Raw genomic sequence first — 54791 nt, 5'->3', positions numbered from 1 at the left:
CGCAGCGACGTGGTGATCGTCGGCGCCGGCATCATCGGCCTCGCCCACGCCTTCGAGGCGCTCGGCAACGGACTCTCCGTCACCGTCCTCGACCGCGACCGCCGGCCGGTCGGCGCCTCGGTCCGCAACTTCGGCCACTGCTGCATCAGCGCCCAGGACGGCGAACTGCTCGCCCTCGCCCAGCGCTCCCGGCCCGGCTGGCTGCGCGCCGCCGAGGCGGTCGGCTTCTGGGCCGCCGAGGCCGGCACCCTGGTGGTCGCCCGGTCGGCGACCGAGGCGGCCGTCCTGGAGGAGCTGCACGCCGAACGCGGCGGCGACGCCGTACGGTTGCGCAGCGCCGCGCAGACGGCCGTGGCGCTCGGCCGGGCGGCCGGCGGGGACGCCGACCTGGTGGGAGGCGCGGTGCTGCCCGCCGACCTGCGGGTCGACCCGCGCGAGGCGGCGCCCGCGCTGGCCGGCTGGGTGGACGAGCAGCCCCGGGGCCGTGTCCTGTGGGGCACCGCCGTCACCGGCGTCGAGCCGGGCACCGTGCACACCACCCGTGGCCCGGTCCACGGCGACCGGATCCTGGTCTGCGTCGGCCACGACCTGGACTACCTGTTCCCGGACGTCGCCGAGGACCACGGGATCCAGCGCTGCAGGCTGACCATGGCGCGGGCCGCCGCCCCGGACGGCTTCCGCACCGAGTCCGCGGTGCTGACCGCCACCTCGATGCTCCGCTACGACGCCTTCACCGCCCGGCCCTCGGCCGCCCGGCTGCGGGAGGAGGTGCTGGGCCACAGCGCGGAGCTGCTGGAGATCGGCGCCAACGTGATGTTCACCCGCCAGCCGGACGGCACCCTGCTGATCGGCGACTCGCACCACTACGACGCCACCACCCCGCCGTTCATCGACGAGCGCACCCACGAGCTGTTGATCGACGCCGTCGCCCGGGTGCTGGGCGTGCCGCGGTTGCGGATCCTGGAGCGCTGGCAGGGCGTCTACGCCAGCAGCCCGCGCGGGCCGCTGCTGGTGCGCGACCTGGCGCCGGGCGTGCGGGCCGTCTCGGTCACCTCGGGGATCGGGATGACGCTGTCCTTCGGCCTCGCGGCGGCCACCTTCGACGGGACGCTCGCGGCCACGGCCTGAGCCGCCGGCCGCCGGGCACGCGCCCTTCCGGCACGTGCCCGGCGGCGCTCGCAAGCGCGGTGGGGTCAGAACGAGGAGTGGGCGAACCAGTGCGCCAGGAGCTCCTCGTCCCCGGAGCGCTCGATGCCGGAGGCGGTGCGGTCGAGCCGCCCGTACAGGAGGAACAGCAGCTCGGCGGCGGTGGCCCGGACGGTGGCGTCGGCATCCGCTCCGGTGCCGGACCGGTCCAGGCCGAAGCCGTCGGGGCGCAGCCGCACCAGCCAGTCGCCCTCGCCGTCGGTGCGGGCGAAACGGATGGTCCGGTTCTCGCTCCGCAGTTCGGCCGTCCCGGGGGCGAAGAAGGCGGCGAAGGGCAGGTTGGTCAGGAACTCGTCCACCCCGTCGGCGGCGAGGGCCGGATCGACCTCCGGCTCCAGGCCGAGCGCGAGTTCGGCGTCCATGCGGTGGACCAGGGTCTCGAACAGCATCCGGCGCACCCAGAACCGGGCGTGCTGGTCGGCGCCCCAGGCCCACATCGGCGCGTCGAGGTCGCCCTCGGCGAAGGCCGCGGCGGCGTGCTCGGCGGCCTCGGCCAGCCAGGCGGGGTACTGCTCGGGCCGCTCGGGCAGCTGCAGGTCGACGTCGCGGCTGCGCGGTGGCTCCTGGATCCGCCGGCGGAGCAGCACGGTGAACCAGCGCTGCACGCTGCCGGTGTGGCGGACCAGGTCGGCCAGCGTCCACCCCGGGCAGCCGGGCACCGGCAGAGCGGGGTCGGCCTGCCGTACGGCGGCGACGAAGCGGGCGGTCTCGGCGGCGACGGCGGTGCCGTGGTCCAGCGGGGTCATGAGGGCTGTCTCCAGTGCTACGGCCACTACGGCTCTTGCGGCGGCGCCGCCGGGGCGCCTCGCACCCGATGGCTGGCGCTCTCAATTTTTCATCAGCTGAAGCAATCGCGACGACGCTAGGCCTGAAAGGTTGAGGCTGTCAAGTAACTCTCGGGTGGCGCGCCGGGCCGGGGGACGTGAGCGGGCGAGGTGGCCGGGCCCGGTGGGGGGCGTTGGGCGGCAGGCCGGACGCCCCGACGGCGGGAGGCCCTGTGGCCGCGGCTACCCGACGGGTGCGGAGCGGATGGAGAGGCCGGGCCGGCGGCGGTGGACGGTCAGGTAGACCAGGCCGTCCTCGCCCGCCGTGACCGACCGTCGTGCGCCGTGCGGCAGCCAGGCCGTGCACCCCGGGGACAGGTCCTGCCGGCCGTTGTCCGTCTCCAGCCGACCGCTCCCGTCGAGCACCTGGACGAGGACGTCGAGGTCCGGCTCCACGTGTCCGGCGACCTCGGCGTTCGCCGGCAGGCGGATGATGTTCGCGTCCAGCTGGCGGCCCTCCTCCTGGAGGCGCCACAGCGCCCCGCCGCGGTCGGCGGGGGCCTGGTGGAGCAGGGACTCCAGGTGGGTGAGCACACCGGGTCCGGGGTCGGACGTCAACGCGGCCTCCTGGGGGCGAGGGGGATCGGCCCGTGGATTCTACGAAGGACCGCGTGCGACCGGGGCGGTCGGCGGGCTCAGTCCGCGGTGAGGAGCCGGGCCAGGGCCGCGTCGATGTCGAGGTGGTCGGACTCGGATCCGGCGGGCACCAGGGCGAAGGAGTCCGAGAGGAACGCCGTGACGAGGTCCTCCGGTGCGCTGACCAGGGCCCCGCCGCCCGGCCCCCGCAGGGTGATCAGGACCTCGCCGGCCGGCCCCGGACGGACCTTCACGTCACCGCTGCCGACAGGGCCGAGCCGACCCTCGTTCAGCAGTTCGCGGCTGAAGTACCAGGACACCCGGGCGTCGTCCCCGGTGCACTGGCACGGAGTCAGCGGGAAGGCCAGGCAGGCCGCGTACGGAAGGCTCGCGTCGAAGCGGAGTTCCGCATCGACCGGGACGTCGGGGGCCGCGCTGTCGGGGAAGGTCACGGGCACCGGGCGCACGGTGGACAACTGCATGGATTCGGTCTCCTGCGATCGCGACGCGCCGGACCGGGAGGACCCGGCGTATCCGGCGCCTACCCGGTGCGTCGACGGGCAGCCGGGGGCGGACGAATCTCCACAATTCCCTTGCATCGCCGGTCCGCACCACCCACCGAGGGGCGTCAACTCCACGTCCGGGCTTTCACTCGAAAGAAGGAAATGGCGGGCCGTCCAGAGCCCTGGACCAGGTCGCGGCGGCCTCCCGTCGGAGGAGTCTGGGGGAGCGGCCGCTCCCGCCGCCCCTCCCGAACGGAGCCCGTACGTGACCAGCCACCGGCCTCTCCGGGCCACCTCCGCACTGCTGCTCTCCGCCGCCCTCGCGGCCTGCTCCGGCTCCGGCTCCGGCGCCGGCACGCCGTCGAACGGCGCGACGAGCCCCCTGCAGAGCAGCACCGTCGCGGCGAGCCCCGCGCAGAGCAGCGCCGCCGAGACGAGCCCCGCGCAGAGCGGCGCCGCCGCCCTCCAGGTCACGATCAAGGGTTTCGCGTTCGCGCCCGCGACCCTCAAGGTGGGCCCCGGTCAGACCGTCACCGTGACGAACCAGGACTCCACCGCCCACACCCTCACCGCTGCGGACAAGTCCTTCGACACCGGGACGATCGCCCCCGGCGCCATCGCGACCTTCACCGCGCCCCGGCAGACCGGTGACCACTCGTACATCTGCACCATCCACCCGTTCATGCACGGCACCATCGCCGTGGGCTGAGCCCGCTCCCCGCCCGGGAACCGGCACACGGTGGTTCACCGGCGGTGCCCGCCACCCGAATCGCCGTACCGTGCGCTGCGGTCCGCCTCCGGCTGCCCGCGTCCGGTGCCCGCCGGCTGCTCGCCCGCTGCGACCCGAACGGCCGAAGCCGGTTCGCGTGCTGCGGGCGGTCCGCCGGGTTCGCGGACCGGCGGCTGGTTCGGATCATTGGTATGACTGGGTTCGAGTCATCCAGTCCGGCTCCCCAACCCCGAGGAGGCATCCTCATGGGCACTGCAACCGCCGCAACCACCGCCACCGACGACCCGGTCTGGTCCGCGACCGTGCCGCTGCCGGTCCCGAGGCCCGGGTCCGCCGGGGCGAGCGGGGCCGAGCTCGCGGTGCCGTCCGGCCACGACCGGGAGGATGTCCGATGAGCGGCCTCCCCGAGGGGATCGAGCGCGGCTTCGCGGCCGCCCGGCAGATCGCCGACGCGGTGCTGCCGGACGGCTACGTGCTCCACCCGCACCACGGCTCCGCGGCGGAGGACCGGCTGCGCTGGCAGTTCGGCGTGCTGGTGCCGCCCGAGTACACCGTGCAGGGCGGCGAACACTCGCACCAGCGCACCGAGTGCGTGATGGAGGCGCGACACGACGACAGGCTGGCGGTCGAGCTGCGCTTCCTGCGGCTCCAGCGGCGCACCGTCGAACGGGCCGGGCACGGCGGCGGGTTCAAGCCGGTGGAGCGGCTGGAACCCGCCGACCGGGCGCTCGTCGAGTGGGACGAGGGCGCTGAGGAGCGGATCGAACTCCTGCTGCCCGTCAAGGAGTTGACCGGAGAGATCGTGCAGCACGGGTTCCGGCTGCCGGGGGTCGGCAGGACGGAGCTGCTGCACGAGCACGGCAGCGTCGTCGGCCGGCTGGTGCGCCGGCGCGAACAGGTCGACGGGCTGGTGCGGTTGGGGGTCGAGGAGCTGCCCGGACCGTACCGGGCGCAGCGACTGACCGTGGAGGTGGAGAACGCCTCCGACTGGACGCCGCGCCGGGGGGCCGGCCGAGCGGAGGCGCTGTCGCGCTCCCTGATCTCCACCCACCTGCTGCTGGGGCTGGAGCACGGCTGCTTCCTGTCGGTCGCCGACCCGCCCGAATGGGCCCGCTCGGCCGTCCACCGGTGCCGCAACGATCGCACCTGGCCCGTGCCGGCCGGACCGGACGGCGGGTGCCAGGTGGTGCTGTCCTCGCCGGTCGTCCTGGAGGACCACCCGCGGATCGCCCCGGAGTGCCTCGCCGCCCTGTACGCCGCCGCCGGGGCCTCGTCGACCTGGCCGGCGCCGTGATCGACCTGGCTGGGGCCCTGCCGCCCGAGGTACCGGCACGGCTGCGCGGCGCCGTCCGCGGCCCGCGCGCGATCACCGGCTGCGGCCCGGACCCGCAACGGCTCTGGTGGGACCGGGGCGGCGACCGCCGGGCCGGCCCCGAGCGCCCGTCGCGGTGCATGCCCTCGGAAACCGATTTCCGTTTCGCCGGGGCCATCGCATAGGGTGATCCCACCGACGCGGGGTGGAGCAGCTCGGTAGCTCGCTGGGCTCATAACCCAGAGGTCGCAGGTTCAAATCCTGTCCCCGCTACCAGCAGGAGCCGGGGTCGACACGATGATCGTGTCGGCCCCGGTTTCTTCGCGTTCCGGGCACCTTGTCGACGTCCGCGGCGGGCGTCCCCGTCGACGCCGACGAATGGACGGGGCGTCACTTCCCCGGCGTGACGGGGCCTTTTGATGAGACCCTGACAGCACATCAGGTTACTTTCAGGTAATTTAACGGTGTCGTCCGGGTGAACGTCCCCGGCCTCCCATGAAGGACTCGTACGTGCTCTCTCGCCAGTTCCGCCGTCCCGGTCGCCGCTCGGCCGGGTCCGCGCTGGCCCTTGTCGCCGTCGTCGGCGTGCTGCCCGTCGCTCCCGCGTTCGCCGATCCGGCCCCTTCGCCGGGGGCGGCGGCGCAGATCGATGCCACCTCGCAGGCCACTCCGCGGGCCACCCCGCACCTGGACGCGGTGGAACAGGCGTTGCGGCAGGTGTCGCCCGGGCTGGAGGGGACGGTGTGGGAGCGTACGGCGGGCAACCGGCTGGACGCGCCGGCCGGGGATCCGGGTGGGTGGCTGCTGCAGACGCCGGGGTGCTGGGGGGATGCCTCCTGCACCGAGCGGGCCGGCACCAAGCGGCTGCTGGACAAGATGCGGGAGAACATCTCCCGCGCGACCCGGACCGTCGACATCTCGACTCTCGCGCCGTTCCCGGACGGTGCGTTCCAGGACGCCATCGTGGACGGCCTCAAGGCGTCGGCGGCCGCCGGGAACGCGCCGCACGTGCGGATCCTGGCCGGGGCCGCGCCGCTGTACAACATCACCGCGCTGCCGTCGAAGTACCGGGACGAGCTGGTGGCCCGGCTCGGGAGCGCCGCCGGGAGCGTGACCGTCGAGGTGGCCTCGATGACCACCGCGAAGACCGCGTTCTCCTGGAACCACTCCAAGTTGCTCGTCGTCGACGGGCAGAGCGTCATCACCGGCGGGATCAACGACTGGAAGGGCGACTACCTCGACACCGCCCACCCGGTCACCGACGTCGACCTGGCGCTGAACGGTCCGGCCGCCGCCTCGGCCGGCGCCTACCTGGACACCCTGTGGGGCTGGACCTGCCGCAACAGCGGTGTCTTCTCGGCCGCCTGGTTCGCCTCCTCCAACGGCGCCGGGTGCACCCCCGACCTGGAGCAGCGCCTCAAGCCGGCGGCCGGGCAGGTGCCCGCCTCCGGCGACCTGCCGGTGATCGCGGTCGGCGGCCTGGGCGTCGGCATCCGCGACGCCGACCCCGCCTCCGGCTACCGTCCGGACCGGGCACCCGCCGCCGGAGACCTCAAGTGCGGCCCGATCGGGCTGCACGACAACACCAACGAGGACCGCGACTACGCGACGGTCAACCCGGAGGAGGCCGCGCTGCGCGCGCTGATCGCGAGCGCCGGCAGCCGGATCGACATCTCCCAGCAGGACGTGACCGGCACCTGCCCGCCGATGCCCCGCTACGACGGGCGGCTCTTCGACCTGCTCGCGGGCAAGCTCGCGGACGGCGTGAAGGTGCGCATCGTGGTCAGCGACCCCGGCAACCGGGGCACCGTCGGCAGCGGCGGCTACTCGCAGATCAAGTCCCTGAACGAGATCAGCGACACCCTGGCCGGTCGCCTCACCGCCCGCCTCGGCGACCCGGGCAAGGCGAAGGCGACGATGTGCCGGAACCTCCAACTCGCGCCGTTCCGCGCCTCCTCGGCACCGACCTGGGCCGACGGCCACCCGTACGCGCTGCACCACAAACTGGTCTCGGTCGACGGGTCCGCCTTCTTCATCGGCTCCAAGAACCTCTACCCGGCCTGGCTGCAGGACTTCGGCTACGTCGTCGAGAACCGCACCGCCGCCGGGCAGCTCGACCGGCAGCTGCTCGCCCCGCAGTGGCAGTACTCGCAGACCGCCGCGACCTTCGACTACAGCCGGGACCTCTGCCAGGGTTGACGGCAGGTCGACGCACGCGGGCCGCCCCGGTGGACCGCCTGCGCCGACCGGCTCAGCATCTACCAGATCACCCTGGCGAACTCGCCGTCCCCGCGGACCCGGGCTTCCACCCGGGCGAACGCTGGACCCCGGCCCTCGTCCTCGACTTCATGGCCGCCCACCACGGCAGCGAACTCCCGCGCCGCACCAGCGAGATCGACCGCCACCTTGGTACGCCGGGGCGGGCCATCGGCTACAAACTGGGCGAACGGGCCTGGCTCCAGGGCCGCGAGGCCGCCCTCCGCCGCCAGGGCCCCGCCTTCGACCTCCGCACCTGGCACACCGCCGTCCTCGCCCAAGGCTCGCTCGGCCTCGACGACCCGGCCGCCCGCCTCGCCGAGGCGTAGCCTGCGGACGGCCGGGCCCGACGGTCCAGCGGACTCGCTCAGCCGGTGCGGGAGCGGTCGTTCGCGGCGGAGTCCGAGAGGCCGGCGCGGAGCAGCTGGTGGCCGAGGTCGATCAGGGCACGGGCGGCGGCGTACTCGTCGCCGATCTCGGGGACGGGCGGGTCGCCGGGGTTGCGGCGGGCGGTGGTGCGGGTCTCCAGAGTGGTGTCGCCGGTGTCGAGGACGGCGTGGACCTTGGTGGTGTCGCCCTCCTCGAAGAGGTCGAGGCGCAGGCTCCACTGCTTGGTGCGCATCGTTGCTGCGGTCTTCGTGCTCATCGTCGAGTCTCCGGTCGGGGCGGGTGCGGTTCTGCGTGATGTGGTCAGACGGTGGTCTCGCGCAGAGCGCTGCGCGAGACCGGGATCAGGAGGTCGACGAGGCGCTCCACGACGTCGCGCAGCAGGTCGTCGACGGTCAGCACGCCGACCGGGCGGCCGTCGTCGAGGACGGGGAGGCGCCGGACGCCGGCGCTGCGGAAGGTGCGGTACGCGGTGTCGAGGTCGTCGCCGGCGTTCACGGTCGCGACCGGGGTGGTCATGAGCTCCACGACCGGCTGTGCCGGGTGGGGACCGTGGGCGAGCCCGCGAACGGTGAGGTCGCGGTCCGTCAGGATGCCCCGCAGTCGGCCGTGGTCGGTGACGAGCACGCAGCCGACCGCCTCCTGCTCCATGACCAGCGCGGCCTCGAAGGCCGTTGTGGTGGGGCCGACGGTGACCGGCGGGGAGGTCATCAGGTCTTCGGCCTTCATGACGGGACCGCCCTTCGGGTCCCATTCAGCGAGACCCTGACGTCCGGCGGGTGGTCGAGCGTGTTCTTGACGGTGCAGTGGCGGACGACCGCGAGCAGGCCGGCCTCCCGTTCGGGCGGCAGGTCGGGGGCGGTGACCTCGATGGACACCGAGGCGATCCGGGCCGGTCGGTCCTGGGCCATGGTGTAGTCCGCGGTGACGTGGAGGCCGTCGCGCCCGAGGCCGTGCCGGTCGAGGTAGCCGCCGGCGTAGTGGGCGGTGCAGGAGGCCAGGGCGGAGGCGCACAGCTCGACCGGGGTCGGCGCGGAGTCCGCGCCGCCCGCGTCGACGGGCTGGTCGACGGCCAGGGCGTGCGAGCGGACGCCGATGGCGTACAGGTCTCCCGCCACCGGATCGACCTCGATCCGCCCGGGGCACGGAGCCCGGGGGTGGTCGACCGCGGCGGCTTGGCGTAGCAGCATCCCGGCCAAGTGCCTGGCCTCGGCGGGGGTGAGCGAGATCCAGACCTGGCCCGTGTCGTACGGTTCGCAGAGCGTGTCGAGGACGACCCGGCCGCTGTCCGGCAGGACCTCCGGGGGGAAGCGGGACACCGCGAGGGTCCGCCCGCAGGCGGTGTGCATCAGCTGCTGGGTGGTGGTGCGGGGCTCGTCGGTCAGCACGGCGGTGCCTCCGGAGGTTCCGGGCCCGGCGGGGCGACCGGGCCTCTGCAGTCCAGCAGACCGCCGCCGGGTGCGGGGCGGCAGGGCCGTTCGGCCCGCCGGTCGGCCCCATCGGCCAGGCCGCCGGGCGTGTCCGGGGCGGGTCCGGCCAGGCCGGAGGACCCGGCGGAGCAGGCCGGGGAGGCCCGTGGGCAAGGGCCCCGCGCCTCCCGTGGCGCCGTGCCCGGTGCGTCACCGTGGAGGCATCCCGACGGGGGAAGGTGAGTTCGATGATCATCCCGGCGATCGCGGAATTCCACATCGGTGACCGCCCACCTCGCACTGCCGGCCCCGGCCGCCCGCTGAACGGCCCGGCCGCCCGCTGAACCCCCGGGATCCGAGGCCGCTCGGCCGGACCGCCCAGGGCCGTTGGGCCCTCGCGGACACCGCCGACCCGGCGGATGCTCGAATCACCGGCGCTCCCCGCCGGGAGCAGGGAGTGAACCACCATGACCACCGAAACCGCCCTCACCACCGCCGATCTGCACCTGCTGGCCGAGGCCGGAGGCCTCGCGCCCTCGCTGCACAACAGTCAGCCCTGGCGCTTCCGCCCCACTCCCGACCTGCTGGGCCTGGAGGTCCACGCCGACCCGGCCCGAGCCGTTCCGGCCGCCGATCCCGACGGCCGGGCGCTGCACATCTCGATCGGTGCCGCCCTGTTCAACCTGCGGGTGGCCGCCGCGCACCTCGGCCGCGAGGCCGCCGTCCGGCTCCTCCCCGCGGGGGAAGGCACCCAGCCGTGCGCCGTGCTCGACCTGTCCGCACCCGCCCGTACGTCGCGGCCCTTCGGTGCCGACCTCTTCCCGGCCCTCGCGCGGCGGCACTCCAGCCGACAGCCGTTCACCAACCGGGACGTTCCCGAGGCGCTCGTCGGCGACCTCATAGAGGCCGCCCGGGAGGAGGGCGTCACCCTCACCCTGCTGGAGGAGCACGGCGTGCGCCGGGTGCTGGCGCTGACCTCCGAGGCCGAGGCCCGGATCGCCGCCGACGTCACCCGCGAGGCCGAGACCCGCAGCTGGCTTCGCCTCGAACCCTCCTTCGACGGCATCCCGCTCGCGGCCCTCGGCTCGCACGACCGCGACGCCCGCGTCCCGATGCGCGGCTTCGCCGGCCACCCGCCGCGCCACACCACTCCGGCCGCACGCTTCGAGGCCCTGCCCCAACTCGCCACCCTCGCCACCCACTTCGACCACCAGGCCGACTGGCTGCGCACCGGACAGGCGATGGAACGCGTCTGGCTGCTCGCCACCGCTCACGGCCTGCGCGCCTCCGTCCTGCACCAGGCCGTCGAGATCCCCGACACCCGCTGGCGCCTGCGCGACCCCGCCGAAGGCCCCGCCCACGTCCAGCTGGTGCTCAGGCTCGGCTACGGCCCGCCCGGTGCCGCCAGCCCGCGCTGCCGGGTGGAGGACGTTCTCGACCCGCCGCAGGCGTAGCGGCGGTCCTGCCGACGGCGACCCTGCGCGTCCCCGGGACCGGCGGGAGTCACGTTCCGCCGAGGGCGGCCTCCTCCAGGTCGAGGTCGCGCTGGAGTGCGCGCAGGGTGGTGTCGCTGATGCGGTGTTCCTCGTAGAGGCGGCGCAGCTCGGTGTTCTGCACGGCGATGACCTCGCGGCGCAGCTGGCGGTGGGCGGCGTCGGCGGTGGTGCCGTCGGGGGTCTCGTGGGCGTGGTCGAGGCGGGCGGTGAGGCCGCGGCGGACGCGGTCGATGGCGGTCTCCGGGATCGCCTCCAACTCGGCCAGGTGCTCGACGTGGTCGAGGGCGGCGCGGTTGAGGGCGTCGCGGGCGTCGTCCTCCTCGCGGGCGGTGTGTTCGGGTTCGAGGGCGAGCCCGGACCGGTTGACCACGGCGGCCAGGGTGAGGCCTTGGACGACCAGGGTGAACACGACGACCGAGGTGGTGAGGACCAGGACGAGCGGACGTCCGGCGAGCGGTGCGCCGCTGTCGGCGAGGAGCGGAATGGAGAGGGCGGCGGCCAGCGGCATGACGCCCCGGGTGCCGGCCCAGGTGACCACTCCGGCGACCCGCCACGACAGCCGGCCGCGAGTGGGTCTGACCGCACGGGTCAGCGGGAGGGTCCACAGCACCCGGACGGCGATGAGCAGGGCGGCCAGGGCGAGCGCCTGCAGCGGCCACCATCCGGTGCCGACGGGCAGGTCGCGGACAAGAGTGGGGAGTTCGAGCCCGACGATGGAGAAGACGACGCTCTCCAGCAGGAACACCACCACGGCGTACACGGCGCCCAGCTGGAGGCGGATGTGGGCGTCGGTGAGGCGGTGACCGGAGCGGCCCAGGAGGACGCCCGCGACCACGACTGAGGTGACGCCGGAGGTGTGGGCGGACTCCGCGAGCACGTACGCCGCGTACGGGGTGACGAGGGCGATCACGGTCTCCAGGACCGGGTCGGTGGTGCGGCGGCGCACCAGCCAAACGAGGCCGGCGACGGCGGCGCCGACCAGGCTGCCGCCTCCGCCGAGCAGCAGGAGCTCCCCGCCTGCGCCGGACAGGTCCACGCTGCCTCCAGAGGCGACGGCGATGCCGACGGCGACCTTGAAGAGGACGAGTGAGGTGGCGTCGTTGAAGAGGCTTTCGGCCTGGACGAGGACCTGGACCCGGCTCGGGAGTGCCAGGCGGCGGCCGAGCGCGGTGACGGCCACCGGGTCGGTGCTGGACAGGACGGCGCCCAGGACGAAGGCCATCGCGGGCGGCAGCCCGGCGAGCGAGACGGCGGCGAAGCCCACGGCGGCGGCGGAGGCGAAGACCAGTCCGAAGGAGAGGATCGTCACCGGCCGCCACACGGCGCGCAGGTCGCGCAGGGACAGCTCCTCGGCGGAGGAGTACAGCAGCGGCGGCAGCACCACCAGGGCGATGGCCTGGGGCGGCACGTGCAGCGCGGGCACTCCGGGTACGAGTGCGACGCCGATGCCGGCCAGCACCAGCAGCGAGGGAGCGGGTATCCGCCACCGTCGGGCGAACGTGGCCACGGTCGTGGCCAGAACCACCAGAACGAGAACGATTCCCACGGCGTGCATCTGCAGAAACGACCCATCGCGACCACCGGGGTCGCTGAAGCCCGATCGCCGCAGTCATCCCCCGAGCCGACCAGACTTCCCGGCACACCAATGGGCATCTTATCGGCTTATTTGCGGGGTGGGCAGGGGTGTCAGACCCGGGAGGTGGAGCCGGGGCAGGTCAGGCGGCCGTAACGCGCGACGCGCCCTTGAGCGAAGCCGTCGCCGACCACGAGGACGCGCGGTTCCGCGGCCGTGGTGATGATCATTCTCCCGATCCGGAGTCGATGACCGCAGGGCCTTCCGGGCGGATGCTGCGGCCGCTGATCCCGGTGGGCCGGATCCGCATCCAGGTGTCCCGGGTGCCGCCCGCCCAGGGGCCGGGGTCGGAGTGCCGCTCGAACCAGCGCACGGCCTCCTCGTCGGAGACGACCGAGACGGTGCCGTTCACCAGCACGCTCCAGCCGGTGGCGAACACCTCGTCCAACTGGTCGACCTCGAAGGCGACTTCGCTGTCCGCAGCGTGGGCGAGGGTGCCGTCCGGTTCGGTGCGGTAGAGGATGGTGGCGTCCAGCACCCGGTAGTTGACGGGCAGCGCCACCAGCCCGCGCGGCGCCGCCAGGATCACCCGTCCGACGCCGCCGGGGCTGAGCCTGGTCCAGCAGGCCGCCGGGTCCAACTCCTCGGTCCGCACCCGGGTGTCGGCCGGGGCCCGGCCCGGCGGCTCCTCGCGCCCGCCGCCGAGCAGGTCGGTGACGGTGGTGCCGAGCGCGTCGGCGAGCCGGGTGAGGGGTGTGACGTCGACCGGGACGGGGTGGGTCTCCAGGTAGGCGACGAATCCGGCGTCCAGGCCGCTGCGCTCGGCCACCAGTTCGCGGGTGAGGCCGAGCCGGGTACGGCGGTGGGCCACCCGGCGGCCGAGGTCGCCCGGGTCGGGCGTGACGGTACGTCCGTCGTTGGTCTTCATGACGATCTCCATGGTCAGGCCGGGGCGCCGTTCGGGACGATCACCAGCGGCACGGTGCAGCGGTGGACCAGGGCGCGGCCGGTGGAGCCGAAGAGCAGGCCGCGGAATCCGCCCAGGCCCCGGCTGCCGATGACCAGGCACCGGGCGCGGGTCGCCACGGCGGCCAGCATCGGAGCGGGGGAGCCGGTGAGCACCTCACGCCGCACCCGGACGTCCGGGTACTTCTTCCGCCAGCCGGCCAGCGACTCGGACAGATCCGTCAGGGACTCCCCGGTCAGCTCGGGCCGGCCCACCTCGGTCGGGCGCCGGACCTCCACGGCCAGCACGTCGGTGCCGCGGATCGACGCCTCCTCGAAGGCGAAGCCGATAGCGGCCCGGGACGCCGGTGAGCCGTCCACGCCGACCACGACCGGCCCGGCGCCGGAGGTGCCGTCGCTGGGTTCGGGGACGAGGGCGAGAGGGCAGTTCAGGTGGCCGGCCAGCGAAGCGCCCTTGGAGGCGATCGGCAGGGCGGAGTGCGCCCCGCTCGACCGGCGGACGCCGAGATCGAGTTGCGCGGCCGCGTCGGCGGCCTCGCGCAGCACTCGCACCGGCCGGCCCTGGGCCAGTTCGGACGTGGTCTCCAGCTCGGGGTGCCGCTCGGCCGCCAGCAGCCGGGCGGTGTCCAGCACCGCTTCCCCGGCGGCCCGCAGCCCGATCGCCCAGGGGTGGTCCGCCCCGTCGGAGGCCCGGTCGGAGGCCCGGTCGACCGGCCACTCCTGCGCGTGCAGCAGCCGCAGCGGCAGATGGCGTTCGGCTGCTTCGTCCGCCGCCCAGCGCACGGCCCAGTGGCTCGCCTCGGACCGGTCGACGCCCACGATCACGGGGCGGCGGGTTTCGAAGCCGTTCATCGCAGACTCCTTCGACGGCCCCGGCCGGCGCCCTCACCGGCTCTGTGCGGAGCCTCGACACCCCCATCGTCGGCCGCCGCCGTCCGTGCGCGGCAGGGCCGGTCGGTCCGGTACGGCGGGCGGGTGGGCCCTGCCGGTCCGGGGTGACCGCTGTGGTGGGCCGGCCTGCCCAGGACGGCCGCGGAGGTCCGACCGTCCCGCCCGGGCGGGCGCCGGATCACCCGGTCGAGTGATCGGGTTCGGGCGGCACGACGACGACGGGCAGGTGGGCGTGGTGGATGACCTCGGTGCTGGTCGAGCCGAGCGCGAGTCGGCCCCAGAAACCGGCGCCGCGGGTTCCCATCACCAGCATGGTGGCGTCCTGGCTCGCCTCCAGCAGGACCTGGGTGGGCCGGCCGCGCTCGCAGAGGACCTCGACCTCCACGTACGGCTCGCCCGCCTGTCGGCGCAGCTCCTCGACCGAGTCGGCCACCTCGCGGGCGACGGCATCGTGCAGATTTGGCGACGGCACGGCGCCCGCAGTGCTCCAGCCCGTCATGGCACGGCTCGACGGCTCGGGGTGTCCGCCGCCGTAGGCGCAGACGGCGCGCACGGCGACCCCGCGCAGCTGCGCCTCGCGCAGAGCGAAGAGCACGGCCCGGCGGGAGGGCTCCGAACCGTCCGTCCCGACCACGATCGGACCGACGGGACCCGGTGCGGGAGTGGTGTTCACGATGACCTCCTGGATGCGTGACCTGGCTGCGGCGTCGCCGAGCTCAGCGGGCACGGGAGAAAGCGGGGCGCGGGTCCCCGGCTGACTCCCATGATCCCCCGTCCGTCGCGCGGTGGCGGTGCGAGGGGGCGGAGTGCTCCGTCAGCTCGCTGCCTCGGCCGAGGCCACCGAGCGCTTCACGGCGGGGCCGATCATCGGGTTGGCCTCGGTCGGTTCGAAGGGCGCGCCGCCGACCAGCCGGGCGTACTCGTTGGTCTTGAAGTCGCTGGTGCGCACCACCACCGGATCCGGCCAGCGGGAGGCGGCGATCCGGGCCACGCCGTGGGCGAGTCGGTCGACGAAGTAGTCGGTGCGGTCCGGGTAGCCGTACGTCAGCTCGTCCACCAGCCGCCGGTCCTCGGCGGACAGCCGCTCGGGGTGGACCAGAGCCATCGGGTGGACGCGCACCTGGTGGGCGACCACGAACTCGGTACGGGCCAGGCCCACGCCGTCCGTCGGCAGGCGCCACCAGCGGAAGGCCGCGCCGGGGTCGGCCAGGTTGAGCATCACCTGGGTCCGGGTGGCGGGGAGCGAGCCGAGGTCGGTCTCGGTCGCCTCGTACGGAACCCGGCCCGCGTAGACGTGGCCCTCCGCGCCCTCGGCGCAGGAGACCGTGACCTCCCGGCCGTCGGCCAGCACGGCCGTCGCCGAGCCGGTGCCGACCACCGCCGGCACGCCGAGCTCCCGGCTGACGATCGCGGCGTGCGAGGTGCGCCCGCCGTGGTCGGTGACGATCGCGGCGGCCCGCTTCATCAGCGGCTCCCAGTCCGGGTCGGTGATCTCCGTGACCAGCACGGCGCCCTGCGGGAAGCGCTCCAGCCCGACCGGCTCGGCCAGCGCGCGCACCGGTCCGGCGCCGACCGCCTCGCCCACCGCGATGCCGTCCACCAGCCGCTCGCCCGTACCGGTCAGCCGGAAGCGGCGCAGGACCTCGCCGTGCCCTGCTGACCGGCGAAGCTTGCCTCCGGCAGGTCCTCCGCGGTGGCGCTGCTGCGCACCGCGACGTCGGGGTCCGTGTGCCCGGCTCCGCGGGCGAGGTGCCCGTACGCCGCCAGGACGTCCCGGGCGAGCCCGCTGGGCAGCGGAGTGTCCAGCACGGCCGAGCGGATCGCGGCGCCGACCTCGGGCAGCGGGGCGCCCCCGTGCAGCCGGTCGACCTGCTCGGCGATCCGCTCGCGCAGGCCGCCGCTGTCGAGCAGTTCGCGGTAGGCGTCGGCGGTGGTGGCGAAGCCGTCCGGCACCCGCACCCCGGCGGAGCCGAGACCGTTGATCAGCTCGCCGAGCGAGGCGTTCTTGCCGCCGACCAGGCCGACGTCCTCCCGGCCGAGGTCGTGCAAGCGGATGGTACGGCGCATTGGCTGCCTCCGGGCGCGCTCGCGGTGGCCCGGCGCGGGACGCGCCGGGGCCTCCGTCCCTGCCACTGTCCGCCTGGGCGCGCGGTCGCGCCCAGGGGCGGACGCCTCCGGACGCAGGTCCGGTCGGTCGTCCCGGAAGGGCCGATCGGCCCGGTCCGGCAGGCACGAACCGGGGGCCCTACCCGGACGGCCCAGCCGGCGGTCAGGTGTGAGCGAGGGCCTTGCGCACGGCGTGGGCGGCGGTGCCGGGCGCGCGTACCTGCACGAGGACGACCACCGGGTCCGGGGGGCGCTCACCGGGTCCGGCGGCCGTGCTCCGCGGAGATCCGGTGGGCGTGCGCGACCATCTCGGCGGCCGCGTGTTCGCCGGTGGCTGTCATCACGTCCTCCCCCGGACGCCGGACGCCGGACGTCACGGTTGCGGCAGCCGCAGCGGGCTGCGGGCGTCCTCCACCTCCGCCAGCAGCGCGAGGTGGTCCCGGTACTCGGCCCGGTCGATCAGCCCGCCCAGCAGGGCGGCCGTGATGAGCCGCTCGGCCTCCTCCCAGGTGACCGTCGGCGGTGGGTCCGGGCACTCGGCCCGGTCGGTGCGGGCCGGCCGGTGGTGCCGGCCGGCGATCAGCCCGAGGGCCCTGAACAGTGCTGCCATCATGGCCGCCACCTCCTGTCGGATTCCCCGGTGACCAGCCTTCCGGGCGGCTGCCGTCCGGGGCAGTGGCTGAACGCCCTCGGCGGTGGGGCCGATCGGTCCTGGGCCGAGTTCGTCCGGATCCCACCCACGGCGTGCGGGAGCGCTGGGCGGTCAGGTCGGGAGCCGTCCCCGGGGCGGGTCCCCCAGGGCTTCGTCCCGGGCGAACAGCGGCTGCCGCGCGCCCGGGCCGTGGCCGCCGGACCGACTCTCCCGAACGCGGTCAGACCAGCTTCGCGCCCCAGGCGCGGGCGCGGTCGAGCTCGCCGGCGCGGAGCGGGCCGTCGTTGTCCTCCACGATGAAGCCCTCGGGTTCGGCGACCACGTCGTAGTGGTGGCTGGAGAGCCGGCGGGCGATGCCGTGGGCAGCGCCACCGGCCCGGGGCATGTCGACCCGGGTGTCGAACGCGGCGGCGTAGGTGCCGGGTTCGGTCTGCGGCAGGTCGTGGAACCAGGCCCGCAGACCCGGCCCCTCGGCGTTCTCCCGCGCCTCGGCCGCGGCCGCCTCACGGCCCTGCTTGTGCGCCTCGGTGGCGACGGCCATCCGCCGGCTGAGCCCGGAGGACATGCCGTGCATGTGGGTCGGTCCGCCCACCACCAGCAGGTCCGCGGAGCGGGTGGTCTCCGTGCTGGCCTCTGCCACCGGCAGGCAGTCCACGGCGGCCGCCGGGTCGGCCTGGTGGACGCCCTCGGCTATCGCCTCGGCGATCTCGCGGGTGTTGCCGTACATGCTCTCGTACACGATCACGGTGTGCATGGTCTCCACCTTTCGTCACCCCCAGGCTGACCTCGGGAGCACCCGCGTGGCACGGGTCGAACGGCCCGGACCGGGTGGCCGGACGGACCTGCGCCGAGCGTCCCGGGGCAGACCGGGGGTGCGCACTGCGGCATGGCCGCCTGCCGCTCCTGGTGTCGGCCCGCCGCTCCTGGGGAGGGCGCGGGAGGCCCGGCCAGGAGTCCCGCGCCGTCGCCGTTCGTGGTCGGCCGCGTGCGGTGTCCTCAGCCGCGGTGGTGGCGGTGCGGCCACTCGCCGCGGTCACCAGTGGTGATGGTCGTTCCAGGGGCCGATGACGGTGGGGTCGGTGGCGGTCGCGGTGCCGTCGCCGACTCCGCTGACGGTGGCGGTGTCGGTGAGCGTGTCGTCGGCGGCGACACGCCGACGATCGCTCGATGCGATCGCGGCGTCACCTCACGTAGCAGGAGGTGGATCCGGCGATGCGACACGCTTCGACCCGGTACGGCGGGCACCGTCGGCCGCGTGGAAGTTCAGCGTCGGCTCAGCGCCGCGAGGCGGGAACGGTGATGACCGGGCAGTTGGCGCGGTGCAGCAGGCCGTGGGGAACGGAGCCGAGGCGCATGCCGGTGAAGCCGCCGCTGCCGCGGCGACCGACGACCACGGCGAGGGCGTGCTCGGAGGCGATGCCGAGTTCCTCGACCGCGTGGCCGTGCACCAGCTCGTGGGTGACCGTGACGTCGGGATAGCGGTCGTGCCGGCCCGCGGTGCACTCGAAGAGCAGCCGCCGGAGGGCCTGGACGGTGGCGTGGTCGTCGAGGCCGCCGACCGGCGGGCGGTGCCAGACCCGCAGGACGCGCAGGGCGGCCCGCCGCTCGGCGGCCAGGTCGAAGGCGAAGTCGATGGCGGCCTCCGAGGAGGGGCTGCCGTCCACGCCGAGCACGACGTACGGGGGGTCCTGGCTGGTGTGTTCGGGGTCGCGGACGACGGCCACCGGGCAGTGCGCCTGGGCGCTCACCGGGACGGCCACCGAGTAGGCGCTCATCGCCTCCGCGGCCCGGCCGAGTCGACGGGAACCGAGGACGACGAGCGCGGCCTGGCGGGACTCCCGGCACAGGACCGGGGCCGGGAGGCCCTCGGCGAGGTCCGTGGTCAGCGCGAGGGCCGGGTGCCGGTCCCAGGCCACGGCGGCAGCTCGGTCGAGTGCCTGTTCGGCGCGCTCGACCAGGGCCTTGCGGTAGCGGCCGTGGTCGAAGGGGTGGAACTCGCCGTACACCGACGGGACGGCGTGCACCAGCCGCAGCGGCAGGCCACGCCGGGCGGCCTCGTCGGCGGCCCAGGAAGCGGTCATGCTGCCGGTGCCGCGCGCGTCGATGCCGAGGACGACGGTGCGGTTCCCGCTGCGGTGGATCTCGGATGTCATGGCTCCTCCTCGGGTGCGCGGACCGGGCCCCGCCCTCACGCTAGGCAGGCCCGGCTCCCGTCGTGAGGGCCGACCGGCCCTGGGCTCCGCGCCCGTCGGCCCCGTCCGCCGCACCCCCGGTCGGCGGCGCGGGTCGACCCGTCGGGCCCTGGGGCCCGGGTGCCGCCGACGGAAGGCTTGAAGTCGAGCCGAACGGGAAGCCGTACCGGACGAGGAGGTGGCCACGACGGTCCGGATCGAGGTCGTCGCCCGGCCGACCCACCCCCACGAGGCCCCGTCACTGGACCTGCGGACGCCGTCCGGCCGCCGGCTTCCCTACTGAGCCCCGCCGAGCAACCCCGGCCGCGACCGGGCAGCCGCGTCCGGGAGGCGGATTCCTGACGAACAGGTTGAGTGCGGCCCGTGCGGTCGTGCCTCCCGCGGGTAGGACAGGGCCGTCGTCACCTCGTACGGATCGGTGACCAGGGGGCTCGACACGGCGTCAGATCCCTCGCTTGCGGAGCCGGGCCGTCGCGAACCCGACGAGGCCGGCGACGGCGGGCGCGGCGAGGTCGCCCCAGGACAGCGGAACGGTGTCCAGCACCTCGCGCAGGAACGGCAGGTAGAGGGCGGCCGTCCCGAGCGCGGCCGAGGTGAGTACGGCCAACGGCAGGAACGGGTTCGCGCGGGTCAGCAGGCGTTCGCGCAGGCCCAGCACGACACCGAGCTGGGCGGCCAGCAGGGCGAGGAACAGCACGGTCTGCCACGGGCCTTCGCCGCCGTGGGCCCGGAGCGCCGCGCAGAGTGACGCGGCGGCGACCACCAGGCCGAGCAACAGCACGCGCTGCCAGACCCCGGCGCCGAGGATGTGCTGGCGCGGCGGTCGCGGGGGCCGGGCCATCGCGCCGGGGGAGAGCGGTTCCGCGCCCATGGCGACGCCGGTGAGGCCGTGGGTGAGCAGGTTGATCCAGAGGATCTGGCCCGCCCGCAGCGGCAGGGCCAGGCCGAACAGCGGACCGGCCAGCATCACCAGGATCTCGGCCGCGCCGCCGGCGAGCCCGTACACCAGGAAGCGGCGGATGTTGTCGTAGACCCGGCGCCCCTCCGCCACCGCGCCGACCACGGTGGCGAGTTCGTCGTCGGCGAGGACCAGGTCGGCGGCCTGCCGGGCGACCTCGGTGCCGCGCCGGCCCATGGCCACGCCGATGTCCGCCTGCCGCAGGGCCGGGCCGTCGTTGACGCCGTCGCCGGTCATCGCGGTGACGGCGCCACGGGCGCGCCAGGCCTGGACGATGTCGAGCTTGTGCCGGGGGTCGGTGCGGGCGAACACCCGCACCCGGGTGAGGTCGGCGACCTCGGCCGACACCTGCCCGCTCACCACGGCCTCGGGCCCGGCGGACGCCTCCAGCAGCCCGACCCGGACGGCCAGGGCCCGGGCGGTGGCCGGATGGTCGCCGGTGACCAGGACGGGCAGGATGCCGGCCCGGCGGCAGGCGGACAGGGTGGCGGCCGCGGCGGGCTTGGGCGGGTCGGCGAGCGCGGCCAGACCGAGCAGTCGCAGTCCGTGCTCGGCCTCCTGCGGCGGTTCGGGGAGGTGGTCGAGGTGCCGATCGGCCAGGGCGAGCACCCGGTAGCCCTCGGCGGCGAGACCGGCGGACGCGTTCCGCGCGCGCTCCAGCAGCTCCGGGGGCTCTGCCAGGACGTCGGGGTCGAGGACGGCCTCCGGCGCGCCCTTGAGGCAGGCCAGCAGTCCTCCGCCGCCGGGGGTCCGGTGAACGGTGGTCATCCGCTTGCGCAGGCTGTCGAACGGCGCCTCAGCGGCGCGGGGGCAGGCCGCCCGGAGCCGTTCGGGATCCAGCCCGGTCTTGCCGGCGGCCGTCAGCAGGGCGGCCTCGGTGGGATCGCCGAGCGCTGCCCACTGGCCGTCCCCGCCCGTCGGCGGCCGCAGCGCGGCGTCGTTGCACAGCGCGGCGGCGGTGAGCAGCTCTCGCACCTCGTCCTCGGCGGTTCCGTCGAGCGTGATCCCACCGGCCGGTCCGTACCCGATGCCGGTCACGACGGCCGTCGAGTGCGGCGTCCAGAGCCGCTCGACGACCATCCGGCCCTCGGTGAGGGTGCCGGTCTTGTCCGTCGCCAGCACCGAGACCGAGCCGAGCGTCTCCACGGCGGGCAGCCGCCGGACGACGGCGTGCCGGGCCGCCATCCGGCGCGCGCCCAGGGCCAGCGCGAGCGTGACGACCGCGGGCAGCGACTCCGGCACGGCGGCGACCGCCAGGCTGATCGCCGTCACCCCCATCTCGCCCGGCGGCTGGTGCCGCAGCAATCCGAGGACGAAGACCACCGCGCACAGCCCGACCGCCACGGCGGCCAGCACCCGCCCCAGTGCGGCCAACCTCCGCTGGAGCGGGGTGGGTTCGGGCCGGGGCCGCAGCAGCGCGGCGATCCGGCCCAGCGCGCTCTCCGCTCCGGTGGTGGTGACCACGGCGAGCGCCCTGCCCCTCAGCACGACCGTCCCCGCCCGAACCGTCTCGTCCCCCGGTGCACCGGTTCCCACCGTCTTGGCCACCGGCAGGGACTCGCCGGTCAGCATCGACTCGTCGAGGAGCAGGGCCGCCGCCTCGACCAGCCGCGCGTCGGCCGGAACGATGTCGCCCTCGGCGAGGGCCACCACATCGCCCGGAACGATCCCGGTCGAGGGGACCTTGCGCTGCTCGCCGTCGCGCAGCACGCGCGCGGCGGGTGCGGAGAGCCGGGACAGGGCGGCGACGGCGCTCTCCGCCCGGACCTCCTGGACCACTCCCACGGCCGTGTTGACCACGACCACCAGGGCGATGACCACCGCGTCCGGGTGGTCGCCGATGGCCAGCGTCAGGGCGACGGCCGCGAGCAGCACGATGATCAGGGGATCGCGCAGCTGCGCGCCCACCCGGGCCCACAGCGCCACCCGCCGGTCGCCCGCGACCTCGTTGGGGCCGTGCTCGGCGAGCCGACGGGCGGCCTCGGCGGCGCTCAGGCCGCGCGTCGGGCCGCGGGCGGCGACGGCCACGACCTCGGCCCGTCAGTCCGCGAAGAGGCGGGGGTGGGGCGGGACCGCCACGTCCTCGTGCCGGTAGTGGTGGATCCGGGCGTCCGGGCCGGGGAAGTACTCGGTCACCCGGCCGTCGTCGGACCAGCGCACGTCGTACGGCGGGCTGCCGTCCGCGTGGTGCAGGCCGACGATCTCGCCGTCCCTGCGGGCCGCGCCCGGCCGGGTGCCCTGGACGATGATGCGGTCTCCCACGGCGGCTTCCATGCCGTCCTCCCTGGTCCGGTAGCCGGGCCGGGGCGCGCCCCGGCCGTCCGTACTCCCATGGCACCACCGACGGGAAGGCCCGGCAGGGGCCGATCGGTCCTCGGGGCCGGGTCCGCCGGCCCCGGCCGGTCCACCGGGGACGAGTGACCCGCCACGGACTGCCCCTCGGGGCCCCCTACCGGGGCCGTCAGGCCCTCGGCCGACCGGAGTCCGCTCGGGAGACTGATGCACGGGAGCCCCTGCCACCCCGGTACGGAGGAGGCGCGACATGTCCGCCACAGTCACCACGCCCACGCACCCGTCCTCGCACACGTCACTGCGCCGGCACGTCCGCCGGGCGACCGGCCGGGACCACAGCCCGCTCTGCCGCCCGCTCGACCGGGCGTACAGCCGCCTGGTGACGGGGCTGGCGCTGGCGATGCTCGGCACGCTGGTCGTGGCCGCGGTCGCGGCCCTGCTCGTGTTCCGCGCCGAGACGCACACCGCCCAGCAGACCGCTCGGCACCGGCACGTCGTCACGGCGGTCACCACGGGCCCGGCGCTGTCGGTCAACGCGCGCGCGGGCGGGGTGCGGGAGTACGCCCCCGCCCGTTGGGCGTACCCCGTCGGGCCCGGCACCGGGAGCGTGCCCGTGCCGGACGGCACCCTCGCCGGGACGGCCGTCCAGGTCGGAGTGAACGACGCCGGAAACCCCATCGGTGCGCCCAAGTCGGCCGATCTGGTCCTCACCGACGCGGCGCTCGTCGGCTTCGGCACGGTGGCCGTGCTCGGTTTCGGCGCGGAGGGCGTCTTCGCGCTGCGCCGCCACGCGCTGGAGCGGCGGGCGGAGAAGGGCTGGGAGGCCGCCTGGGAGCAGGTGGAGCCGCGTTGGTCCGGGCGGCGGTAGCGACGCGAGGTGCTCCGGGGCTCAGTGATCGCCGAAGAAGATCTCGCGGACCTCGCGGGCGGCGTAGTAGACCAGCACGTAGCCGGCGGCGGGGTCGGCCCACCACCAGCCGAGGGCGCTGTTGAGGACCAGGCCGAGCAGGACCGCCGCGGCGAGCAGGCCGTCGATGAGCGTGACCCGGCCCTCGGTCCTGAGGACGGGGTTGTCCAGGGCGGCGCCGGTGCGCGCCTTGCCGTAGGCCAGGGCGAACATCACGGCGGCGGTGACGGCGGTCCAGGCGATGCCGAGGGGGGAGTGGTGGGGGTGGAAGCCGCTGACCAGGACGACGGTGGACTGTGCGAGAAGGTAGAGGCCGAGAAGCGCGAAGCCGGTCCCGATCAGCTTCAGCGCCCGCTTCTGCCGGTCCTCTCCGGTGCCGGAGAGCTCCCAGACCACGACGGTGGAGGCGCCGATCTCGATCAGGGAGTCCAGGCCGAAGCCGGCCAGCGCGACCGAACGGGCGTTGACCGCGGCGACCGCGAGGACCACGATGCCGATCACGTTCCAGGCCAGGGTGGCGTACTCGAGGGCGAAACCCCTCCGGAGAAGGGTCTGGCGCGAGGTCTCGTTCACGGTGTTCACCGCCGGATTCTCCCAGAGCCGCCCGCGGCCCCGGTGTGCGTCAGAGGTGGAATCGTAGGGTCTCGCCGGGCCGGATCGTCGCCTCGGTGCCGCGCAGGCGGATCCGGACCGGTTCCTGGCGGTCCTCGCGCAGGGTCACCGTGACCGTCCTGCGGTCGACGGCGATCGTCAGGCCCCAGTGGCCCCGGTAGCGCAGGTCCAGTTCCAGGCGGCCGAGGGCGGACGGCAGGCGGGGGTCGAGCCAGAGGGCGTCCTCGCGGACCTCCAGGCCGGTGTAGCAGCGTTGCAGCAGGTCGACCGCGCCCGCCATGGCGCCGAGGTGGACGCCCTCCGCCGTGGTGCCGTGCTGGCTGTCGCGGAGGTCCGCCACCAGGGCGTCGCGGAAGTGGTGCCAGGAGGCGCGGCGGTCGGAGCGGGTGAGCACCCAGGCGTGCACCACGGAGCTCAGCGTCGAGCCGTGCACGGTGCGCCGCAGGTAGTAGTCGGTGGTGCGGTGCAGCAGCTCGTGGCCGGCCGGGTGACCGAGGCGCCGCAGCAGGTCGCGGACCTCGCGGGCGGAGAACAGGAACCAGAGCATGAGCGCGTCGGCCTGTTTGGAGGCCTTGTAGCGGTTGACGGTGTCGCCCTCGGCCTCCAGGATCCGGTCGAGCCGGCGCAGGTCGGGGTAGCGGCGCCGGTAGCCCTCCCAGTCGAGTTCGGCCAGCCGCTCGTACCCGTCGAACTGGCTCAACACGCCGTCGTGGAAGGGGACGTTGAGGTGCCGGCCGACGTCCTGCCAGCGCTCCAGCTCCAGGTCGTCCAGGGCGAGGCGTTCGCGCAGCTCGTCGCGGCGGTAGCCGGGCAGGGCGTCCAGGGCGTCCTGGGCCCGGGCCAGCACCCACGAGGCCAGCACGTTGGTGTAGGCGTTGTCGTCCAGGCCGGGCCGGGCCGCCCAGGGGTAGGCGTCGTGGTACTCGTCGGGGCCGAGCACGCCCCGGACCGACCAGTGCCCGTGGGAGCGGTCGTGGACGGCGGCCGAGGACCAGAAGCGGGCGATCTCCAGCAGCGTCTCGGCTCCCGCCGTGGCCAGGAAGTCACGGTCCCCGGTGGACTGGTAGTACTGCCAGATGTTGTACGCGACGGCCGAGCCGACGTGCCGCTGGAGGTGGCTGTGGTCGGGCAGCCAGCGGCCGGACAGCGGGTTGAGGTGCAGCTGCTGGGACTCCTCCCGGCCGTCGGCGGCGCTCTGCCACGGGTAGGCCGCCCCGCGCAGGCCGAGTTCACGGGCCTGGCGGCGGGCGGCGTCGAGGCGTCGGTGGCGGTAGCGCAGGACCGCACGGGCCAGTTCCGGGAAGCGCAGGTTGAGAAGCCGCAGTACGAAGAGCTCGTCCCAGAACACGTGTCCGCGGTACGCCTCGCCGTGCAGCCCGCGCGCCGGGATGCCGACGTCCAGGTCGACGGAGTGCTCGGAGTACGTCTGCAGGAGGTGGAACAGGTTCAGGTGCAGCGGGCCGGCGCCGTCGAAGTCCGCCTCGATCCGGCAGCGCCGCCACAACTCCGTCCAGCGCAGCGCGTGTTCGGCCAGCAGCTCGTCGAAGCTCCCCGCTTCGGCGGCGAGTTGGCGGGAGGCGCGCAGCGGGGTCTCGATCGCCCGGTCCCGGGAGGTGTGTACCGCGACGGTCTTCGTCACGGTGACGGGGCGGCCCTGTTCGGTGTCCAGGGTGAGGTGGTGGGCCGCCCAGCCCTCGCGGCACTCGGTGCTCACCCGCGCAGCGCGCTCCGTACTCGTCCGGGCGCACAGGGCGATCCGCAACGGGGAGACGGCGGCCTCGGCCTCCAGCCAGAGCAGACCCGTTTCGTCCACCCCCTGACCGGCCGGGACGAGATGGCGCTCGGTGAGCCCCCGGTAGCGCAGGACGCCGGTGTTGGCGACGTCGCCGTCCAGGGCCGAGCGGACCTCCAGCGGGCCGGACCAGTTCTCCGGCGTGAAGGTGCTCTCCAGTACGAGCAGGTGCGGCCGGGCCTGGCTGGCGAGGCGGCGCTGCACCAGGCGGGTCCGCCGCCCCCGCGCATCCACCACCAGCGCGCCTCGGGTCAGCAGGCCCCGGAGCAGGTCCAGTTCCACGGTCTGCTCGGCGGGCGGCCCGGCGAACCACTCGCCGTCCGCCGGACGGAAGGTCAGCGGCAGCCAGTTCGGGCAGTTGACCAGGTCCTCGTTGGTGACCGTCCGCCCGGCGACCGTCGACTCGGCCCTGTCGTAGCAGCCGGCCAGGTAGGTCCCCGGGTAGTGGACGCCGTCCGCGACGGACTCCGGCGCGGCGCCCCTGCTGACCAGGTAGCCGTTGCCGACCGCGCACAGGGCCTCGCGCAGCCCCTCCTCGGCAGGGTAGAAGCCCTGGTAGCGGAGTGTCCACGGGTCCGGCATGTCCGGGTACCCCGCCGGCGGGTCTGCTGCCACGACGCGACCTCCGTGCCGAGTGGCCTGCCTCCAGTCTGCGCACCGCGCCGCCGTGCCGCCCGCTGCCCGGGTCGGCCACCGGACCGCCCGGTGCGCGGGCGAGGAGCCCTGCGCGAGCCGCCGGCCGGCGCCCCCCTCGGCAGGATCCCGGTCGGCGCCGGGGGCTGCGCACCGGGCGGTCGAGCGGCGAGCGGTCCCGTCACCAGCCCGTCCCTCTGCGGGACCCGCCGCAACGCCGTTCGGCGGGCCGGTCGGGGCCGGTCGGCCCTCCCGTCGCGGGCGGCGCGTGCGGAGGCTGGAGGGGTAGCACGGTGACCGCCGAGGAGGCGCCATGTCCACCGTCCACCCGGCACGGAACACCGCCGAGGCCCTGCTGGCCGACGGCACCACCGTCGAACTCCGCCGGCTCGGCCCGGACGACCATCGAGCGGTGCTCGGCCTGCACGCCGAAGGGATGTCCGAGGAGAGCCGCCGGATGCGCTTCTTCGGAGTGAGCCGCAACGCGCCCGCGCAGGCCGCCGACCGGCTCTGCACACCGAGGCCGGGTCTGCTGGCACTCGGAGCCTGGGCGGGGGACGAACTGGTCGGTGAGGCGGACTGCGAGCTGCTGGACCAGCCGCCGGAGACCGCCGAGCTGGCCCTTTCGGTGGCCGACCGCTGGCACGGCCGGGGTGCGGCCACCCTGCTGCTGGAACACCTGGTGCACGCCGCCCGGGCCGCCGGCATCCGCTTCTTCGAGGCCGACACCCTGTTCGGCAACCGGGCCGTGCACCGGGTCTTCGCCGACCTCGGGCTGCCGGTCGAGCGCCGTTACGCCCAGGGCGAGGTCAGGATCCGGGTGCCGTTGGACGACGAGAACGGCGAGCGCTACCGCTCGGCCGTGGACGAACGCGGCCGCCGCGCCGACGTCGCGAGCCTGACGGCGCTGCTGCGCCCCGCCTCGGTGGCGGTGGTCGGGGCGTCCCGTCGGGCGGGCTCGGTCGGGCGGACCGTCCTCGGGAAGATCCGGCGGGGCGGCTTCGCGGGCGAGGTCTGGGCGGTCAACCCGCACGCCGGGGAGATCGACGGCCGGCCCGCGTACCCCTCGGTCCGCGCGCTGCCCGCCGTGCCCGACCTCGCGGTGCTGGCCGTACCGGCGGGAGCCGTCCCCGCGGTGGCCGAGGAGTGCGGGACAGCCGGAGTCCGGGCGCTGGTGGTGCTCACCTCCGGCCTCGGGGCGGAGGAGGCGCGCGGGCTGGTGCGGGCCTGCCGCCGGCACAGCATGCGCCTGGTCGGGCCGAACAGCCTCGGCACGGCCCAGACCGATCCCGCCGTCCGGCTGGACGCCGAGTTCGGCGGTGCCTTCCCGAGGCCGGGCAGCGCGGGAGTGGCGGTGCAGAGCGGCGGCGTGGGGATCGCGCTGCTTCAGCGGCTGGCCTGGCTGGGCATCGGGGTGTCGAGCTTCGTCTCGCTCGGCGACAAGTACGACGTCAGCGGCAACGACCTGTTGCAGTGGTGGGAGGCGGACGGCCGGACCGACCTCGCGCTGCTCCACCTGGAGTCCTTCGGCAATCCGCGCGCCTTCGCCCGTACCGCCCGCCGGGTCACCCGGACCATCCCGGTGCTGACCGTCGACGCCGGGCGCTCCACCGCGGGCCGCCGGGGCGCCGCCTCGCACACCGCGGCCGCCGCCACCCCCACCGTCACCCGGGAGGCGCTGTTCCGCCAGGCCGGCATCACCGCGACCCGCAGCATCGAGGAACTCGTCGAGGTGGCTGCCCTGTTGCACGCCCAGCCGCTGCCGGCCCCGCGCGGCGCGGTCGCCGTGGTGTCCAACGCGGGCGGCATCGGCATCCTGGCCGCCGACGCCTGCGCCGAGGCAGGGCTGGTCCTGCCCGAACTCCCCGCCGAGCTCGCGGACCTGCTCCCGCCCGGTGCCTCCGTCCGCAACCCGGTGGACACCACGGCGGCGGTTCGCTCAACCGAACTCGCGCTGTTCCTGCACGCGTTGGAGCGCGAGGAGGCCGTCGACGCCATTCTGGTGTGCATCGCTCCGACGGCGCTGTGCGAGACCCCGGGCCAGGACCCGGCGCGCGCCCTCCTGGAGGGCCCGGCCCGGCGCCGCGTCCCGATCGCGGCCGTACTGCTCGACCAGCAGGTGCCCGTCCGGTACCGCGGCTGCGCCGACGGCGGCAGTCTCCCGGCCTACTCCGACAGCCTCTCCGCCGCCCGCGCCCTCGCCCACGCCCGGGACCGCGCCCGCTGGCTCGCGGAGCCGTTCTCGCCGCAGGCCGACGCCCCGGACTGCGACCGGGGTGCCGCGCGCAGTGTGGTGGACGGCTACCTCACCGCCCGTCCCGGGGGCGGCTGGCTCGACCCGCTGTCCACCGCCGACCTGATGGAGGCCTACGGGCTGCCGCTGACCACGACCGTCTGGGCCCGCGACGAACACACGGCGGTCGTCGCAGCGAACGGACTGCGCAGCCTCGGGCACGAGGGGAAGGTGGCCCTGAAGGCCTACTGGCCCGGTCAGGTGCACAAGAGTGCCGCGGGCGCGGTGCGCACCGGGCTGGCCGGCGAGTCCGAAGTGCGCGCCGCGTACCGGGAGTTCGCGGGAAGGTTCGGCCCGGACCTGGCCGGAGCGGTGGTCCAGCCGATGGCCGCGCCCGGCGTCGAGCTGCTCGCGGGAGTCGTGCAGGACCAGGTGTTCGGCCCGCTGATCGTCCTCGGCCTGGGCGGCACCGCCGCCGACGTCCTGGCCGACCGGGTGGCCCGGCTCGCCCCGCTGAGCGAACGCGACCTGAGCACCATGATCACCGAACTGCGCAGCGCGCCACTGCTGTTGGGCAACGGCGGGGCGCCGCCCGTCGACCTCGCCGCCGTACGGTCCGTCCTCGCCCGGCTCTCCAGGCTCGCCGACGACTTCCCGGAACTCGTCGAGGCGGAGCTCAACCCCGTCATCCTCCGCCCCGACGGCGCACTCTGCGTGGACGCCCGGGTCCGCCTCGAACGCAGGCCGTCCTTCGACCCCTATCTGCGACGGCTGCGCCGCCCGGCGGCCGTCGAGGGGGAGGAACCACCATGAAGCACAGCATCCTCGACGGCACACCGGCCGACACCTTCCCGGCTGTCGAGCCCGCACGCCCGCCCGTTCGCACCCGGGTCCGCGACTGCATGAGCCACGCTGCCGTCGCCGTCACCCCCGGCACCGACTTCGCCACCATCGCCGCCGTGCTGAGCGCCTCCCGGCGGGGCATCGTGCCCGTGGTGGGCGCCGACGGCACCGTCACCGGTGTGGTCGCCGCGTCCGACCTGCTCGCCGCCCACGCCGAGCAGGACCCGCGGCGGGAACTGCTCGCGCGCGACCTCATGACCGCCCCAGCCGTCGACGTCACCGAGCACACGAGCGTCACCGAAGCGGTGGCCCTGGTCGCCGAGCACTCCCTGCACCACCTGCCCGTCGTGGATGCCGACGGCCGCCTGACCGGCCTGCTGTCCACCCACGACCTGCTCGACGCCCTGCGCCGCGACGACGAGGCCGTCCGCTCCGAGGCGCTCACCCTCGCCCTCACCCCCGGCAGCGGAGTCGTCCCGGCCTCCCTGCACGTCCGCTGCGAACGCGGCCTGCTCTCGATCACCGGCCGCACCCGCACCCGCAGCGCCGCCGCCGCACTCTGCCTCCAGATCGCCCGCATCGACGGACTCAGGGCGCTGGCCGACCACCTCACCTGGGACCTGGACGACATCGATCCGGCGCCCGGCCGCTGACGACGCGGACACCAGGGCTGCGGCGGTGGGCCGATCGGGTGGGGCTCGGCGCAGCACCGACCGGTTGCGTCCGGATCGTCCCGCGGTGGCGGCCGCTGCGTGATAGACGTCGGGGACGCGGCCGCCGCCGCGTGTCCACCCGCAGACCGGCGCCGAGGAGGGCGATGCGCTTGTCGGCCGACCACCGGTCCCCGGCAGCCGGCGCGGAGCCACCGGATCCGGCGGCGCTCGTCCGCACCTCCGGCTACCTGAAGCTGCTGGCGCTGGCGGCCGTCCTCGGGGTGCTGATCTCGGCCGCGGCCTACGGCTTCCTCGCCCTGGTCGCCAGACTGCAGTCGGCGACCTACACGGAGCTGCCGAAGGCGCTGGGCTTCCACGGGACACCGCCCTGGTGGCCGCTGCCGCTGCTCGGCGTCGCCGGGCTGCTGGTCGGCGCGACCGTCCGCCACCTCCCCGGAACCGGCGGGCACGAACCGACCGCGGGTCTGGCGGCCACGGGCGCCCCGAGCGCGATCGAGCTACCGGGAGTGTTCCTCGCCGCGCTGGCCACCCTCGGCCTGGGCGCGGTCCTGGGGCCGGAGGCGCCGCTGATCGCCCTGGGCGGCGGGCTGGCGGTGCTGGCCGTCAAGCGGCCCGGCCGGGACGTCGCCCCGCCGGTCGTCGCCGTCGTCGGGGCCGCCGGTAGCTTCGCGGCCGTCAGCACGCTGCTGGGGTCGCCGCTGCTCGGCGCCTTCCTGCTGATGGAGGCCTCGGGGCTCGGGGGCCCGATGATGGGGACAGTGCTGGTCCCCGGCCTGCTCGCCGCCGGTATCGGTTCCCTGGTCTTCCTCGGTCTCGGCAGCTGGACCGGTCTCGGCACCTACTCCCTGGCGCTGACGAACGTGCCGCACGCGGACCGACCCGACCTCCCGGAGTTCGGCTGGGCGCTGGTGATCGGGGTGGCTGCGGCCCTGTTGGGCGCCGGTATCCGCTGGTTGGCCATCCTGCTCCGGGCGCGGGTCGAGCGGCGCAGGGTGCCCGCGACGGTGGTGACGGGCCTGGTGGTCGCCGGGTGCGCCATCGCGTACGCCGAGGCCACCGGCAAGGGCGCGGACGAGGTGCTCTACTCCGGACAGGGCGCGATGGACCCGCTGCTGACGGGTCATGCGGGCTATTCGGTCGCTGCCCTGGTCCTGCTCGTCGCCTGCAAGGGACTGGCCTACTGCGCCTCGCTCAGCGCCTTCCGGGGCGGGTCGGTGTTCCCGGCGATGTTCGTGGGGGCGGCCGGGGGCACGGCCCTCTCCCACATGACGGGCCTGCCGCTCACCGTCGCGTTCGCGGCGGGGATCGGTGCCATGAGCGTCGCGCTGCTGAGGCTGCCGATGACCTCGGTGCTGCTCGCGACCCTGCTGCTGGGGACCGACGGGCTCACCGTCATGCCGCTGGTGATCGTCTCGGTGGTGGTCGCCTACGTCCTGACACTGCGGATCGGTCCGAGCGGCGCGGGAGCGACCGCCCCCGCGGCTCGGGGCTGAAGGGGACGGAGCACGCGGGCCGGTGCTGCTCGGGGCGTTCGTGCCGGGGACCACGGACCGGGGCGAAGCGACGCCCCGGCCCGTGACAGGTCAGGTACCGAGGATCTTCGCCTTCTGGGCGGCGAACTCGGCCTCGGTCAGCACGCCCTGCTCCTTGAGGGCGCCGAGCTTCTGGAGCTGGGCGATCGTGTCGTCGGTGCTGCTGGGAGCGGCGGCCGGCGGCGGTGACTGGTAGGGAGCCGCCGGTGGCGGTTCCTGGTAGGCGGCGGCCTGTGCGTCCTGCTGGGCCCACCGGCCGGCCTGCCGCCGTGAGACGCGGTTGGAGACGGCCGTCGCCGTCCCCGCGACCACGGCGGTGCGGGCCACTCCTCGAATCAGTCCGGGCACGGGTTCCTCCTTCGGTCGTGCTTCGGTCCGTGCGGGTCGTACGGGCCCGGTCAGACCGGGCTGCCGGCGTCTTCGACGGCTGTCAGAGCCGCCAGGACGTCCTGGAGCGGGATCCGACCGCTGGCGACGAGCTGGGCGCCGGCGCGGCGCAGGGCTCCCACCATCGGAGCGGCCCAGAGGTTCTCGTAGACGAGGACGGCGGCCGAGCTGCCGGGTTCCAGGGCCTTGGCCGCCTCGCTGATGTCGTCATCGCCCAGCAGGCCCGAGGAGGCCCCTTCGAACACGGCGAGGTCGAGCTGCCCGTCGCCGGTCAGATCGGCGAGCTCCAGCGCGGTCAGCGAGCCGTCCGGCTCCTTCCTGACGAAGGTCAGGTCCAGGATCCGGATGATGCGCCGCTCGACCAGGTCCAGGAGCAGGGGCATGCCCTCGCCGGTCAGACGGGTACCGGGGAACTCCACGATCAGGTAGTCGATCGGACCGGTTTCGTTGAACTCCTCGTCAATGGTGTCGCTCATGGCAGCTCCTTGTGCTGTTCGGTGGAATCACCCGGGTACGCCGGGGGCGTACCGCGGGTGCGAGCAGGGACGCGGTCGTCGCCGGTTCGGGTGGCGGGCAGCCGGCGGGTGAAGGGGAAGCCGGCCAGGGTGATGCCGGCGGCGGCCAGAACGGCCACCTTCAGGCCGTTGAGCTGGGCCGTCCGGTACGCCGAGACCACCGCGTCCGCCTCCTCCGGCGGGACCGAGGTCTTGGCGAGGGCGGTGGCGACCTGGTCGGCCGGCACGAAGTTGATCCCCGACTCGATCCTGATGCCGGTCTGTTGGTGGACCGCCTCCGAGATCGCCGGGTCCTTGGCCAGCGCTGCCGTGAAGGCGGCCGCCAGGGCGCCGATCACGATGGCGCCGATCAGCGCGGTGCCCAGGGACGAGCCGAGGTTCTGGGCGGTGTACTGCAGCCCCCCGACCTCGCTTCGGTCGGACTCACCGACACTCGACTGGACGATGTTGCCCAGCTGGGAGGCGAGCAGACCCATGCCGAGGCCGAGCAACGCCATCGCCAGGGCGAAGGACAAGTCGTCGAGTTCGGGCCTGATGGTGCCCAGCAGCCACAGGGTCGCGGCGAAGAGCACCAGCAGGCCGACCCGGACCACCGTCCGCGGGGACGCGAACCTGCCCAGCGCGGGGCCGCTCATCGCCGCCACGAGCATCGTGACCGACACGGGCAGCAGTCTCAGCCCGGTCTGGAAGGCATCCAGTCCGTGCACGACCTGGAGGTAGAGCGGGATCGCGAAGAACAGGCCCAGCAGGATCACGTTCTGACTGAAGAGCATGAGCAGACCGGAGCGCAGGCTCGGGATGCCGAACAGGCTGAACCGCACCAGCGGATTCGCCCGGTGTTCCTCCCAGAGGCGGAAGAGGTGGAGGAGGACGAGGCCGAGAGCGATGACGAAGAGCGTCGGGGAGAAGCCGAACACGGTGAAAGGGGGGTTGCGCGGCTGGAGCCACCCCCACGAACTGCTCTGCAGGACGGCCAGCACCACGAGGGCGAGGCCGGCGACCGACAGCACCACCCCGCCCAGGTCGAGCCGGGGCCGGCTCCCGGGCGCGGGCTGTGGCGCGATCCAGCGGATCAGCAGGAGGATGACCACCACGAGCACGGCCTCACCGGCGAACACCAGACGCCAGGTCAGGTACGTGGTCACCCATCCCCCGAGCAGCGGGCCCACGGCGATCCCGGCACCGGCGAGGCCGCCGATGACCCCGTAGGCGATCGCGCGGTCCCGGCCCCGGTAGGTGCCCGCCACCAGGGCGGCGAGAGCGGGGAGGACCAGTGCGGCCCCGAAGCCCTCGATGACCGACCAGCCGAGCGCCAGCACCCAGAGCGTGGGCGCGACGGCGGTGAGGGCCGATCCCACTCCGTAGACCACGAGACCGCCGGCGAACACCCGGCGGCGCCCGAACATGTCGCCGAGTTTGCCGCCCGTGATCATGAAGGCGGCCATGACCAGCGTGTAGAGGGTGATGACCGCCTGGATCGCCGTCACCTCCGTGTCGAAGTCGGTGACCAGCTGGCTGATCGACACGTTCATCACCGAGGCGTCCAGCACCATGAGGAACTGCGCCATCCCGAGGATGATCAGCGCCCTCCACCGGTTCACGACACCTCCCGAAGGGTTCACACGCCCGCGCGTGCGTCGATCCGGCCGTCGTCGACCGCGGCGGTGAGCGCGGCGTGGTCGGCGCTGGTCCGTTCGGCGTACGCGAGGGCGAAGTCGGCGACAGCGTCGGCGGTCATCGGTTCCACCCGGTCAGTGTCGCCGCGCGCGGACCGCGGCCGCTGCCCCAGGCGGCCAATCGGGTGCGGGCCCGGGACGCCGGTCGCGTGCTTCGGGTGCCGGGGGCGTCACGCCCGCACCTGCGGGTGCGTCGGGTGCGCGGCGATCCTGACGCTCTCCAGGACGCGTGCGATGCCGTGGGCCGTCGCGGCCGTCATGACGAACAGGGCGCTGATGAGGATCCATCCGTCCCTCTCGTCGACGCCGTGGCCGGCGGCTGGTGCGGGGCGGACCGACGCGGGCGCAGGTTGCGGAGCGGGTTGCACCATCTCCTTGGCGATCCCGACGACCCCTGACAGCGCGTGCTTGAGCGCGCCGGCGACGATCATCGACGAACCGATCAGGATCCAGTCGACTCGTCCGAGTTCGGCCGGTCCGAGTGCGACGGTGGGACGCGATGCCTGGTGGCGGATGCCGGGCATTGGTCTCGCCTCCTTGCTGGACGCGGTGGGACGATCCCTCCCTTACGACGTTCGCAGGGCGCGGCCGGAGCGCCATGGGCCGTCCGGCCCACGAGCCGGGGGCCGGTCGTCCGCAGGACTGAGCGTCACGACGCCGCTGCCGTGCGCGGTCGGAGCGTCGAACGAGGCCGTACGGACCAGGGCTGCGGGTCCATGCGGCCCACGACCGGCCGGACGACCCGGTCCTACGGTGGTTCCAGGGCTCCCTCACCGAGGTCCCTCCGTCAGCTGAGCTTCCGAGGCGGTCGCAATGGAAGACGACGACCTACTGCGCACCAGGACCGGGGCGTGTCAGGGCACCGTGTCGGTGGCGTTGGAGGGCGAGCTCGACATCGCCACCGCGCCGCTCGTGATCGACGCCGTCGTCCGGGCTCTCGCGGCCGGCCCGCAACGGCTGGACCTCGACGTCACGGCCCTCACCTTCTGCGACGCCGCCGGTGTGCACACCCTTCTCCAGGTCCGCCGGATGTGCCGCGTCCACCACACCGGGTTCCGGTTGAGCGGCGTCCGGCCGGGGTTCGGGCGGATCCTCGCTCTCCTCCGCCTCACCGACCTCCTGCAGCCCCCACCCGAGCCGGCCGGGGTCCGGGAGGGCGTCGGCCCGACGGATCCCCTCCACGCAGCTTCTCGTCCCTCCCACCTCCCGTTCCCGGCGAGGCGGCCGCTACCGAAGGAGTCCATGTCATGACCGACAGCGCCACCGAGGCGGACCGCACCGCCCGGGCACCCGAACACCGCCCCTTCGCGACCGGGTGGACCGTCTTCGCCGCGATCATGCTGATCGCCGGAGGCACCATGGCGATCTTCGAGGGGATCGCCGGCATCGCCAAGGACAACCTGATAGTCGTCACCCGGCACTACGTGTACTCGATGAACACCACGGGATGGGGATGGATCCACCTGATCCTCGGGATCGTCATCGTGCTGGCGGGCGTGGCGCTGTTCAGCGGCGCCGTCTGGGCCCGGGTCGTCGGCGTCGTCGTCGCCGGGCTCGGAATGATCGCCAACTTCCTGTGGCTGCCCTACTACCCCTACTGGGCGGTCGTCCTGATCGCGATCGACGCCTTCGTCATCTGGGCGCTGTGCGCCGGAACGACCAGGAAGGATCTGACGAGCTCCTGGGAGGAGCGTCCCAAGTCCTGACCGCGACTCCGGGCCCGGCCCCCGGCGATCCCGCCAGGGGCCGGGCCCGCGTCTCGCGGACCTCATTCGTCCACCGGGGCCGGCTCCGGAGTCGCCAGCAGCCGGGCCAGTCGGCCCTGGCACGCCACCACGTACCCGATGCCGATTCCGAGCGTGATGGCCGTGAACACCACGATGAGCCAGCTGAGCAGGGTGAAGACCAGACCGAGGGGGCCGAACTGCGTCACGCTGCGGTCCAGCGAGCGGGGGATGTAGAGCCGCGACGCCCAGGTGAGCGCCGTCAGCGCGGCACTGGTCAGGGCGGCCCCGGGCAGCAGCGGGAGCCAGGGGACACGGCCGCCGAGCAGCAGGTGCTGTGTCCACCACCAGAGCAGAGCGGCCGTGAGCAGGTACAGGAGGATCCCGAGGCCGACGCCCACGCCGAAACCGGACCGCACCTGCCCCTGGACGGTCAGGGCGGTGAGCCACATCAACAGCCAGGCGAGCCACCGCCAGGCCGCGAGGCGTCCCGAGAGATGGGGCAGGTGCCAGCTCCGCTCGCACAGGCGCTGGAGGACGCGGCTGCAACTCGTGGCCGAGAGCAGGGTCACCAGGACTCCGACGGTGCCGAAGGCGTCGGTGGTCTGTGAGCTGCTGGCGTGGAGCACCTGTCTGACCTCGTCGAGTGAGGCGCCGCGCAGCCCAAGGACGGTGCGCAGGGACTCGGAGACGCTGTCGCGCACCTCGTGGGGCATGAAGGCGGCCAGCACGAACAGCACCGGGACGGCGGTCAGGAAGGTCTGCGCCGCGAGGCGGGTGGCGGTGTCCAGAACGTGGATGTGGATCAGCTGTGCCACCAGCCGGCGCGGGAACGGGGCGTCGCGCAGCGTGGCCGTCCGCCCCCGCAGCCAGGTGGATCCGGAGCGGATCCACCTGGCGCGGCGAGGCTGACCACCTTGCTCCGCCACTCCGCTCTCCCTCCGATCGACGCTGGCACTCCGGCCGCCGCTGCGGTTCGTCGCCGGCGCGAGGACCCCGGATTCCGTCCAAGACTGGGCGACGGGAGGGTGCGGGGCATCTCCGGCGGACTGCCGTTCAGCGCAACGGCCCACACGCCCGTCCGCCACAGGCGTGCCGCTCCTTGCCCGGACGGCCCACCTCGGGCGCCCCTGCCGCCGTCCGGCCGTGCGGACTCGCCGCCCTGGGCCGACCCGGCCCCCGGCGGGGACCGTACGGCCCTGTCAGGCGGCTTCCGGCGGGCGGACAGTGGAGGCGGGACCATCCGAGGAGGAGAGGACGATGCAGCACCGCAGCGTCAGCGACGTGATGACCCGTGAGGTCGTCACCGCCCGGCCCGACACACCGTTCAAGGAGGTTGCCGCGCTGTTCCACCGCAACGACATCACCGCCATCCCGGTGATCGACGACCAGGGGCGGCCGATCGGCATGGTGTCCGAGGCCGACCTGCTCCGCAAGGAGGCAGTCCTGCCCGACCCCGAGGGTCGCTTCCCGGGGCGCTGGCTGGGCGCCGAGGACCGCGCCCGCGCCGAGGCGGAGACGGCCGGCGGGCTGATGACCAGTCCCGCCGTCACGGCCCGCCCGGGCTGGTCGGTGCCGGAGGCCGCCCGTGCGATGGACAAGCACAGGATCAAGCGGTTGCCCGTGGTGGACGAGGTCGGCCGTCTGGTCGGCATCGTCAGCCGCCGGGACCTGCTGGAGGTCTTCCTGCGGCACGACGCGGCCATCCGCGACGAGATCGACCACGACGTGCTCGGCCAGACCCTCTGGCTCGCCCCCGGCGACGTCCGGGTCGGCGTCAGCGAGGGCGTCGTCACGCTGAACGGGCGGCTGCCACGCCGCAGCCTGATCCCGATCGCCGAGCAGCTCTGCCGCGCCGTGGACGGCGTGGTCGCGGTGCACGCCGCCCTCGACTGGACCGAGGACGACACCGAGCCGCAACTGGAACACCCCCGCGCCTACCGCGCCGCGTCCTAGGAGGCCGCCGTGACCAGCACACCCAGCACCGTCGCGGATGTGATGACCCACGCGGTGGTCGCCGTCGGCCGCGACGCGGACTTCCGGGAGGTCGCCGAGACCCTGCAGCGCTGGCGGGTGAGCGCAGTGCCCGTTCTGACCGGCGACGGACGGGTGGTCGGGGTGGTCTCCGAGGCCGATCTGCTCACCGCCCGTGACGGTGACGGCGAGCGCGCCGACGCCCTGACGGCCGGGCGGATGATGTCCGTCCCGGCGGTCACCGTGCACCCCGACAGCCCGCTCAACGAGGCCGCCCGGGCGATGGCCCGGGGCCACTTCAAGCGGCTCCCGGTCGTGGACGAGGAGGACTACCTGGTCGGCATCGTCAGCCGGGGCGACCTGCTGAAGGTCTACCTCGGCGACGACCGCGAACTCGCCGACCGGGTCCGCTTCGAGCTCGTCGCCACCCTCGGCCCGAGCGCCGCCGTGGACACCGACGTCCGCTCCGAGAACGGCCGGATCACCCTGACCGGCGGCCTGCCGGACACGGTCTCCGCCGGCATCCTGGAGCGCCTGGTGCGTTCCGTGCCCGGCGTGGTCGGCGTCGAACTCCGGCTCGCCGCCGCAGCCTGACGGGGCCCGAACCGTGCTGGTGCTCGCCGCTGTCGACGGCTCCCCGGCGAGCCTGGCCGCCGCCCGCTGGGCCGCCGACGAAGCGGTCCGGCGCGGCGCCCCGCTCCGGTTGGCGTACGCCTGGCCCCGGCCGCAGCACGCCGCGCCGGGACTGCCCGGCGTGAGCGAGGCGCGCGGCCGGGCGCTCGGTATGCTCGCCGACGCCGCCGAGCGGGTGCGGAGGAACAGCCCCGGCCTGGAAGTCGACACCGCCCTGCTGGACCGGCATGCGCCCTGCGGGATCACGGCCGCGGCGGACTCGGCCGAACTGCTGGTGCTCGGCTCCTCCGCGCCGCACGGCCCACTCGGCTCGGTCGGGCTCGCCGTCGCGGCCCGCGCGGTCTGTCCCGTCGTCCTGGTCCCCGCCCCACCGGATCCGACCGGCCCGCCCCGGGAGGTGGTCGTGGGCATCGATGCCCGCGACCCCGCCGGAGCGGCGCTCGTCTTCGCCCGGCGTTCCGCTGCGGTCCGCGGCGTTCCGCTGCGGGTCGTCCATGCCTGGATGCCGGACCGGCAGCTCCTCTCCGCCGCCGAATCGGCAGCCTCCGCGGCGGCGGGCGAAAGCGCGCTCGCCGAGCTGCTGGCCCGCGCCCCGGAGCCCCCCGCCGTCGTCGACGTCCGGCGCGCCCGCGCCGCCGACGCCCTGGCGGACGCCGCCCGCTCCGCCGACCTGCTCGTCCTCGGCCGCACCGGGCACCGCCTCGGCCCGGTCACCCGGGCGGTGATCCACCGGTCCGGGTGCCCGGTCGCCGTCGTCCCGCGCGGCTGACCCGGTGCGCCCGGCGGCGCGAACGCGCAGAATCGGTGGTGTCACCGCCGGCGCATCCCAGGGAGCAGGCCATGGACACGTCCCAGCCCGTACGGGTGTTCCTGCTGGACGACCACGAGGTGGTGCGCCGCGGCGTCCGCGACCTCCTGGAGGCCGAGGAGGACATCGAGGTCATCGGTGAGGCCGCCAGCTGTGCCCAGGCCCTCGCCCGGGTGCCCGCGCTGCGCCCGGACGTCGCCGTGCTGGACGTACGGCTCCCGGACGGCGACGGCGTGAGCGTCTGCCGGGACCTGCGGGACAGGATGCCCGAACTGGTCTGCCTGATGCTGACCTCGTACGACGACGACGACGCCCTGCTCGACGCGATCATGGCCGGCGCGGCCGGCTACGTCCTGAAGCAGGTCAAGGGCACCGAACTGGTCGGCGCCGTCCGCACGGTGGCCTCCGGCCAGTCCATGCTCGACCCGGCCACCACCCGCAAGCTGATGGAGAGCCTGCGCCACCACGAGGAGAGCGAGACGGACGCCGCGCTCGCCGGGCTCACCCCGCGTGAGCGCGAGATCCTCGCGCTGGTGGGGGAGGGCAAGACCAACCGGCAGATCGGCCGGGAGCTGTTCCTCGCCGAGAAGACCGTGAAGAACCACGTCTCCCGGCTGCTCGCCAAGCTGGGCGTGGAGCGCCGCCTCCAGGCGGCCGTACTCGCCGCCCACGCCGACGAGCCCGCCGAGCCGCACCACCCGCGCCGGGTTTGAGTCGACAGGGCCCGGAGACAGAGCCGAACGGCCCAAGCGCCCCGCCGGAGCCCGGTCGCACGGTGGAAGTGGTTCACCGGCATGACCGAGGAGACGGCGATGAGGTACTGGAACGATCACGGTGCGAACGGCTGGGGCACCGACCTGACGACCGTGGGCACGCCGCTCCCGCGGGACACCTCGCGCCGGTGCGCCGAGCCGTCCGTCTCCGGCTGACACCGATCCGGGAGGCCGCCATGCCCGCCCTCGCCCTCGACGCCGCCGGCCTGGAGAAGCTCGTCTCCGCCGCGGTCGCCGCACCCTCGATCCACAACAGCCAGCCCTGGCGCTTCCACCTCCAGCCGGACACTTCCACCCTGGACGTCCGGGCCGACCGCAGCCGCGCCGTCCCGGCCGCCGACCCCGAGGGCCGGGCGCTGCACATCTCCGTCGGCGCGGCCGTCCTCAACCTGCGGGTCGCCGCCCGCCACCTCGGCTGGGCGCCCGAAGTGCGGCTGCTGCCCGACCCGGCCGAACCGGACCTCTTCGCGGCCGTCCGACTGGACGGCGCGGCCACCGCGCCCGTCCCAGGCGCCGAGCGGCTGTACGAGGCGATCTGGCGCCGGCACTCCATCCGCACACCGTTCACCGACGAGCCGGTCCCCCCGGCCGTCCTCGACGAACTGGTCGCGGCCGCCCGCGCCGAGGACACCACTCTCCAGCTGCCCGACCACGCGGAGGCCGCCCGGCTGCTCCACCTCACCGCCGAGGCCGAGCGCCGCAACACCACCGACGAGGCCCAGCGCGCCGAGAGCCGCAGCTGGATCCGCACCGGGGACTCCCCGCCCTACGGCATCCCGGTCACCGCGCTCGGCCCCCAGGACCAGGCCGGCCACCTGCCCATGCGGGACTTCTCCGCCCTGCGCGCCGCCGAGCACCAGGCCCCCGCGTCGTTCGAGCACGAGCCGCGCATCGCGGTCCTGACCACCGAGCGCGACACCCCCGCGGACTGGCTGCGCTCCGGCCTCGCCCTGCAGCACGTCCTGCTCGTCGCCACCGTCCACGGCGTCCGCGCCTCCCTGCTGCACCAGGCCATGGAGTGGCCCTACCTGCGCTGGGAGGCCCGCGACCCGCACCGGGGCCCCGGCTACGTCCAGATCCTGATCCGCCTCGGCTACGGTCCCGAGGGCGCCCCGACACCGCGCCTCAAGGCCGGGGACGTGCTGGACGAGGAGGACTAGGGTCTGTCCCGGGCGGCCTCAGGACTCCGGTAGGGGCACCCGCCAGACCAGCTCGGTACCGCCCCCGGGGCGGGTGCGGGCGGTGAAGGTGCCGCCCAGGGCGGCGGCCCGGTCGGCGAGGTTGGTGAGCCCGCTGCGGCGGCCGCCCTCGGGGAGTCCGACGCCGTCGTCGGTGACCGTGACGGTCAGGTCCTCCCCGGCGGAGACCGCGGCATCGACGGCGTGGGCCCGGGCGTGGCGGGCGGCGTTGGCGAGGGCCTCCTCCAGGACCGCGACGGCCGCGTCCGCGATCTCGGCGGGTACGGTGGCGTCCAGCAGGCCGGTCATCCGCAGCGCGGGGGTGAAGCCGATGGAGCGCGAGGCCCGGTCGACGACGTCGACGAGGCGGGCGCGCAGACCGTTCGCCGCCGGGCCGGACTCGCGCAGCCGCAGGCCGAAGATGGTGGCGCGGATGGTGCGCGCGGTTTCGTCCAGGTCGTCGATCGCCCGCAGGACGCGGTCGGTCGCCTCGGGGTGCTCGATGAAGCGGGTGGCGCCCTGGAGGGTCATCCCGGTGGCGAACAGCCGCTGGATGGCCAGGTCGTGCAGGTCACGGGCGATCCGGTCGCGTTCCTTCAGCAGCGCCACCTGTTCGGAGTCCCGGCGGCGCTCCGCGAGCTCCATCGCCACCGCCGCCTGTCCGGCGAAGCCCATCAGCGGCCCGGACTCGCCCTCCTCGAACAGCGGCGCGCCGGCCGCCCTGACCAGCAGCAGCACGCCGCGGACGCCGCGCTCGGCGGTGCCGACGGGCACTGCGACCGCCGGGCCCAGGCCCTGCCAGCGCGGTGGTCCGGCCGTGATCCGCGGGTCCTTCTGGACGTCCGGACTCACCACCAGGCCTCCGGTGCGGAAGGCCGCGCCCATGAACGAGCCCTCGACCGACAGCACCAGACCGCGGTGCTGGTCCGCCCCGAGCCCGACGGCGATCCGCATCTCCAGTTCCCGGGTGTCCGGCAGCGGCACGGCGACGACGGCGAGGTCCGCGCCGGCGATCTCGGTGGCCCGGGAGAGCAGCAGGTCCAGCACCTCCTGCTCGGCGCTGCCCGACAGCAGGGTGCTGGTGACCTCGGCGCTGGCCTCCAGCCAGCGCTGCCGCTGCCGGGCCCGGTCGTAGAGCCGGGCGTTGTCGATCGCCACCCCGGCGGCGACGGCGAGCGTGGCGAGCACCGACTCGTCCTCCTCGTCGAAGTCGCCGCCGCCGCGCTTCTCGGTCAGGTAGAGGTTGCCGAACACCTTGTCCCGGATCCGGATCGGCACCCCCAGGAAGCTGTTCATCGGAGGGTGGTTCGCCGGGAACCCGTAGGAGGCCGGGTGGTCCGAGATCCGGGTGAGGCGCAGCGGCTCGGGGTGGCGGATCAGCTCGCCCAGGATGCCGTGGCCGGAGGGCAGGTCGCCGATCAGCTTGACCCGTTCGTCCTCGATGCCGACGGGGATGAACTGGGACAGCCGTTGGCCCTCGCCGATCACTCCCAGGGCGCCGTACTCGGCGTCCACCAGGGTGACCGCCGCCTCCACGATGTGATGGAGGGCCTGGGACAGCTCCAGGTCGCGCCCGACCGCCAGCACCGCCTCCAGCAGGCTGTGGACGCGGTCGCGCGTGCCCCGGGCGGCGTCCAGCCGGGCCTGGAGCTCCTCCAGGAGCTCGTCCAGGCGCAGCTTCGGCACGGTGGCCGAACTCTCCGGTTCGCTGGCCAAGGAAACCCTCCACGGCTTGCCCGCTGCCACTGACCAGCGTAGGCCCGCGAGCCGTGCTCCGCCGGGCGCCGGAGGGGACCATCGGCCCATCGGCCGGGCCCCACCGGGCCCCTGCCGTCGGCGCGCCGGCGGCGGACGCTGGAAGGGTGAGCGGAACCGGCCCGGCTCCGCCGCCCGAGAGGAGTGATCAGGGCATGAAGGCGCTCACCTACCACGGACCCGGCCGCCGCACCTGGGGTGACGTCCCCGACCCGGTCGTACGTGACCCGGAGGACGCCGTCGTCCGGGTCGACGCGGTCACCATCTGCGGCACCGACCTGCACATCCTCAAGGGCGACGTCCCGGAGGTGGAACAGGGCCGGATCCTGGGCCACGAGGCGGTCGGCACGGTCACCGAGGCCGGCTCGGGCGTGCGCACCGTCACGGCCGGGGACCGCGTCCTGGTCTCCTGCATCTCCGCCTGCGGCCGCTGCACCTACTGCCGTGGTTCGAGCTACGGGCAGTGCACCGGCGGTGGCGGCTGGATCCTCGGCCACCTGATCGACGGCTGCCAGGCCGAGCACGTCCGCACCCCCTTCGCGGACACGTCCCTGTACAGGCTGCCCGACGGCGTCGGCGACGAGGACGCCCTGCTGCTGGCCGACATCCTGCCCACCTCGTACGAGGTCGGCGTGCGTAACGGCGCGGTCGGCCCGGGCGACACCGTCGCGATCGTCGGCGCCGGGCCGATCGGGCTCGCCGCGGTCCTCACCGCCCGTCTGTACAGCCCGTCCCGGATCGTCGCCGTCGACTTGGCCCGGGCCCGTCTCGACGCCGCCAAGCGCTTCGGCGCCGACATCACGCTGACCGTGGCCGAGGCCACCCCGGAGGCCGTCCGCGAGCTGACCCGGGACGGGCTCGGCGTGGACGTCGCGATCGAGGCGGTCGGTGTGCCCGAGTCCTTCGAGCTGTGCACCCGTCTGGTCCGCCCGGGCGGCCGGGTCGCCAACGTGGGCGTGCACGGCAAGCCGGCGGTGCTCCATCTGGAGGACCTCTGGATCCGCGACGTCACCATCACCACCGGGCTGGTCGACACCGACAGCACCCCGCTGCTGCTCGACCTGCTGGCCGCCGGCCGACTGGAGGTCGGCGGGCTGGTCACCCACCGCTTCGGGCTCGACGAGATGCAGGACGCGTACGACGTCTTCGCCGACGCGGCCGACACCGGAGCCCTCAAGGTCGCGCTGTTCCGGACGTGACCTCCCGTGCGTGCAGGAGCCGCAACCATGACCGAACACACCGAACCCGAAGCCATCGCCCGCCGGATCGCCCAGCGCTGCGACCAACTCGGCCTGAGCGAAGGGATGCTGGCGTACCAGACCCACATGTCGCCGGCCTACCTGCGGCAACTCCTGCGCACCGGACCGGAGTTCGACGAGGAAGCCTTCCTCCGGATCGCCACCGCGCTCGGCACGCCCTGGCCGGAACTGCTCACCGGCCACCGCCCCGACGCCCCGCCCGGACAGGCCGACGTCGGCCCGCGACCGCTGCTGCTCCACCTGACGGGGCCGCAGTGCTGGGAACTGCTCGGCACCCACGGCGTCGGCCGGATCGGTTTGCCCGGGCGAGCGGCACCGGTCGTGCTCCCGGTGAACTACGCGGTCGACGCCCGGACCGTCGTCTACCGGACTTCCCCCCGGGGCGCCGCCGCGCCCGCCGAGGGCTCGCCCGCCTCCTTCCAGGTCGACCACATCGACGACCACCGCAGCCGGGGCTGGAGCGTCCTCATCCTCGGAGAGGCCCACCGCATCGACGACCCGGAGGAGGAGCGGCGGCTCTCCGCTCTGCCGGGCGCCACGCCGTGGGCGGGCGGCGCCCGTCCGCTGTGGGTCCGCATCAGTGCGAGCGAGATCGCCGGCCGCCGGATCGGCACGGGGTGACGACGCCTCCTGCCGACCCGGATGCGGGGGGCCGCCGAACAGGCCCTACGGGGGCAGCAGCACCGCGACCCCGGTCACCCGGTCCGCGGCGAGGTCGGCGAGCGCGGTGTCCGCCTGCCGCAGTGGGTAGCGGTTGACGCGCACCACCGGGCGGGTCCGCGCGGCTTCCGCCAGGAAGGCGTGGCCGTCGTCCCGGGTGTTGGCGGTGACGCTGCGCAGGGTGCGTTCCTGGAAGAGGTGGCGCCGGTAGTCGAGCGGGGGGATGTCGCTGAGGTGGATGCCGGCGACGACGAGGGTGGCGCCGCGGTCCAGCGCGGTCAGGGCGACCGGTACCAGTTCGCCTGCCGGGGCGAAGAGGATGGCGGCGTCCAGCGGCTCCGGGGCGGGGTCGTACGAGTCGCCGGCGAAGGCGGCGCCGAGCTCCAGGGCCAGCCGGCGAGCCGCCGCGCCCCGGGTGAACACGGCCACCCGGGAGCCGCGGGCGAGGGCGATCTGGGCGGTGAGGTGGGCGGAGGCGCCGAAGCCGTAGACGCCCAGGAGGCCGCCGGGCGGCAGGTCGGCCCGTTCCAGGGCGCGGTAGCCGATGATGCCCGCGCACAGGAGTGGGGCGAGTTCCTCGGCGGGCGGGCCCTCGGGCAGCCGGTAGGCGAAGCGGGCGTCGGCGGTCACATGGCCGGCGTAGCCGCCGTGCCGGTCCCAGCCGGTGTAGCGCGAGTGCGGGCAGAGGTTCTCCCGCCCGCTTCGGCAGTACGCACAGCTGCCGCAGGTCCGGGCCAGCCAGGCCACCCCGGCCCGGTCCCCGGTCGCGAAGTCCTCGACGGCGGAGCCCACCGCCCGCACCCGCCCGACCACCTCGTGCCCGGGCGTGCACCTGGGCGCCCTGGGGGAGAGGTCCCCCTCCGCCAGGTGCAGGTCGGTGCGGCACACCCCGCAGGCCTCCACCTCCACCAGGATCTCCCCGGGCCCCGGCTCGGGGACCGGCCGCCGCTCCCACTCCAACGGTCCCGGGCCCGCGCCACCCACCGGACCCGGCCGCGCCACCACCCACGCGCCGGTCTCGCCCGGTGCCGGTCGCATCGTGTCCATTGCCGACTCCCGCCGTCCGCGGACGCAAGACTGCCCCTACCAGCCTGCGCCCGGGACGGGCTCGGTGCGAGACCGAGCGCGGGGCCCGAGCGAGGTCGGGTCACACCCCCGAGACGTGGGCGAGTTGGCCGACCGCGGCCGTGACCGCCATGGCGAGGCCGCCGCCGATCACGACGCGCACGGTCGGGCGCAGCAGGGTGGTGCCGGCGGCGCGGGCGGCGAGGACGCCCGCCAGGGCGAGGCCGCAGAGGGTCACGGCCACGATCAGCCACAGCCGCGCGGTGGTGGATCCGGCGAGCAGGCCGAGGAAGGGCACGAGGCCGCCGCCGAGGAAGCTGGCGGCGGAGGCGAGCGCGGCCTGGAGGGGGTTGGCGGCGGTGTGTTCGCTGTGGCCGAGTTCGTCGCGCAGGTGGGCCTGGAGCGGGTCGGCCTCGTGCAGGGCCTCCGCGACCTGCCGGGCGAGGGCGCTCGGAACGCCGCGGCTCTCGTAGATGGCGGTGAGTTCGGCGAGTTCGGCCTCCGGTGCCTCGGTGAGCTCGCGGGCCTCCTTGGCCCGGTCGGCCGTCTCGACGTCGACCTGGGAGCTGACGGAGACGTACTCGCCGGCGGCCATCGCCATCGCGCCGGCGGAGAGGCCGGCCAGTCCGCCGGTGACGACGGTGGAGGTGCTCGCCCCGCTGGCGGCCAGGCCGACCATGAGGCTGGCGACCGAGACCAGGCCGTCGTTGGCGCCCAGGACGGCCGCGCGCAGCCAGCCGGCCCGGGAGGCGGCGTGGCTTTCCCGGTGGGGGGCGAGCCTGTCGAAGAAGGTCATGGGATCCGGTCCTCCGTCCAGTTCAAGATCAGTTTCATCCGGGGGCGGCCGGCTGTCGCTCCGACGCCGCCGTTGGGGGCAGGTCGTGGGTCACCTTCGTCGCGTGGTGACAACGTCGGGCTGAACCGGACAGTCCCTCTTGGCCGACGGCCGGATTGCCGAAGCGCTGATGGGACACCGGTCTGCCAGTACGGCGGGGTCAGGCGTGGGAGCATGATCGGATGACTGCGAGTTCCCACGAGCTGTACGAGCTGCACCGGGTGTCGACGCCGGTTCTGGAGATCGCCCACCACCGGACCGGCGAGCGCCGCCGGAAGGCCGGTGCTCCGGTGATCCTGCTTCACGGCTTTCCCTACGACGTCCGGGCCTACGACGAGGTGGCGCGGTTGCTCGCCGAGGCCGGCCGGGAGGTGCTGGTGCCGTACCTGCGCGGCTACGGGCCGACCCGGTTCCTGGACGAGGGGACGATGCGCAGCGGCCAGCAGGCCGCGCTCGCACAGGACCTGGCGGAGTTCATGGACGCGCTGGGGATCGAGCGGGCGGTGGTCGCCGGTTACGACTGGGGCGGGCGGGCGGCGTGTGCGGCGGCGGCGCTGTGGCCGGAGCGGATCCACGGCCTGGTCGCGGCGGGCGGCTACACCGTCCAGGACATCGCCCGCGCGATGGAGCCCGCCGTGCCGGCGGCGGAGCGCAACCTCTGGTACCAGTACTACTTCCATTCCGAGCGGGGCCGCCAGGGGCTGGAGCAGAATCGCGAGGAGCTGTGCGGGCTGCTCTGGCGGCTCTGGTCCCCGACCTGGCCGCAGGCCGGGGAGGCCTTCGCCGCCTCGGCTGCCAGCCTGCACAACCCGGACTTCGTGGACGTCGCGATCCACTCCTACCGCCACCGCTTCGGCCTGGTCGAAGGCGACCCGCGCTACCAGGAACTGGAGGAGGCGCTGGCCGGTCGGCCGTCCGTCGCGGCCCCGACGGTGGTGCTGGTCGGAGAGGAGAACGGCGTGATCCCCGCCGCGGACCAGACCGGCACCGAGCGGTTCACCGGCCCGTGCGAGGTGCGGACCCTGTCCGGCGTGGGGCACAACGTTCCGCAGGAGGCGCCGGAGGCCTTCGCCGAGGCGGTGCTGAGCCTGGGATGAGGCGCGGGGCCACCGCGTGCCGGCGGCCCCGCGCCTCGGTCAGTACGCCTAGCCGTGGGTGACGCACTTGTTGGCGCTGTTGGACCACAGGCCCTGGAGGTCGAAGGTGCCGGTGCTCAGGGTGACGTAGGCGTCCAGGTTCTCGCACTCGTCGCCGATCTCCCCGCCGCCGCCGTTCCAGCCGATGCTGGGCCAGAAGTCGGTGACGGTCTCGGCGTACTCGTGGGTCTCGGTGGACTCGATGCCGGAGAGCATCCGGCCGTCGGTGAAGGTGGTGCAGGCGCCCGCTCCCATGTCCGGGATGTACGGCAGGTTGGTGTAGGCCAGCGTGCCGTACGAGCTGCTGGTCTTGTCGTGCCAGGCGCAGAAGCCGGAGTTGGGGAAGCCGTCCGGGTGGGTGCCGGTGGGTGAGAGCACCACGTACTGGGCGTTGAGGTTGGGGGCCTGGGTGGTGTTGCCGAAGTGGGCGGCGGCCTTGCCGGCCTCGGCGCCGAGCTGGGTGGCGGTCGCGCTGCCGGGCGCGGCGGCGGAGTTGTCGAACCAGACGCCGGCCAGCGGGGAGGTGGCCGGGTGCTGGACGTGGACGCCCTTGGTGCCGCAGGTGGTGGTGCCCTTGGCGACGCCCTCGCAGTACTGGTCGAGGATGGTGCCCCAGGTGTCCTGACTGCCGTAGAGGCCCTTGAACATGTTCTGCATGTCGGCCGCCACCCCGGCCGGGTCGGAGGACCACTGGCTGCCCCAGAAGACCAGGTACACCTTCGGGGTGGGGGACACCACGCCCTGGGTCCCGGCGGAGCGGACCGAGAGGGTGTTGTTGGTGGTCGCGGCCGTGTGCCGGGCTGTGCCGGGGTGGAGCGGCTTGGCCCCGAAGTGGGCCGCCGCCGGGGCGGGTTGCGCCTCGGCTCCGGTGGCCAGCGCGGTGGTGCCGAGGGCGGCCAGGGCCAGCGCGGTGAGGGTGTGCGCGGCGGCCTTGAGCGGTGTGCGCATGCGTCTGCTCCCGAGTGTGAGGGTGTGGGAGGTTTGTCCGTGCTCGTCGAGCCCGGACACCTCATCAACTCGGGTGCGGTGCCGTCCAGATGGAGGACGCGACCGCGCGAAGCCTTTGCCGTGCTCATACCAAGTCCTTGTCGCTGGACCGGCGGTGGAACCGGTTCGATGGTTCCGGCGGTTGGCACTACGATGCGCAGCGACGTTTTCCGGCCGATCGACGGGGGATCCGAATCCGGCTTCCCGCTGGTCGGCCCGGTGCCGCCGCTGGAGACGGCCGAGCGGATCGCCGCCAACGGCGTGCACCGGCTGGGCTTCTACGGCGGGCTGGACCACATCCTCCCGCAGGCGGAGTGGCAGGAGGCCGAGCGGCGGCTGACCGACGCGAAGGTCGGGCACGAGCTGGTCACCTACCCGGGCGCCCGGTACGGCTTCGCGGCCGACCGCCCGGAGGACCACGACGCCGCCGCGACCGCCGACGCCTGGCGGCGCGTCCACCAGGCGCTGGCCGAGCGGCTGTAGTCCTCGCGGCACCGAACCGCCCTGGGGGACCAGTCCGTTGAAAGCATCGAGCGTGCCCCGACGCCAGGCGCCGGGGCACGCTCGGGGCGGCCGTCAGTGGAGGACGTCCAGAGTGTTGGTCGCGTTGTCGACGAAGTAGACGGCGTCCCGGTCCAGGTCCACCGCGAGGCCGAACAGGGCGCCGGCGCCGGGCGGGTTGCCGCTGCTGTCGAGCGTCCGGACCGCGACCTGGTCGCCCGCCGGGGTGGTCTCGACGATGTTGCCGTCCCCGGCGTTCACCGTGAGGATGTCGCCGCCGGGGGCGATGGCGAGGCCGAGCGGGGCGTTGAGGTGGGTGTCGCTGGTGACCACCGTGCCGGTGAAGGCGTCGCTTTCGCGGTGGAGGGCGTCGGGGATCGCGGTGATCCGGTTGCCGACGGTGTCCGCCACGTAAAGGATGTCGTCGTGGCCGAGGCCGACGCCGGTCGGGCCGACCACCAGCGCGTTGGGGTCGGTCCGTTCGCCGAAGCCGGAGCCGATCACGGTGGTCGCGATCCGCCGCGGCGGCTGGTCACCCTGCCGGCACAGGGTGATCCGCAGCACCGTGCCCTGGTCGACCTCGGCGCCGCCACCGGCCACCGTGCCGTTGAGCACGTTGGTGACGAACAACTCGTCGCGGTCGCCGTGGCTGACGGCCGTCATGTCCCACGGGCCGTTGATGCCGTCCCCGGCGATGGTCTCCCGGACCGTGCCGTTGCTGTCCAGCACCAGCAGGCAGCCGGCCTGAGCGGTGGCGGAGGTGCCGTCCGCGGTGGGCAGGCTGCCGACCACGACCCAGCCGCCGGGCAGGACGGTCAGGGCGGTGGTGAGCCCGACCCCGCCGGGGCAGGGGCCGGGCAGGTGCGCCGGGTCGATCCGGGCGAACAGGCTGGTGGTGCCGTCCGGGCTCACCTGCACCAGGGTGGTGCCGGTGCCCTGCTGGTTCAGGTTGTCGTTGAAGTTGCTGACCAGGACGTTGCCGCGGTGCAGCCGGCCCTCGCTGTGCCGGATGGTGAACGTGCCGTACGGGTTGACGTCCCCGTTGCCCGGCACGGTGGAGGCGATCTGGGTGATGGTGTGCAGCGGGCCGAGGAAGGGGGCCCGGGCGTCGGCCCCGCCGGAGGCGGTGGCACCGAACAGCAGCGTGGCGGTGGCGGCGACGCCGACCCGCGCCCAGTGCCTGGTCCGGAGGCCGCGCGCGACCGGCGGACACGAAGAGTGAGGTTTCATGACTCCACGTTAGGTCGCTGACGGAGCATCCCGCACGGAAGCCTGGGCCGATGGTGGGTCGTGGACGACCGTGACCGACGGGGCGCCGGGTCGGCCGGCGGTGGCGCGCGGGCCGTGCCGACGCAACAGGACGGCCGCCTCCCGGTCGGTGACCTCGTGGAACTCGCCGTACCAGGGCCCGGCGGCGTGCGCGTAGAGCGGCAGGTGGAGGCAGACCAGGGCGTCGACGTCCCGGCGCAGCTCGTCGGCGAGCCGGGCGTCGCACAGCGGCGCCGCGAGGAGCAGCCGGTCGGGGCGGTCGTCGAGCAGGGCGCGGACGGCGGTGCGCGCGGTGAGGGCGTCGGTCAGGCCGTCGGAGACCAGGACGACGGTGCGCCCCTGGACGCACAACGGTGCCCGGCCGCCCCGGTAGAGCGCCTCGCGGCGGCGCACCTCGGCGCGTTCGCGCTTGACGCTCTCGCCGACCTCGGCGGGGGTGACGCCGAGGACCTTGAGCGATTCGCGGTCGAAGAGCGGCGGGTCGCCGTCGGCGATCGCCCCGACCGGGCGGTCGTAGCCGGGTACGGTCAGCTGCCGGACCACGGTGGCGTCGAGCGGGGCGTCCAGCGTCGCGGCGACCACCGCCGCGACCGGAAGCCCGCCGGGGGCCAGGCCGAGCACGACCAGCCGGCCGTCGGACCGGTCGCCGACGCACCGCAGGAGCGCCTGGGCGAGTTGGTGTCCGGCGGCGCTTCGGTCGAGGAATCTCACGGGCATGTCCTTCTCCTGGCTCGGCCGGCCGCGCGCCGCGGTCCCGCCGGGTCACGCCGCGCTCCGCGTGGTTCGTGCGGCGAGGACGGTGGTCCTGCCCGCCGGGACGGCCCGGCACCGGCGCGGCGACAGGCGGTGGGGAGCCGGTACTCCTCGTCCCGGTGGCGGTGCGGGCGATGACGGTCCTCGGCCCGCGGGCGCGGTCCCTCGTTCGGGTCCCGAGGTCAGTGGTTGGGGTCGGCGGCGCTGATGCCGGCGAGCGCCGAGTCGGGGTCCCGCTCCCTCGCGAGGTCGCCGATCGAGACCACACCCACTGCCCGTCCGTCGTCGAGCACCGGCAGGCGGCGCAGGGCGTGCCGGCGCATCAGCTCGACGGCCCGCTCGACGTCGTCGTCCGGGGCGACGGAGGCCAGTTCTGAGCTGCACCCGTCGCCGACGTTCGTACCGTCCGGGTCCCTGCCGGCGGCGAGCACCCGGACCACCAGGTCCCGGTCGGTGACCAGACCGCACAGCCGGCCGTCGCCCGACACGTCGTCCGAGACCAGGACGTCCCCGACGGCGGTGGCGCGCATCCAGCGGGCGGCGTCGCGCACCGAGGCCAGCCGTGGGACGGTGATCGGGGCGGCCGTCGTGATCTCCTTGATCTTCCGGGTCATCGCGTCCTCCAGGACGATCGGGTACACAGCCCCGCCGGGGCCCCCGCGACGGCGCGTCTGCCCGGCGGCGGACCGGGGAAACCAGCGGTACGGGCCGGCGGGACCAGCTTCGGCGAGCCCGGAATCCCACTTGTTTGACCCGCCGCCGCCGGGCATACGCAGGGGTGGGACACGCGGACCGGCGGGTCGGTGCGCGCGTACGGCGGCAGGCCCGCGAGTCGGAGAGCAGCGATCGGAAACGGCCATGAACGACCACGACCAGGAATCCACTTCGTCAGCCCCGTCGACGGGCACGGCCCTGCTGCTGCGCCCGGTGGAGTCGGTCGCCTTCGCCGTGCGGCGCGTGCCGGGCGTCGGGACCGTCAGCGGGATGGTCGACGGCGTGCTGGACACCGTCGGCCTCGTGTCGCCCCGGGCCCGCCGGATCGCCGCCTACACCGGCGCCGGGCTGCTCGGAGCGCTGGGCGCGGTCGAGTGGCCGGTGGCCGCGGCCGGCGCCGCCGCCGTCTGGCTGACCCAGGCGCGGCCCGTGGGCGCTGCCGGGGCCGCCCCCTCGCCTGCCCGGGCGGGTGGGCCCGCAGGGAAAACCGGTCCGACCGGTCCGACCGGACCGACCGAACCGACCGAACCGACCGAACCGGCTGTACCGGCTGTACCGGCAGAATCCGCCGAACCGGACAGGACGGTGGAGCCGAGCAAACCGAAGGCCCCGTCGGCGGGCAGCACGCCGGCCGCGGTGCCCATGTCGAAGGCCTCGCGGCCGGGCGCCAAGGCGCCGAGCCGACCCGGTACGTCCGCCGGGTCCGCCGGGTCGTCCCGGCGGAAGCCGGCTGACGCGGCCGATCGGGGCTGAGCCGTGGTGCTACGCAGACTGGCCCGACTACCGGCGATGGGCCTCGGGCTGACCGTGGCCGTGCCGGTGGTCCTCGCGCGCTCCGCCGTGCCCACAGCCCGCGCCGCCGCCCGGGTGGCCGTCGAGGCCGGGCGCGTCGGAGCCCGCACCACCGTCCGCACCGCCACGTCGGCCACCGGGACGGCGACCCGGGTGGGCCGGGTCGCCCGGAGCGCGGCCGAGGCGGGTACGGGCTACTGGCACGCGGGCTCGCGGATCCAGCTGCCGCTGCGCCCCCGGGCCGCCGGTACGGCGCACAACGTCGAGGCGGCGGCCCGGAAGGTGGCGCTCGGACTGGCCGCGAGGCCGGACGTGATCGCCGCCTACTGGGACGGCGGCCTCGCCCGGCTGGTGGTGCAGCTGACCCAGGACGCGGCCACCGACCGCGTGGTGGAGCGGGCCACCGAACTCGCCGCCGGACAGCGACTGGAGCGGGTGGACCAGGACGTCCTGGAATCCGTGCACCCCGGACGGTCCGGCAGCATCCGCGAGCAGGCGATCGCCCTGGGCTGCGACGGAGTGGGCCTCGCCACGGCCGTGGCGGCGCACGCGGTCCCGCTGGGCACCGGGCCCCGGCTGGCCACCGCGCTGGTCTCCCTGGTCCGCGAGGACCCGGACGTCCGCGCACTGCTGCGCCGCCGGTTCGGTGACACCGGCTCCGACCTGGTGATGGCGGCGGTGGGCGCCGCGGCGTACGGCGTCGGACAGTCGCCCACCGCGCTGGCCCTGGACGCGCTGCTGCGGACGGGCCGGCTGATGGAGACGATCGCGGGCGCCGCCGCCTTCGACGCCGCGCACGACACGGTCTGTGCGCAGGGGCGGCTGAGCGTGGCGGCCGCGGGAACCGCCCGGCCCGCGCTGCGGCCGCTGCCGGGCGAGGAGTTCGCGGACCAGGCGGTCGGCAGCACCCTGCTCGGCACGGCCGCGGCGCTGCTGTTCACCCGCAACGTGGCGGAGGCCGCCGAGGGCCTGGTGGCGGGCAACCCGAAGGCCGCGCGCTACGGCCCGGCCGCGTTCACCAGCGCGCTGGGCACCGCTCTCGCCCGCGAGGGTGTCCTGGTCCGCAGCCTGGAGCGGCTGCGCCGGCTGGAGCTGGTGGACACCGTGGTACTGCACCCCGACTCGCTGCGCGGCACGGGCAGGACGGTCCTGGAGGTCCACCCCACCGTGCCCGACTGGGACCACGACCGGCTCTGGCAGGCCGCCGTCGCGGCCCTGGAGCGGCCCGAGGCGGAACTCCGGCTGCGGCCGGTGCCGGACCAGTCCGAGCAGCCGGACGCCGGGACGGGCCTGCTGGTCGCGGCCGCCGGGGGCGTGGACGTCGGCACGGTCCTGGTCGGACGCGAGATCGCCCCGGTCGCCGAGGCCGCGCTGGACGCCGCCCGCCGTGCCGGACTGCACGTCGTGGTGGCCGATGACGGAACGCTCGGCGACTTCGGTACGCTGGCGGACCGACTCCTCGGCGCGGAGCGCTCGTTGGCCGACCAGGTGCGCGAACTCCAGCGCGCGGGACGGGTGGTGCTCACCGTCGCCCGCGTTCCGGCGGGTGAGGGCGCCGAGTTGACGGACTGTGCCCGCGAACTGCTCGGCGGACTGCTGCGCGGCGACCTCGCGGTCGCGGTCACCGACGCGGACAGCGCGGTGGTGTGGGGCGCCGACCTCCTGCTGCTGAACGGGCTCGACCCCGTCTGGCGGCTGCTGACCGCGATCCCCGCCGCCCGCACCGTCGCCCGCCACTCCAAGATCCTCGCCGAGGCGAGCGCCGCCCTGTCCGGCCTCCTGGTCGTCACCCGGGGCCGGCGGCCGCATAGCACCCTGCCGGTCGCCGCCCGGCTCTCGCCC

At 74.7% G+C, this 54791-nt stretch carries 55 protein-coding genes and 1 tRNA gene (2 of these 56 running past the window's edge); 25 read left to right on the top strand and 31 right to left on the bottom strand.

The window, feature by feature from the left end:
- On the top strand, positions 1-1128 hold the 3' portion of the coding sequence (locus ACH4J0_RS02430) for a TIGR03364 family FAD-dependent oxidoreductase (RefSeq protein ID WP_396235815.1). The gene continues 42 nt to the left of window position 1, outside the view; 1128 of the gene's 1170 nt are visible here — the last part of the coding sequence; the start codon falls outside the window, past its left edge; its stop codon occupies positions 1126-1128.
- 65 nt (positions 1129-1193) lie between these two features.
- Here ACH4J0_RS02430 and ACH4J0_RS02425 read toward each other — a convergent pair whose 3' ends face one another.
- From ACH4J0_RS02425 to ACH4J0_RS02415, 3 genes are all read right to left on the bottom strand, one after another.
- Entirely contained in the window at positions 1194-1952 is a 759-nt protein-coding gene (locus ACH4J0_RS02425; protein ID WP_396235814.1) for a maleylpyruvate isomerase family mycothiol-dependent enzyme, read from the bottom strand.
- 261 nt (positions 1953-2213) lie between these two features.
- Entirely contained in the window at positions 2214-2588 is a 375-nt protein-coding gene (locus ACH4J0_RS02420; protein WP_396235813.1) for a cupin domain-containing protein, read from the bottom strand.
- A 77-nt stretch (positions 2589-2665) separates the two neighbouring features.
- Entirely contained in the window at positions 2666-3088 is a 423-nt protein-coding gene (locus tag ACH4J0_RS02415) for an SsgA family sporulation/cell division regulator (protein WP_396235812.1), read from the bottom strand.
- Positions 3089-3374: 286 nt separating this feature from the next.
- Between ACH4J0_RS02415 and ACH4J0_RS02410 the strand changes: the two genes are divergently transcribed.
- From ACH4J0_RS02410 to ACH4J0_RS02385, 6 genes are all read left to right on the top strand, one after another.
- On the top strand, positions 3375-3818 hold the full coding sequence (locus ACH4J0_RS02410; protein ID WP_396235811.1) for a cupredoxin domain-containing protein: 444 nt from the start codon (positions 3375-3377) through the stop codon (positions 3816-3818).
- A 266-nt stretch (positions 3819-4084) separates the two neighbouring features.
- Complete coding sequence (locus ACH4J0_RS02405; protein WP_396235810.1) at positions 4085-4234, top strand: hypothetical protein; 150 nt, start codon at positions 4085-4087, stop codon at positions 4232-4234.
- Positions 4231-5133: a hypothetical protein gene (locus tag ACH4J0_RS02400; RefSeq protein ID WP_396235809.1), complete on the top strand. Its 903-nt coding sequence runs from the start codon at positions 4231-4233 to the stop codon at positions 5131-5133. The genes ACH4J0_RS02405 and ACH4J0_RS02400 overlap by 4 nt, the downstream gene beginning before the upstream one ends.
- A gap of 217 nt (positions 5134-5350) precedes the next feature.
- Positions 5351-5427, top strand: a tRNA-Met gene (locus ACH4J0_RS02395).
- Positions 5428-5661: 234 nt separating this feature from the next.
- Positions 5662-7350 (top strand): phospholipase, encoded by a 1689-nt coding sequence (locus ACH4J0_RS02390; RefSeq protein WP_396235808.1) that lies wholly within the window; start codon positions 5662-5664, stop codon positions 7348-7350.
- Positions 7347-7736, top strand: coding sequence for a DUF885 family protein (locus tag ACH4J0_RS02385; protein WP_396235807.1), 390 nt, complete (start codon positions 7347-7349; stop codon positions 7734-7736). The genes ACH4J0_RS02390 and ACH4J0_RS02385 overlap by 4 nt, the downstream gene beginning before the upstream one ends.
- Before the next feature lie 38 nt (positions 7737-7774).
- Here the strand turns inward: ACH4J0_RS02385 and ACH4J0_RS02380 are convergent, their stop codons facing one another.
- Genes ACH4J0_RS02380 through ACH4J0_RS02370 form a run of 3 tightly spaced genes read right to left on the bottom strand, consistent with a single transcriptional unit; the run spans position 7775 to position 9182 of the window.
- Positions 7775-8053, bottom strand: a complete 279-nt coding sequence (locus ACH4J0_RS02380; protein WP_396235806.1) for a dsRBD fold-containing protein — start codon at positions 8051-8053, stop codon at positions 7775-7777.
- A gap of 44 nt (positions 8054-8097) precedes the next feature.
- Entirely contained in the window at positions 8098-8523 is a 426-nt protein-coding gene (locus ACH4J0_RS02375; protein WP_396235805.1) for a cyclic nucleotide-binding/CBS domain-containing protein, read from the bottom strand.
- Positions 8520-9182: an OsmC family protein gene (locus tag ACH4J0_RS02370; protein ID WP_396235804.1), complete on the bottom strand. Its 663-nt coding sequence runs from the start codon at positions 9180-9182 to the stop codon at positions 8520-8522. The genes ACH4J0_RS02375 and ACH4J0_RS02370 overlap by 4 nt, the downstream gene beginning before the upstream one ends.
- 488 nt (positions 9183-9670) lie before the next feature.
- On the opposite strand from ACH4J0_RS02370, the gene ACH4J0_RS02365 reads away from it, so the two are divergent.
- A complete protein-coding gene (locus tag ACH4J0_RS02365; RefSeq protein WP_396235803.1) occupies positions 9671-10657 on the top strand; it encodes an Acg family FMN-binding oxidoreductase in 987 nt (328 codons plus the stop codon).
- Positions 10658-10706: 49 nt separating this feature from the next.
- Here the strand turns inward: ACH4J0_RS02365 and ACH4J0_RS02360 are convergent, their stop codons facing one another.
- From ACH4J0_RS02360 to ACH4J0_RS02310, 11 genes are all read right to left on the bottom strand, one after another.
- Positions 10707-12254 (bottom strand): Na+/H+ antiporter, encoded by a 1548-nt coding sequence (locus ACH4J0_RS02360; protein ID WP_396235802.1) that lies wholly within the window; start codon positions 12252-12254, stop codon positions 10707-10709.
- Positions 12255-12498: 244 nt separating this feature from the next.
- Entirely contained in the window at positions 12499-13200 is a 702-nt protein-coding gene (locus ACH4J0_RS02355) for a helix-turn-helix domain-containing protein (RefSeq protein WP_396235801.1), read from the bottom strand.
- A 14-nt stretch (positions 13201-13214) separates the two neighbouring features.
- On the bottom strand, positions 13215-14090 hold the full coding sequence (locus ACH4J0_RS02350) for a universal stress protein (RefSeq protein ID WP_396235800.1): 876 nt from the start codon (positions 14088-14090) through the stop codon (positions 13215-13217).
- 217 nt (positions 14091-14307) lie between these two features.
- A complete protein-coding gene (locus tag ACH4J0_RS02345; protein WP_396235799.1) occupies positions 14308-14802 on the bottom strand; it encodes a universal stress protein in 495 nt (164 codons plus the stop codon).
- 141 nt (positions 14803-14943) lie between these two features.
- A complete protein-coding gene (locus ACH4J0_RS02340) occupies positions 14944-15729 on the bottom strand; it encodes a PEP-utilizing enzyme (RefSeq protein WP_396235798.1) in 786 nt (261 codons plus the stop codon).
- Between the two features lie 20 nt (positions 15730-15749).
- On the bottom strand, positions 15750-16196 hold the full coding sequence (locus ACH4J0_RS02335) for a PEP/pyruvate-binding domain-containing protein (protein WP_396235797.1): 447 nt from the start codon (positions 16194-16196) through the stop codon (positions 15750-15752).
- Between the two features lie 412 nt (positions 16197-16608).
- A complete protein-coding gene (locus tag ACH4J0_RS02330; RefSeq protein WP_396235796.1) occupies positions 16609-16848 on the bottom strand; it encodes a hypothetical protein in 240 nt (79 codons plus the stop codon).
- 259 nt (positions 16849-17107) lie between these two features.
- Positions 17108-17641 carry a flavodoxin family protein gene (locus ACH4J0_RS02325; RefSeq protein WP_396235795.1) on the bottom strand — a complete coding sequence of 178 codons (534 nt, stop codon included), beginning with the start codon at positions 17639-17641 and terminating at the stop codon, positions 17108-17110.
- Positions 17642-18161: 520 nt separating this feature from the next.
- Positions 18162-19040 (bottom strand): universal stress protein, encoded by an 879-nt coding sequence (locus tag ACH4J0_RS02320; protein ID WP_396235794.1) that lies wholly within the window; start codon positions 19038-19040, stop codon positions 18162-18164.
- A 481-nt stretch (positions 19041-19521) separates the two neighbouring features.
- Complete coding sequence (locus tag ACH4J0_RS02315) at positions 19522-22065, bottom strand: cation-translocating P-type ATPase (protein WP_396235793.1); 2544 nt, start codon at positions 22063-22065, stop codon at positions 19522-19524.
- Between the two features lie 12 nt (positions 22066-22077).
- The gene (locus tag ACH4J0_RS02310) at positions 22078-22311 is read right to left on the bottom strand and encodes a DUF1918 domain-containing protein (RefSeq protein ID WP_396235792.1); all 234 of its coding nucleotides are present in this window, start codon (positions 22309-22311) and stop codon (positions 22078-22080) included.
- 268 nt (positions 22312-22579) lie between these two features.
- Here ACH4J0_RS02310 and ACH4J0_RS02305 point away from each other — a divergent pair, with 268 nt between their 5' ends.
- Positions 22580-23197 carry a hypothetical protein gene (locus ACH4J0_RS02305; protein ID WP_396235791.1) on the top strand — a complete coding sequence of 206 codons (618 nt, stop codon included), beginning with the start codon at positions 22580-22582 and terminating at the stop codon, positions 23195-23197.
- A gap of 21 nt (positions 23198-23218) precedes the next feature.
- Here the strand turns inward: ACH4J0_RS02305 and ACH4J0_RS02300 are convergent, their stop codons facing one another.
- Both ACH4J0_RS02300 and ACH4J0_RS02295 read right to left on the bottom strand, forming a co-directional pair.
- Positions 23219-23818 carry a cation transporter gene (locus ACH4J0_RS02300; protein WP_396235790.1) on the bottom strand — a complete coding sequence of 200 codons (600 nt, stop codon included), beginning with the start codon at positions 23816-23818 and terminating at the stop codon, positions 23219-23221.
- Positions 23819-23858: 40 nt separating this feature from the next.
- The gene (locus ACH4J0_RS02295) at positions 23859-26255 is read right to left on the bottom strand and encodes a glycoside hydrolase family 65 protein (protein WP_396235789.1); all 2397 of its coding nucleotides are present in this window, start codon (positions 26253-26255) and stop codon (positions 23859-23861) included.
- 331 nt (positions 26256-26586) lie between these two features.
- On the opposite strand from ACH4J0_RS02295, the gene ACH4J0_RS02290 reads away from it, so the two are divergent.
- The 3 genes from ACH4J0_RS02290 to ACH4J0_RS02280 all read left to right on the top strand — a co-directional run bounded on the left by ACH4J0_RS02290 (position 26587) and on the right by ACH4J0_RS02280 (position 31516).
- Complete coding sequence (locus tag ACH4J0_RS02290) at positions 26587-29319, top strand: GNAT family N-acetyltransferase (protein ID WP_396235788.1); 2733 nt, start codon at positions 26587-26589, stop codon at positions 29317-29319.
- Positions 29316-30002, top strand: a complete 687-nt coding sequence (locus ACH4J0_RS02285; protein ID WP_396235787.1) for a CBS domain-containing protein — start codon at positions 29316-29318, stop codon at positions 30000-30002. Before ACH4J0_RS02290 ends, ACH4J0_RS02285 begins: the two co-directional genes overlap by 4 nt.
- A gap of 164 nt (positions 30003-30166) precedes the next feature.
- Positions 30167-31516 (top strand): chloride channel protein, encoded by a 1350-nt coding sequence (locus ACH4J0_RS02280; protein WP_396235786.1) that lies wholly within the window; start codon positions 30167-30169, stop codon positions 31514-31516.
- A gap of 90 nt (positions 31517-31606) precedes the next feature.
- Here ACH4J0_RS02280 and ACH4J0_RS02275 read toward each other — a convergent pair whose 3' ends face one another.
- From ACH4J0_RS02275 to ACH4J0_RS02260, 4 genes are all read right to left on the bottom strand, one after another.
- Positions 31607-31903, bottom strand: coding sequence for an SHOCT domain-containing protein (locus ACH4J0_RS02275; RefSeq protein WP_396235785.1), 297 nt, complete (start codon positions 31901-31903; stop codon positions 31607-31609).
- A gap of 50 nt (positions 31904-31953) precedes the next feature.
- Positions 31954-32418, bottom strand: a complete 465-nt coding sequence (locus ACH4J0_RS02270; RefSeq protein WP_396235784.1) for a DUF6325 family protein — start codon at positions 32416-32418, stop codon at positions 31954-31956.
- The gene (locus tag ACH4J0_RS02265; protein ID WP_396235783.1) at positions 32415-34058 is read right to left on the bottom strand and encodes an MFS transporter; all 1644 of its coding nucleotides are present in this window, start codon (positions 34056-34058) and stop codon (positions 32415-32417) included. The genes ACH4J0_RS02270 and ACH4J0_RS02265 overlap by 4 nt, the downstream gene beginning before the upstream one ends.
- Positions 34059-34303: 245 nt before the next feature.
- On the bottom strand, positions 34304-34657 hold the full coding sequence (locus tag ACH4J0_RS02260) for a hypothetical protein (RefSeq protein WP_396235782.1): 354 nt from the start codon (positions 34655-34657) through the stop codon (positions 34304-34306).
- A gap of 289 nt (positions 34658-34946) precedes the next feature.
- Here ACH4J0_RS02260 and ACH4J0_RS02255 point away from each other — a divergent pair, with 289 nt between their 5' ends.
- Entirely contained in the window at positions 34947-35384 is a 438-nt protein-coding gene (locus ACH4J0_RS02255; protein ID WP_396235781.1) for an STAS domain-containing protein, read from the top strand.
- Positions 35381-35839 (top strand): hypothetical protein, encoded by a 459-nt coding sequence (locus ACH4J0_RS02250; protein WP_396235780.1) that lies wholly within the window; start codon positions 35381-35383, stop codon positions 35837-35839. The genes ACH4J0_RS02255 and ACH4J0_RS02250 overlap by 4 nt, the downstream gene beginning before the upstream one ends.
- A gap of 62 nt (positions 35840-35901) precedes the next feature.
- Here the strand turns inward: ACH4J0_RS02250 and ACH4J0_RS02245 are convergent, their stop codons facing one another.
- Complete coding sequence (locus tag ACH4J0_RS02245) at positions 35902-36786, bottom strand: YhjD/YihY/BrkB family envelope integrity protein (protein ID WP_396235779.1); 885 nt, start codon at positions 36784-36786, stop codon at positions 35902-35904.
- A 331-nt stretch (positions 36787-37117) separates the two neighbouring features.
- On the opposite strand from ACH4J0_RS02245, the gene ACH4J0_RS02240 reads away from it, so the two are divergent.
- The 5 genes from ACH4J0_RS02240 to ACH4J0_RS02220 all read left to right on the top strand — a co-directional run bounded on the left by ACH4J0_RS02240 (position 37118) and on the right by ACH4J0_RS02220 (position 41205).
- Positions 37118-37813 carry a CBS domain-containing protein gene (locus tag ACH4J0_RS02240; protein ID WP_396235778.1) on the top strand — a complete coding sequence of 232 codons (696 nt, stop codon included), beginning with the start codon at positions 37118-37120 and terminating at the stop codon, positions 37811-37813.
- A 9-nt stretch (positions 37814-37822) separates the two neighbouring features.
- Positions 37823-38425, top strand: a complete 603-nt coding sequence (locus tag ACH4J0_RS02235) for a CBS domain-containing protein (RefSeq protein WP_396235777.1) — start codon at positions 37823-37825, stop codon at positions 38423-38425.
- A 13-nt stretch (positions 38426-38438) separates the two neighbouring features.
- A complete protein-coding gene (locus ACH4J0_RS02230; protein ID WP_396235776.1) occupies positions 38439-39233 on the top strand; it encodes a universal stress protein in 795 nt (264 codons plus the stop codon).
- Between the two features lie 71 nt (positions 39234-39304).
- Positions 39305-39985: a response regulator gene (locus ACH4J0_RS02225; RefSeq protein ID WP_396235775.1), complete on the top strand. Its 681-nt coding sequence runs from the start codon at positions 39305-39307 to the stop codon at positions 39983-39985.
- 236 nt (positions 39986-40221) lie between these two features.
- Positions 40222-41205: an Acg family FMN-binding oxidoreductase gene (locus tag ACH4J0_RS02220; RefSeq protein ID WP_396235774.1), complete on the top strand. Its 984-nt coding sequence runs from the start codon at positions 40222-40224 to the stop codon at positions 41203-41205.
- An 18-nt stretch (positions 41206-41223) separates the two neighbouring features.
- Here the strand turns inward: ACH4J0_RS02220 and ACH4J0_RS02215 are convergent, their stop codons facing one another.
- Positions 41224-42939 carry a GAF domain-containing protein gene (locus ACH4J0_RS02215; protein ID WP_396235773.1) on the bottom strand — a complete coding sequence of 572 codons (1716 nt, stop codon included), beginning with the start codon at positions 42937-42939 and terminating at the stop codon, positions 41224-41226.
- A 194-nt stretch (positions 42940-43133) separates the two neighbouring features.
- On the opposite strand from ACH4J0_RS02215, the gene ACH4J0_RS02210 reads away from it, so the two are divergent.
- A complete protein-coding gene (locus ACH4J0_RS02210; RefSeq protein WP_396235772.1) occupies positions 43134-44177 on the top strand; it encodes a zinc-dependent alcohol dehydrogenase family protein in 1044 nt (347 codons plus the stop codon).
- Between the two features lie 27 nt (positions 44178-44204).
- Positions 44205-44858 carry a helix-turn-helix domain-containing protein gene (locus tag ACH4J0_RS02205; RefSeq protein ID WP_396235771.1) on the top strand — a complete coding sequence of 218 codons (654 nt, stop codon included), beginning with the start codon at positions 44205-44207 and terminating at the stop codon, positions 44856-44858.
- Positions 44859-44903: 45 nt separating this feature from the next.
- Here ACH4J0_RS02205 and ACH4J0_RS02200 read toward each other — a convergent pair whose 3' ends face one another.
- Positions 44904-45944: a zinc-dependent alcohol dehydrogenase family protein gene (locus ACH4J0_RS02200; protein WP_396235770.1), complete on the bottom strand. Its 1041-nt coding sequence runs from the start codon at positions 45942-45944 to the stop codon at positions 44904-44906.
- A 100-nt stretch (positions 45945-46044) separates the two neighbouring features.
- Entirely contained in the window at positions 46045-46758 is a 714-nt protein-coding gene (locus tag ACH4J0_RS02195; RefSeq protein ID WP_396235769.1) for a VIT1/CCC1 transporter family protein, read from the bottom strand.
- A 221-nt stretch (positions 46759-46979) separates the two neighbouring features.
- Here ACH4J0_RS02195 and ACH4J0_RS02190 point away from each other — a divergent pair, with 221 nt between their 5' ends.
- Entirely contained in the window at positions 46980-47894 is a 915-nt protein-coding gene (locus tag ACH4J0_RS02190; protein ID WP_396235768.1) for an alpha/beta fold hydrolase, read from the top strand.
- A gap of 48 nt (positions 47895-47942) precedes the next feature.
- Here ACH4J0_RS02190 and ACH4J0_RS02185 read toward each other — a convergent pair whose 3' ends face one another.
- Entirely contained in the window at positions 47943-48881 is a 939-nt protein-coding gene (locus tag ACH4J0_RS02185) for a hypothetical protein (protein WP_396235767.1), read from the bottom strand.
- Between the two features lie 192 nt (positions 48882-49073).
- On the opposite strand from ACH4J0_RS02185, the gene ACH4J0_RS02180 reads away from it, so the two are divergent.
- Entirely contained in the window at positions 49074-49403 is a 330-nt protein-coding gene (locus tag ACH4J0_RS02180; RefSeq protein WP_396235766.1) for a dienelactone hydrolase family protein, read from the top strand.
- A gap of 93 nt (positions 49404-49496) precedes the next feature.
- On the opposite strand, the gene ACH4J0_RS02175 is transcribed toward ACH4J0_RS02180, so the two are convergent.
- The 3 genes from ACH4J0_RS02175 to ACH4J0_RS02165 all read right to left on the bottom strand — a co-directional run bounded on the left by ACH4J0_RS02175 (position 49497) and on the right by ACH4J0_RS02165 (position 52057).
- Complete coding sequence (locus ACH4J0_RS02175; protein ID WP_396235765.1) at positions 49497-50651, bottom strand: hypothetical protein; 1155 nt, start codon at positions 50649-50651, stop codon at positions 49497-49499.
- A gap of 9 nt (positions 50652-50660) precedes the next feature.
- Positions 50661-51407, bottom strand: coding sequence for a phosphoribosyltransferase (locus tag ACH4J0_RS02170; RefSeq protein WP_396235764.1), 747 nt, complete (start codon positions 51405-51407; stop codon positions 50661-50663).
- Between the two features lie 218 nt (positions 51408-51625).
- The gene (locus tag ACH4J0_RS02165; RefSeq protein WP_396235763.1) at positions 51626-52057 is read right to left on the bottom strand and encodes a CBS domain-containing protein; all 432 of its coding nucleotides are present in this window, start codon (positions 52055-52057) and stop codon (positions 51626-51628) included.
- 244 nt (positions 52058-52301) lie between these two features.
- Between ACH4J0_RS02165 and ACH4J0_RS02160 the strand changes: the two genes are divergently transcribed.
- Both ACH4J0_RS02160 and ACH4J0_RS02155 read left to right on the top strand, forming a co-directional pair.
- On the top strand, positions 52302-52910 hold the full coding sequence (locus ACH4J0_RS02160; protein WP_396235762.1) for a hypothetical protein: 609 nt from the start codon (positions 52302-52304) through the stop codon (positions 52908-52910).
- Between the two features lie 3 nt (positions 52911-52913).
- A protein-coding gene (locus ACH4J0_RS02155; protein WP_396235761.1) for an HAD-IC family P-type ATPase crosses the window boundary here: on the top strand, positions 52914-54791 show its 5' portion. 2625 nt of this gene lie beyond the right edge of the window; the window shows 1878 of its 4503 coding nt (coding positions 1-1878); it begins with the start codon at positions 52914-52916; its stop codon lies beyond the right edge, outside the window.

The sequence above is a fragment of the Kitasatospora sp. NPDC017646 genome (assembly GCF_044329365.1).
Taxonomy (GTDB): Bacteria; Actinomycetota; Actinomycetes; order Streptomycetales; family Streptomycetaceae; genus Kitasatospora.
This window is presented reverse-complemented; position numbering and strand designations above follow the sequence as displayed.

What these genes read in the sequence shown, in the direction of transcription:
- ACH4J0_RS02270 (WP_396235784.1), bottom strand. Translation starts at nt 32,418, where the DNA reads ATGAGCGACACCATTGACGAGGAGTTCAACGAAACCGGTCCGATCGAC.
- ACH4J0_RS02160 (WP_396235762.1), top strand. Translation starts at nt 52,302, where the DNA reads ATGAACGACCACGACCAGGAATCCACTTCGTCAGCCCCGTCGACGGGC.
- ACH4J0_RS02375 (WP_396235805.1), bottom strand. Translation starts at nt 8,523, where the DNA reads ATGAAGGCCGAAGACCTGATGACCTCCCCGCCGGTCACCGTCGGCCCC.
- ACH4J0_RS02210 (WP_396235772.1), top strand. Translation starts at nt 43,134, where the DNA reads ATGAAGGCGCTCACCTACCACGGACCCGGCCGCCGCACCTGGGGTGAC.
- ACH4J0_RS02405 (WP_396235810.1), top strand. Translation starts at nt 4,085, where the DNA reads ATGGGCACTGCAACCGCCGCAACCACCGCCACCGACGACCCGGTCTGG.
- ACH4J0_RS02195 (WP_396235769.1), bottom strand. Translation starts at nt 46,758, where the DNA reads ATGACCTTCTTCGACAGGCTCGCCCCCCACCGGGAAAGCCACGCCGCC.
- ACH4J0_RS02325 (WP_396235795.1), bottom strand. Translation starts at nt 17,641, where the DNA reads ATGCACACCGTGATCGTGTACGAGAGCATGTACGGCAACACCCGCGAG.
- ACH4J0_RS02365 (WP_396235803.1), top strand. Translation starts at nt 9,671, where the DNA reads ATGACCACCGAAACCGCCCTCACCACCGCCGATCTGCACCTGCTGGCC.
- ACH4J0_RS02250 (WP_396235780.1), top strand. Translation starts at nt 35,381, where the DNA reads ATGACCGACAGCGCCACCGAGGCGGACCGCACCGCCCGGGCACCCGAA.
- ACH4J0_RS02220 (WP_396235774.1), top strand. Translation starts at nt 40,222, where the DNA reads ATGCCCGCCCTCGCCCTCGACGCCGCCGGCCTGGAGAAGCTCGTCTCC.
- ACH4J0_RS02350 (WP_396235800.1), bottom strand. Translation starts at nt 14,090, where the DNA reads ATGAACGGCTTCGAAACCCGCCGCCCCGTGATCGTGGGCGTCGACCGG.
- ACH4J0_RS02285 (WP_396235787.1), top strand. Translation starts at nt 29,316, where the DNA reads ATGAAGCACAGCATCCTCGACGGCACACCGGCCGACACCTTCCCGGCT.
- ACH4J0_RS02330 (WP_396235796.1), bottom strand. Translation starts at nt 16,848, where the DNA reads ATGATGGCAGCACTGTTCAGGGCCCTCGGGCTGATCGCCGGCCGGCAC.
- ACH4J0_RS02335 (WP_396235797.1), bottom strand. Translation starts at nt 16,196, where the DNA reads ATGCGCCGTACCATCCGCTTGCACGACCTCGGCCGGGAGGACGTCGGC.
- ACH4J0_RS02255 (WP_396235781.1), top strand. Translation starts at nt 34,947, where the DNA reads ATGGAAGACGACGACCTACTGCGCACCAGGACCGGGGCGTGTCAGGGC.
- ACH4J0_RS02380 (WP_396235806.1), bottom strand. Translation starts at nt 8,053, where the DNA reads ATGAGCACGAAGACCGCAGCAACGATGCGCACCAAGCAGTGGAGCCTG.
- ACH4J0_RS02175 (WP_396235765.1), bottom strand. Translation starts at nt 50,651, where the DNA reads ATGAAACCTCACTCTTCGTGTCCGCCGGTCGCGCGCGGCCTCCGGACC.
- ACH4J0_RS02415 (WP_396235812.1), bottom strand. Translation starts at nt 3,088, where the DNA reads ATGCAGTTGTCCACCGTGCGCCCGGTGCCCGTGACCTTCCCCGACAGC.
- ACH4J0_RS02290 (WP_396235788.1), top strand. Translation starts at nt 26,587, where the DNA reads ATGTCCACCGTCCACCCGGCACGGAACACCGCCGAGGCCCTGCTGGCC.
- ACH4J0_RS02205 (WP_396235771.1), top strand. Translation starts at nt 44,205, where the DNA reads ATGACCGAACACACCGAACCCGAAGCCATCGCCCGCCGGATCGCCCAG.
- ACH4J0_RS02320 (WP_396235794.1), bottom strand. Translation starts at nt 19,040, where the DNA reads ATGACATCCGAGATCCACCGCAGCGGGAACCGCACCGTCGTCCTCGGC.
- ACH4J0_RS02165 (WP_396235763.1), bottom strand. Translation starts at nt 52,057, where the DNA reads ATGACCCGGAAGATCAAGGAGATCACGACGGCCGCCCCGATCACCGTC.
- ACH4J0_RS02185 (WP_396235767.1), bottom strand. Translation starts at nt 48,881, where the DNA reads ATGCGCACACCGCTCAAGGCCGCCGCGCACACCCTCACCGCGCTGGCC.
- ACH4J0_RS02180 (WP_396235766.1), top strand. Translation starts at nt 49,074, where the DNA reads ATGCGCAGCGACGTTTTCCGGCCGATCGACGGGGGATCCGAATCCGGC.
- ACH4J0_RS02310 (WP_396235792.1), bottom strand. Translation starts at nt 22,311, where the DNA reads ATGGAAGCCGCCGTGGGAGACCGCATCATCGTCCAGGGCACCCGGCCG.
- ACH4J0_RS02425 (WP_396235814.1), bottom strand. Translation starts at nt 1,952, where the DNA reads ATGACCCCGCTGGACCACGGCACCGCCGTCGCCGCCGAGACCGCCCGC.
- ACH4J0_RS02400 (WP_396235809.1), top strand. Translation starts at nt 4,231, where the DNA reads ATGAGCGGCCTCCCCGAGGGGATCGAGCGCGGCTTCGCGGCCGCCCGG.
- ACH4J0_RS02280 (WP_396235786.1), top strand. Translation starts at nt 30,167, where the DNA reads ATGCGCTTGTCGGCCGACCACCGGTCCCCGGCAGCCGGCGCGGAGCCA.
- ACH4J0_RS02360 (WP_396235802.1), bottom strand. Translation starts at nt 12,254, where the DNA reads ATGCACGCCGTGGGAATCGTTCTCGTTCTGGTGGTTCTGGCCACGACC.
- ACH4J0_RS02200 (WP_396235770.1), bottom strand. Translation starts at nt 45,944, where the DNA reads ATGGACACGATGCGACCGGCACCGGGCGAGACCGGCGCGTGGGTGGTG.
- ACH4J0_RS02355 (WP_396235801.1), bottom strand. Translation starts at nt 13,200, where the DNA reads ATGAAGACCAACGACGGACGTACCGTCACGCCCGACCCGGGCGACCTC.
- ACH4J0_RS02170 (WP_396235764.1), bottom strand. Translation starts at nt 51,407, where the DNA reads ATGCCCGTGAGATTCCTCGACCGAAGCGCCGCCGGACACCAACTCGCC.
- ACH4J0_RS02190 (WP_396235768.1), top strand. Translation starts at nt 46,980, where the DNA reads ATGACTGCGAGTTCCCACGAGCTGTACGAGCTGCACCGGGTGTCGACG.
- ACH4J0_RS02260 (WP_396235782.1), bottom strand. Translation starts at nt 34,657, where the DNA reads ATGCCCGGCATCCGCCACCAGGCATCGCGTCCCACCGTCGCACTCGGA.
- ACH4J0_RS02225 (WP_396235775.1), top strand. Translation starts at nt 39,305, where the DNA reads ATGGACACGTCCCAGCCCGTACGGGTGTTCCTGCTGGACGACCACGAG.
- ACH4J0_RS02240 (WP_396235778.1), top strand. Translation starts at nt 37,118, where the DNA reads ATGCAGCACCGCAGCGTCAGCGACGTGATGACCCGTGAGGTCGTCACC.
- ACH4J0_RS02305 (WP_396235791.1), top strand. Translation starts at nt 22,580, where the DNA reads ATGTCCGCCACAGTCACCACGCCCACGCACCCGTCCTCGCACACGTCA.